General features: G+C 63.7%; 47 protein-coding genes and 1 riboswitch. Of the genes, 30 read left to right on the top strand and 17 right to left on the bottom strand.

The features are described from left to right. From ACY3GB_RS02995 to ACY3GB_RS02955, 9 genes are all read left to right on the top strand, one after another. Positions 1 to 975: methyl-accepting chemotaxis protein (locus tag ACY3GB_RS02995; protein WP_463087426.1), on the top strand; the 975-nt coding region annotated here is incomplete at its 5' end. A 39-nt stretch (positions 976 to 1014) separates the two neighbouring features. Continuing rightward, positions 1015 to 1386 carry a response regulator gene (locus ACY3GB_RS02990; RefSeq protein WP_463087425.1) on the top strand — a complete coding sequence of 124 codons (372 nt, stop codon included), beginning with the start codon at positions 1015 to 1017 and terminating at the stop codon, positions 1384 to 1386. Between the two features lie 13 nt (positions 1387 to 1399). Continuing rightward, positions 1400 to 1720 carry an STAS domain-containing protein gene (locus tag ACY3GB_RS02985; RefSeq protein ID WP_463087424.1) on the top strand — a complete coding sequence of 107 codons (321 nt, stop codon included), beginning with the start codon at positions 1400 to 1402 and terminating at the stop codon, positions 1718 to 1720. Next, complete coding sequence (locus ACY3GB_RS02980; protein WP_463087423.1) at positions 1710 to 3878, top strand: chemotaxis protein CheA; 2169 nt, start codon at positions 1710 to 1712, stop codon at positions 3876 to 3878. Before ACY3GB_RS02985 ends, ACY3GB_RS02980 begins: the two co-directional genes overlap by 11 nt. A gap of 30 nt (positions 3879 to 3908) precedes the next feature. Continuing rightward, complete coding sequence (locus ACY3GB_RS02975) at positions 3909 to 5564, top strand: methyl-accepting chemotaxis protein (protein ID WP_463087422.1); 1656 nt, start codon at positions 3909 to 3911, stop codon at positions 5562 to 5564. Between the two features lie 11 nt (positions 5565 to 5575). Continuing rightward, complete coding sequence (locus ACY3GB_RS02970; RefSeq protein WP_021479093.1) at positions 5576 to 6115, top strand: chemotaxis protein CheW; 540 nt, start codon at positions 5576 to 5578, stop codon at positions 6113 to 6115. Positions 6116 to 6130: 15 nt separating this feature from the next. Next, positions 6131 to 6982 carry a CheR family methyltransferase gene (locus ACY3GB_RS02965; protein ID WP_463087421.1) on the top strand — a complete coding sequence of 284 codons (852 nt, stop codon included), beginning with the start codon at positions 6131 to 6133 and terminating at the stop codon, positions 6980 to 6982. After that, entirely contained in the window at positions 6979 to 8061 is a 1083-nt protein-coding gene (locus tag ACY3GB_RS02960; RefSeq protein WP_463087420.1) for a protein-glutamate methylesterase/protein-glutamine glutaminase, read from the top strand. Before ACY3GB_RS02965 ends, ACY3GB_RS02960 begins: the two co-directional genes overlap by 4 nt. Continuing rightward, positions 8061 to 9272 carry an EAL domain-containing response regulator gene (locus tag ACY3GB_RS02955; RefSeq protein WP_463087419.1) on the top strand — a complete coding sequence of 404 codons (1212 nt, stop codon included), beginning with the start codon at positions 8061 to 8063 and terminating at the stop codon, positions 9270 to 9272. Before ACY3GB_RS02960 ends, ACY3GB_RS02955 begins: the two co-directional genes overlap by 1 nt. A 160-nt stretch (positions 9273 to 9432) precedes the next feature. Here ACY3GB_RS02955 and ACY3GB_RS02950 read toward each other — a convergent pair whose 3' ends face one another. After that, positions 9433 to 10020: a superoxide dismutase gene (locus ACY3GB_RS02950; protein WP_021479089.1), complete on the bottom strand. Its 588-nt coding sequence runs from the start codon at positions 10018 to 10020 to the stop codon at positions 9433 to 9435. 123 nt (positions 10021 to 10143) lie between these two features. On the opposite strand from ACY3GB_RS02950, the gene ACY3GB_RS02945 reads away from it, so the two are divergent. The 7 genes from ACY3GB_RS02945 to ACY3GB_RS02915 all read left to right on the top strand — a co-directional run bounded on the left by ACY3GB_RS02945 (position 10144) and on the right by ACY3GB_RS02915 (position 18729). Continuing rightward, positions 10144 to 11307 (top strand): BaiN/RdsA family NAD(P)/FAD-dependent oxidoreductase, encoded by a 1164-nt coding sequence (locus tag ACY3GB_RS02945; RefSeq protein ID WP_463087418.1) that lies wholly within the window; start codon positions 10144 to 10146, stop codon positions 11305 to 11307. Positions 11308 to 11386: 79 nt separating this feature from the next. Further along, positions 11387 to 12793, top strand: a complete 1407-nt coding sequence (gene dnaB / locus ACY3GB_RS02940) for a replicative DNA helicase (RefSeq protein ID WP_463090909.1) — start codon at positions 11387 to 11389, stop codon at positions 12791 to 12793. 20 nt (positions 12794 to 12813) lie between these two features. Beyond that, complete coding sequence (locus ACY3GB_RS02935) at positions 12814 to 13122, top strand: (2Fe-2S) ferredoxin domain-containing protein (protein ID WP_463087417.1); 309 nt, start codon at positions 12814 to 12816, stop codon at positions 13120 to 13122. After that, on the top strand, positions 13122 to 13730 hold the full coding sequence (locus ACY3GB_RS02930) for an alpha/beta hydrolase (RefSeq protein WP_463087416.1): 609 nt from the start codon (positions 13122 to 13124) through the stop codon (positions 13728 to 13730). The genes ACY3GB_RS02935 and ACY3GB_RS02930 overlap by 1 nt, the downstream gene beginning before the upstream one ends. Before the next feature lie 57 nt (positions 13731 to 13787). Next, positions 13788 to 14363, top strand: a complete 576-nt coding sequence (locus ACY3GB_RS02925; RefSeq protein ID WP_463087415.1) for an HD domain-containing protein — start codon at positions 13788 to 13790, stop codon at positions 14361 to 14363. Between the two features lie 158 nt (positions 14364 to 14521). After that, positions 14522 to 17599 (top strand): hybrid sensor histidine kinase/response regulator, encoded by a 3078-nt coding sequence (locus ACY3GB_RS02920; protein WP_463087414.1) that lies wholly within the window; start codon positions 14522 to 14524, stop codon positions 17597 to 17599. Continuing rightward, positions 17596 to 18729: an HD-GYP domain-containing protein gene (locus ACY3GB_RS02915; RefSeq protein ID WP_463087413.1), complete on the top strand. Its 1134-nt coding sequence runs from the start codon at positions 17596 to 17598 to the stop codon at positions 18727 to 18729. The genes ACY3GB_RS02920 and ACY3GB_RS02915 overlap by 4 nt, the downstream gene beginning before the upstream one ends. A gap of 121 nt (positions 18730 to 18850) precedes the next feature. On the opposite strand, the gene rnk is transcribed toward ACY3GB_RS02915, so the two are convergent. From rnk to ACY3GB_RS02885, 6 genes are all read right to left on the bottom strand, one after another. Further along, positions 18851 to 19255, bottom strand: a complete 405-nt coding sequence (gene rnk / locus ACY3GB_RS02910; protein WP_463087412.1) for a nucleoside diphosphate kinase regulator — start codon at positions 19253 to 19255, stop codon at positions 18851 to 18853. Positions 19256 to 19416: 161 nt separating this feature from the next. After that, positions 19417 to 20274: a flagellin N-terminal helical domain-containing protein gene (locus ACY3GB_RS02905; RefSeq protein ID WP_463087411.1), complete on the bottom strand. Its 858-nt coding sequence runs from the start codon at positions 20272 to 20274 to the stop codon at positions 19417 to 19419. Between the two features lie 172 nt (positions 20275 to 20446). Beyond that, a complete protein-coding gene (locus tag ACY3GB_RS02900; RefSeq protein ID WP_463087410.1) occupies positions 20447 to 20581 on the bottom strand; it encodes a hypothetical protein in 135 nt (44 codons plus the stop codon). A 123-nt stretch (positions 20582 to 20704) separates the two neighbouring features. After that, entirely contained in the window at positions 20705 to 21895 is a 1191-nt protein-coding gene (locus tag ACY3GB_RS02895) for a vWA domain-containing protein (RefSeq protein ID WP_463087409.1), read from the bottom strand. 143 nt (positions 21896 to 22038) lie between these two features. Further along, a complete protein-coding gene (locus ACY3GB_RS02890; RefSeq protein WP_463087408.1) occupies positions 22039 to 23049 on the bottom strand; it encodes an alpha/beta hydrolase in 1011 nt (336 codons plus the stop codon). Between the two features lie 35 nt (positions 23050 to 23084). Continuing rightward, positions 23085 to 23510 carry an organic hydroperoxide resistance protein gene (locus ACY3GB_RS02885; protein WP_463087407.1) on the bottom strand — a complete coding sequence of 142 codons (426 nt, stop codon included), beginning with the start codon at positions 23508 to 23510 and terminating at the stop codon, positions 23085 to 23087. 118 nt (positions 23511 to 23628) lie between these two features. Here ACY3GB_RS02885 and ACY3GB_RS02880 point away from each other — a divergent pair, with 118 nt between their 5' ends. The 4 genes from ACY3GB_RS02880 (at position 23629) to ACY3GB_RS02865 (ending at position 28175) form a co-directional block, all read left to right on the top strand. Beyond that, complete coding sequence (locus ACY3GB_RS02880; RefSeq protein WP_463087406.1) at positions 23629 to 24474, top strand: cupin domain-containing protein; 846 nt, start codon at positions 23629 to 23631, stop codon at positions 24472 to 24474. A gap of 154 nt (positions 24475 to 24628) precedes the next feature. After that, on the top strand, positions 24629 to 26056 hold the full coding sequence (locus tag ACY3GB_RS02875; protein WP_463087405.1) for a coniferyl aldehyde dehydrogenase: 1428 nt from the start codon (positions 24629 to 24631) through the stop codon (positions 26054 to 26056). Continuing rightward, positions 26056 to 26571 (top strand): hypothetical protein, encoded by a 516-nt coding sequence (locus ACY3GB_RS02870; protein WP_463087404.1) that lies wholly within the window; start codon positions 26056 to 26058, stop codon positions 26569 to 26571. The genes ACY3GB_RS02875 and ACY3GB_RS02870 overlap by 1 nt, the downstream gene beginning before the upstream one ends. Beyond that, positions 26568 to 28175 (top strand): GMC family oxidoreductase, encoded by a 1608-nt coding sequence (locus ACY3GB_RS02865; protein ID WP_463087403.1) that lies wholly within the window; start codon positions 26568 to 26570, stop codon positions 28173 to 28175. Before ACY3GB_RS02870 ends, ACY3GB_RS02865 begins: the two co-directional genes overlap by 4 nt. A gap of 37 nt (positions 28176 to 28212) precedes the next feature. Here the strand turns inward: ACY3GB_RS02865 and ACY3GB_RS02860 are convergent, their stop codons facing one another. Further along, positions 28213 to 30252 (bottom strand): site-specific recombinase, encoded by a 2040-nt coding sequence (locus ACY3GB_RS02860; RefSeq protein ID WP_463087402.1) that lies wholly within the window; start codon positions 30250 to 30252, stop codon positions 28213 to 28215. Positions 30253 to 30393: 141 nt separating this feature from the next. Between ACY3GB_RS02860 and ACY3GB_RS02855 the strand changes: the two genes are divergently transcribed. From ACY3GB_RS02855 to ACY3GB_RS02845, 3 genes are all read left to right on the top strand, one after another. Further along, a complete protein-coding gene (locus ACY3GB_RS02855) occupies positions 30394 to 30984 on the top strand; it encodes a TetR/AcrR family transcriptional regulator (RefSeq protein WP_463087401.1) in 591 nt (196 codons plus the stop codon). Positions 30985 to 31058: 74 nt separating this feature from the next. After that, positions 31059 to 31550 carry a DUF4442 domain-containing protein gene (locus ACY3GB_RS02850; RefSeq protein WP_234004395.1) on the top strand — a complete coding sequence of 164 codons (492 nt, stop codon included), beginning with the start codon at positions 31059 to 31061 and terminating at the stop codon, positions 31548 to 31550. Next, positions 31547 to 32362 (top strand): crotonase/enoyl-CoA hydratase family protein, encoded by an 816-nt coding sequence (locus ACY3GB_RS02845; protein ID WP_463087400.1) that lies wholly within the window; start codon positions 31547 to 31549, stop codon positions 32360 to 32362. Before ACY3GB_RS02850 ends, ACY3GB_RS02845 begins: the two co-directional genes overlap by 4 nt. 57 nt (positions 32363 to 32419) lie before the next feature. Here ACY3GB_RS02845 and ACY3GB_RS02840 read toward each other — a convergent pair whose 3' ends face one another. The 7 genes from ACY3GB_RS02840 to ACY3GB_RS02810 all read right to left on the bottom strand — a co-directional run bounded on the left by ACY3GB_RS02840 (position 32420) and on the right by ACY3GB_RS02810 (position 41822). Further along, positions 32420 to 33475, bottom strand: coding sequence for a DUF418 domain-containing protein (locus ACY3GB_RS02840; RefSeq protein ID WP_463087399.1), 1056 nt, complete (start codon positions 33473 to 33475; stop codon positions 32420 to 32422). Then, positions 33472 to 34068, bottom strand: a complete 597-nt coding sequence (locus tag ACY3GB_RS02835; protein WP_463087398.1) for a TetR/AcrR family transcriptional regulator — start codon at positions 34066 to 34068, stop codon at positions 33472 to 33474. Before ACY3GB_RS02835 ends, ACY3GB_RS02840 begins: the two co-directional genes overlap by 4 nt. A 322-nt stretch (positions 34069 to 34390) precedes the next feature. Next, on the bottom strand, positions 34391 to 35593 hold the full coding sequence (locus ACY3GB_RS02830) for a branched-chain amino acid ABC transporter substrate-binding protein (protein ID WP_463087397.1): 1203 nt from the start codon (positions 35591 to 35593) through the stop codon (positions 34391 to 34393). Between the two features lie 289 nt (positions 35594 to 35882). Then, complete coding sequence (gene hemH / locus ACY3GB_RS02825; protein ID WP_463087396.1) at positions 35883 to 36971, bottom strand: ferrochelatase; 1089 nt, start codon at positions 36969 to 36971, stop codon at positions 35883 to 35885. A 54-nt stretch (positions 36972 to 37025) separates the two neighbouring features. Next, positions 37026 to 39326, bottom strand: a complete 2301-nt coding sequence (locus ACY3GB_RS02820; RefSeq protein ID WP_463087395.1) for a DNA translocase FtsK — start codon at positions 39324 to 39326, stop codon at positions 37026 to 37028. A 58-nt stretch (positions 39327 to 39384) separates the two neighbouring features. Beyond that, positions 39385 to 40488: an anhydro-N-acetylmuramic acid kinase gene (locus ACY3GB_RS02815; protein WP_463087394.1), complete on the bottom strand. Its 1104-nt coding sequence runs from the start codon at positions 40486 to 40488 to the stop codon at positions 39385 to 39387. Further along, positions 40488 to 41822, bottom strand: a complete 1335-nt coding sequence (locus ACY3GB_RS02810; protein WP_463087393.1) for a peptidoglycan DD-metalloendopeptidase family protein — start codon at positions 41820 to 41822, stop codon at positions 40488 to 40490. Before ACY3GB_RS02810 ends, ACY3GB_RS02815 begins: the two co-directional genes overlap by 1 nt. A 195-nt stretch (positions 41823 to 42017) precedes the next feature. Between ACY3GB_RS02810 and ACY3GB_RS02805 the strand changes: the two genes are divergently transcribed. The 5 genes from ACY3GB_RS02805 (at position 42018) to ddlA (ending at position 48034) form a co-directional block, all read left to right on the top strand. Continuing rightward, on the top strand, positions 42018 to 43016 hold the full coding sequence (locus ACY3GB_RS02805) for a hypothetical protein (protein WP_463087392.1): 999 nt from the start codon (positions 42018 to 42020) through the stop codon (positions 43014 to 43016). A gap of 8 nt (positions 43017 to 43024) precedes the next feature. Continuing rightward, positions 43025 to 44713, top strand: a complete 1689-nt coding sequence (gene recJ, locus ACY3GB_RS02800; RefSeq protein ID WP_463087391.1) for a single-stranded-DNA-specific exonuclease RecJ — start codon at positions 43025 to 43027, stop codon at positions 44711 to 44713. Continuing rightward, positions 44710 to 45267, top strand: coding sequence for an AAA family ATPase (locus ACY3GB_RS02795; protein WP_463087390.1), 558 nt, complete (start codon positions 44710 to 44712; stop codon positions 45265 to 45267). Before recJ ends, ACY3GB_RS02795 begins: the two co-directional genes overlap by 4 nt. Positions 45268 to 45294: 27 nt before the next feature. Further along, positions 45295 to 46866 carry a DNA recombination protein RmuC gene (locus ACY3GB_RS02790; protein WP_463087389.1) on the top strand — a complete coding sequence of 524 codons (1572 nt, stop codon included), beginning with the start codon at positions 45295 to 45297 and terminating at the stop codon, positions 46864 to 46866. 70 nt (positions 46867 to 46936) lie between these two features. Next, complete coding sequence (ddlA, locus tag ACY3GB_RS02785; RefSeq protein ID WP_463087388.1) at positions 46937 to 48034, top strand: D-alanine--D-alanine ligase; 1098 nt, start codon at positions 46937 to 46939, stop codon at positions 48032 to 48034. Between the two features lie 85 nt (positions 48035 to 48119). On the opposite strand, the gene ACY3GB_RS02780 is transcribed toward ddlA, so the two are convergent. Then, positions 48120 to 49187: a sodium:calcium antiporter gene (locus ACY3GB_RS02780; RefSeq protein ID WP_463090908.1), complete on the bottom strand. Its 1068-nt coding sequence runs from the start codon at positions 49185 to 49187 to the stop codon at positions 48120 to 48122. Beyond that, positions 49164 to 49329, bottom strand: a riboswitch (yybP-ykoY riboswitch). It overlaps the preceding gene by 24 nt. 693 nt (positions 49330 to 50022) lie before the next feature. Between ACY3GB_RS02780 and ACY3GB_RS02775 the strand changes: the two genes are divergently transcribed. After that, positions 50023 to 51477: a helix-turn-helix transcriptional regulator gene (locus ACY3GB_RS02775; RefSeq protein WP_463087387.1), complete on the top strand. Its 1455-nt coding sequence runs from the start codon at positions 50023 to 50025 to the stop codon at positions 51475 to 51477. A 510-nt stretch (positions 51478 to 51987) separates the two neighbouring features. Further along, complete coding sequence (locus ACY3GB_RS02770; protein WP_463087384.1) at positions 51988 to 53670, top strand: HilA/EilA family virulence transcriptional regulator; 1683 nt, start codon at positions 51988 to 51990, stop codon at positions 53668 to 53670. 100 nt (positions 53671 to 53770) lie between these two features. On the opposite strand, the gene ACY3GB_RS02765 is transcribed toward ACY3GB_RS02770, so the two are convergent. Further along, positions 53771 to 55366 (bottom strand): efflux RND transporter permease subunit (locus tag ACY3GB_RS02765; protein ID WP_463087386.1); only part of this gene is annotated, 1596 nt, incomplete at its 5' end.

Genomic DNA, 55366 nt, shown 5'->3' with positions numbered 1-55366 from the left:
GCCGCCGCCGCGCCGGCCGCGGATGCCGACGAGAGCCTGGAGCTGCTGCAGCAGGTGATCGAGCGCTGGGAAGGCAATCTGCAATTGGTGATAGAGCAGTCGGTGAGCGGCGGCAACCAGCTGGCGGGCACGCTGACCGGCATCGCGGACGGACTGCACGCCACCATCGAGGCGGCGGGTTCCGCCTCCAGCGACATCGGCAATGCCAGCCTGGAGCAGATGGTGGCGGACGCCAGCCTGCGCAGCAAGGAGATCTCGTCGGTGCTGGCGGAGATCGTCGGCCACCGCCAGCAGCTGATCGAAGAAGTCTCTCGCCTCGCCACCTACTCGGGCGAATTGCTGTCCATGGCCGACCAGGTGGGCCGCATCTCCAACCAGACCAACCTGCTGGCCCTGAACGCCAGCATCGAAGCCGCGCGCGCCGGGGAATTCGGCCGCGGCTTCGCGGTGGTGGCGGATGAAGTGCGCAAGCTGTCGCAGCAGTCGGAACAGACCGGCAAGCAGATGTCGGAAAAGGTGGTGGAGATCAACGCCGCGCTGGAGCAGACCCGCCAGACCACCACCAGCCTGGGCGCGCAGGACGCGGACCGCGGCAATAACGCGCTGGGGCTGCTGGACGACTCGGTGCGGGACTTCAGCGCCGCCGCCGAAAGGCTGGCCCAGGTCAACCAGAGGATGCAGACCGAGGGCTCCCGCGTGGAAAAGGAACTGCACGCCTCGCTGGTCGCCTTGCAGTTCCAGGACCGGGTCAGCCAGATCGTCCAGCATGTCACGCAGGATCTGAAGCACATGCTGGCCCATCTGGAGGCGGTGCGCGAGGCGCGCCGGCGCGGGGAGCAAGGCCCCCGGATCGAGCCGCGGGAGTGGCTCAAACGCCTGGAGTCCACTTACACCACGCTGGAGCAGGCCGCGCTTCACAAGGGCGGCGATGGCGGAAAGCCCGCGGCGTCCAGCGGCGATGTCGACTTTTTCTGATGTTTGACCCAGTTTTTCGGACCTATTCCGGAGAGATTCATGGCCAGCAAATCCATTCTGATCGTCGATGACGCCGCCAGCATCCGCGCCACCGTCAGCATTGCGCTCAAGGGGGCGGGTTACGAGGTGATCGAGGCCTGCGACGGCAACGACGCGCTGTCCAAGCTGAACGGCGTCCGCGTCAATCTGGTGATTTCCGACGTCAATATGCCCGGCATGGACGGCATCACGCTGCTCAAGCGGCTGAAGGAAGGTCCGGCCACCCGCTTTCTGCCGGTGATCATGCTGACCACCGAAGGCAGCGATGACAAGAAAATGCAGGGCAAGGAAGCCGGGGCCAAGGCCTGGATCGTCAAGCCTTTCGACCCGGCCAAGCTGCTGGACGCCGTGTCTAAGCTGATTCAACCCTGAGCCGGAGTACGCCATGGCCTTGCAGCTGCAACAGGATGGCGGAACGACGCGGGCGGCGTTGGACGGCGAGCTGACCATCTTCACCGCGGAAGAAATACAGGACGAATTGCTCGGCCTGCTCAACCACGACCAGGTGGAACTCGACCTGTCCGGCGTCACGGAGCTGGACGGCTGCGGCGCGCAGTTGCTGAGCATCATGCTGGCGGAGGCCGCGCGGCTGGAGAAATCGGTGGCGATCGCAGCCGGCAACCCCTTGGTGGACGAGGTCGGCGCATGGCTGGGCTTCCTGCCGCCGGGCGGAAATGGGCAAGGAGAGGCGGGCGATGGATCTTAGCAAGGCCAAGGAGGTTTTCTTCGAAGAGTCGCGCGAGCTGTGCGATGGATTGGAGTCGGCGTTGCTGGACCCGGTCGCCTATCCGCCGGGGGTGGAAACCTACAACCTGCTGTTCCGCACCGCGCACACCATCAAGGGCTCAGCCGGCATCTTCGGCCTGGACGCGCTGGTGCGCTTCGCGCACGTGATGGAAAACGTGCTGGAGCGGCTGCGCTCCGGCCAGGTTTCGCTGAGCGACGACCTGATCACGCTGCTGCTGGCCTGCAACGACCATCTGCGCCGGCTGCTGGATGCCAGCGCGGTCAGCGACGAGATGGCGCAGCGCGATCTGCCGGAAGGCGAGCCCTTGCTGGCCGGCTTGAAGCGCTATCAGGAAGGCCAGGCGCATGAAGCGCCGGCGGAGAGCGCGGAAGCCGAGGAGGCGGCGGAGCAGGGACTAGGGGGCGATGTCGAGACCTGCAGCCCGTATTGGCAGCTGTCGCTGCGCTTCCACCCCGACACTTTCCGCCACGGCTTCGACCCGTTGTCTTTCCTGCGCTATCTGGGCAGTTTCTGCGTCTTGCGCGATGTGACGCCGGTTTGGCGGAACTGGCCGCCGCCGCAGCTGCTGGACGTGACCGAATGCTTCATCGGCTTCGATCTGGCGCTGGAGACGGACGAGGGCCGGCAGCGCATCGCCGACACTTTCGAATTCATCGCCGAGGACAGCCACATCGGCATTTTGGCGCCGCGCGCGCCGCTGGCGGACTACCTGGCGGAGGCCGAAGCGCTGGGCGAGCCGCTGGAAGAGCAACTGCAGCGCTGGATCGCGCGCGGCGCGCTGACGGAGGAAGAGGCCGAGCGGCTGCGCAGCGGCGACGTAACTGAGCCGGTTGAGGCCGCCGGGTCTGTGGATGCGCCGGCGGCCGCGCCGCCGGCTCGGGAAGCGTCCCCACCAGGGACGGCCCCGGCCAAGAGCGGGCGCGGAGACAGCTATATCCGCATCGAGGCCAGCAAGCTGGATCGGCTGATCAACCGCGTCGGCGAGCTGGTGATCGCGTCGGCTGGGACCAAGCTGATCGCCCAGAGCCGCGGCGACGGCGAGTTGCTGGAATCGGTGGCGGTGATCAACACCCTGGTGGAAAGCATACGCGACGACGCGCTGACGCTGCGCATGGTGCCGGTGGACGAGATATTCAGCCGCTTCCCGCGGATGGTGCGCGAAGTGTCCAAACAGCTGGGCAAGGCGATACAGCTGGAGATCAAGGGCGGCGACACCGAGATCGACAAGTCGATGGTGGAGAAGCTGAACGATCCCTTGATGCACATCGTCCGCAACGCGGTGGACCACGGGCTGGAGTCCGCGGAGAAACGCCGGGCCGCCGGCAAGCCGGAGCAGGGCACCGTCACGCTGAACGCCTATCACGACGCCGGCTCGGTGGTGGTGGAGGTGAAGGATGACGGCGGCGGCATCAACCGCGAGAAAGTGCTGGCCAAGGCCATCGAGCGGGGGCTGATCGCCGACGGCCGGCTGCTCGGCGATCAGGAAACGCTGCAGCTGATCTTCCTGCCCGGCTTTTCGACCGCCGACGCGGTCAGCGACCTGTCCGGCCGCGGCGTCGGCATGGATGTGGTCAAGCGCAATATCGAGGCTTTGCGCGGCGAGATAGAAATCCAGTCCCAGCCGGGAGTCGGCTCCACCTTCCGCCTGCGCCTGCCGCTGACGCTGGCCATCATCGACGGCTTCCGGGTGGAGGTGAACGAGTCGGCGCTGGTGATGCCGCTGGACATGATGATCGAGTGCGTGGACATGCCGGATGGCGCGATGAGCCACCATGCCCGCCAGATCAATCTGCGCGGCGACTGGCTGCCCTTCGTGTCCTTGCGCGAGCTGTTCGGCCTGCCGCCGTCCGATCATCCCGAGTACATCGTGATCGTCCATTACGGCGAATACCGGGCCGGCATCGTGGTGGACAAGCTGATGGGCGAGGTTCAGGCGGTGATCAAGCCGCTGGGCGAGTTGTTCAAGTCGCTGCGCGGCATCAGCGGCTCCACCATCCTGGGCAACGGCAAACCCGCGTTGGTGCTGGATATTCCGCAGTTGATACACCACGCCTGCCGGCGGGAGCGAAGGCTGATCCGGCAGAGCGCGGAGGCGCTGCTGGGCGACAAGCAATAAGACCGACATTCGCGGTTTGAGGAGACAGATATGAATTCGTTTCACAATATGCAGGTCCACATCAAGCTGGCGATAGGCTATGGACTCATCCTGTTGCTGATGCTGGCCATTCTGCTGGTCGGCATGCGCGGCATGGCCACGATGAGCAGCAACACCAACGAGATCGTCTCCGACCGGTACGCGAAAGTATCGCTGTCCAACGAAATCACGCAGAGCACGCTGAACAACGGCCGCTACGTGCGCAATCTGCTGTTGTTGACGGAGCCGGCCGAAGTGGAGAAGACCAAGCAGGCGATCAACAAGCTGCGCGAGGAGAACAAGCAGTCGCTGCAAAAGCTGGACCGGTTGATCGACACGCCCAAGGGACGCGAGCTCTACGACAAGATCGTGTCCGCCCGCGACAACCTGAACACCAAGTATGGCGAACTGTACGCGCTGCTGGCCAAGGACCACGCGCTGGCGACGACCTACCTGTTGAAGGATTTCGCTCCGGCCAACAATACCTTGATCGCGGCCCTGGACGAGATGGGCGAGTTCCAGTCTCAGCAGATGAAGGACCTGAGCCATGAGGCCGCGGTCAGCGCCGAGAACGCGCGCAACATGATGGTTTCGATAGGCGCGGCGGCGCTGGTGGTCACGGTGCTGCTGGCGCTGGCCATCATCCGCAGCATTTTGCGGCAACTGGGCGGCGATCCGTCCTATGCGATGCAGGTCGTGGCGCGCGTGGCCGACGGAGATCTGGCGGTGCCGATCAAGCTGCGCCCCAATGACGACAGCAGCCTGCTGTACTCGATCAAGGGCATGGCGCACCGCTTGTCCGACACGCTGGCCGAGGTGAGCTCGATGTCGGAGTCCATCGGCGCGGCGTCGGAAGAAGTGGCGTCCACCGCCAGCTCGCTGGCGCAGACGGCGTCGGAGCTGGCCTCCAGCGTCGAGGAAACCAGCGCCTCGGTGGAAGAAATGGCTTCCACCGTCACCCAGAACGCCGACAATGCCCGGGTCACCGAGGGCATCGCGTCCAAATCGGCGGACAGCGCCACCGAGAGCGGCAAGGCGGTGGGCGACATGGTGCACGCGATGAAGGAGATCGCGTCGCGGATCACCGCGATCAACGATATCGCCAACAAGACCGACCTGCTGGCGATCAACGCCGCGATCGAGGCGGCGCGGGCCGGCGAGCACGGCAAGGGCTTCGCCACCGTGGCGGTGGAAGTGCGCAAGCTGGCGGAGCGCTCCCAGGTGGCGGCCAAGGAAATCGGCGACCTGGCGGGGCGTTCGGTCACCGTCGCGGAGCGCTCCGGCGTATTGCTGCAGGAAATGCTGCCCGGCATAGATCAGACCGCCTCGCTGGTGCAGGAGATTTCCGCCGCCTCGCGGGAGCAGCGCACCGGCATCGACCAGATCAACACCGCGGTATCGCAGATCAGCACCGGCATGCAGTCATCGGCCTCGTCGGCGGAAGAGCTGAGCTCCACCTCGGAAGAGCTCAGCTCCGCCGCGATGCAGCTGCAGGACCTGATGCAGCAGTTCAAGCTGCGCAGCAGCCGCAACGCGCGCAAGAGCGTGATGATGCATTCCGGCGGACATGGCGGAAGCGGCCACAAGGCCGCGCCGCCGTCGTCCAATCGCGCTTTCGACGAAGACTTCGATGAAGAAGTGGACGACGGCAAGTTTTCCAAATACTGAGGAGCACGGGCATGAGCGAGCGTTCCGATCCGGCAGGCGCGGCGCAGGGCGGCAAGTTCCATTGCGTCACCTTCATCCTGGGCGAGGACCTGTTCGGCATCCAGATCAATTTCATCCGCGAGATCATCGAGCTTGACGGCATCACCCACGTTCCGATGATGCCCAGTTTCGTGCGCGGCATCATCAATCTGCGCGGCTCCGTGGTGCCGGTGATCGACCTGTCGATACGCTTCGGCAGGGGGCTGACCGAGCTGAAGCCGTCCTCCTGCGTCGCCATCCTTTCCCTGCCGGGGCTGGAGGGTGGCTACAACGACGTGGGCATCCTGCTGGACGCGGTGTGCGAGGTGCTGGAGATACCGGACAGCGACATCGATCCTTCTCCCACTTTCGGAGTCAGCATCCGCGGCGATTTCATCCAGGGCATCGCCACCATCAACGAGCGTTTCGCCATCCTGCTCAATGTCCAGCAAGCCTTGTCGGTATCGGAGTTGAGCGCGATGGCGGAGACCGTCTCCCTGCAGCATTTCAGCGACGACGCCGAGGTGGCCTGATGCCGGAGAGTCCGCATGCGCTCCGCTGATCCCGTGCTGAACGATGCGGAATTCGCCCGTTTCAAGCAATTCATTCTCAGCGAGGCCGGAATAGACCTGCCCGCCAGCAAGCGCTCGCTGGTGCAGTCCCGCTTGTCCAAGCGACTGCGCCATCTGGGCCTGGATAGCTATTCGGCGTACTGGAAAGTGTTGAGCGATCCGCGGGGCGAGGCGGAGCGGCAGCGGGCGGTGAACCTGCTGTCCACCAACGAAACCTATTTTTTCCGCGAGCCCCAGCACTTCCATTGGCTGGAGCAACAGGCGCAGGCGCTGCGGGATCGACGGGCAGGCGCGGTGAGGATCTGGTCCGCGGCCAGCTCCACCGGCGAGGAGCCTTACACCATCGCGATGGTGATGGCGGAAACCCTGGGCTTGGCCGGCAACTGGAAAATCTGCGCCACCGACATCAACACCAAGGTGCTGGCCGCCGCCAAGCGCGGGGTCTATCCGCTGGACAGGGTGCGGAAAACGCCGCCCAGGCTGTGGCAAAAATACTTTCTGCGCGGACACGACGAGTATGAAGGCATGGTGAAGGTATCGCCGGAATTGGCGCGCAGGGTGGAGTTCTCCAAGTTGAATCTGCTGCATTGCGACAAGTTTCAGCAAGCGGATTTCGATATTGTTTTTTTGCGCAATGTGCTGATTTACTTCAATGAAGGCACCAAGCGCGATGTGCTGGCCCGGGTGTGCTCCCGCATGCGAGATGGGGGGCATCTGCTGATCGGCCATTCCGAATCGCTGCACAAGCTGGACCTGCCGCTGGTTCAGGAAGTGCCGTCGCGCTACCGTTTCGAAGCTGCCCGCCTCAAGAGTGGAGGTGCAAGATGAGCGTCTCTGTGCTGATCGTCGACGATTCCGCCGTAGTGCGCGAGGTATTGTCCCAGATGCTGTCATCGGCGCCGGACATCGAGGTGCTGGGGGCCGCGCCCGATCCGCTGTTCGCGATGAACCGGATGAAGCTGCGCTGGCCCGACGTGATCGTGCTGGATATCGAGATGCCGCGGATGGATGGCTTGACCTTCCTGCGCAAGATCATGGACGAGCGTCCGACGCCGGTGATCATCTGCTCGTCGCTGACCGAGAAGGGCGCGCGCATCACGCTGGACGCGATGTCGGCGGGCGCGGTGGCGGTGATCACCAAGCCTGCGCTCAACCAGCGCGCCTTTCTGCTGGAGGCGGCCAAGGAGCTGGTTCAGGAGGTGCGCGACGCGGCGCGGGCGAAGATGGGCGTGGTGAAGCGCATTTCGCAAAGTTCGGGAGAGCCGACGGCCATGCCGGCGCCCAAGCTGACTGCCGACGTGGTGCTGGAGGCGCCGTCCGGGCTGGAGAAGTACCGCACCACCGAGAAAATCATCGCGATAGGCACTTCCACCGGCGGCACCCAGGCATTGGAATACTTGCTGCCGCGGCTGCCGGCCACCTGTCCCGGCGTGGCTGTCGTGCAGCACATGCCTGAGAAATTCACCGCTTCGTTCGCCCAGCGGCTGAATGGCTTGTGCCAGGTGGAGGTGAGGGAGGCGAAGAACGGCGATCGGCTGATTTCCGGCGTGGCGCTGATCGCGCCGGGCGGCAAGCATTTGCTGGTCAAGCGCAACGGCGCGCAATACGTAGCGGAGGTGAAGGATGGTCCGCTGGTGTCGCGGCACCGGCCGTCGGTGGACGTGCTGTTCCGCTCGGTGGCGGTCTGCGCCGGCGGCAACGCGGTCGGCGTGATCATGACGGGGATGGGGGACGACGGCGCGCGCGGCATGCGCGAGATGCATGACGCAGGCGCTCGCACCATAGCCCAGGACGAGGAGTCCTGCGTGGTGTTCGGCATGCCGGCCGAGGCAATCAACCACGGCGGCGTGGATGAGGTGATGTCGTTGGAGCGCATCACCCACATGTTGGCGGGCATCAGGGGCTGATGATGGGATATCTGGACAAATGGAAGAGCCTGTCGGTGATGGTGGTGGAAGACTCCGCCACGCAAAGGCTGCTGGCGGCTGGCATTCTGAAAGACATGGGATTTTGCGTGGTCCACGAGGCCGAGAATGGCCTGGATGCGATGACCAAGCTGGCGGCGCTGGACCGGGTGGACCTGGTGGTGACCGATCTCAACATGCCCTATATGGACGGCGTCAAGCTGCTGGAGAGCATCGCCGGCAAGCTGAAGGGCAAGGTGCGTTTCGTCGCCGTGATGAGCGGCGTGCCGCGGGATGTGTTGGACACTGTGCAGGGCGTGGTGGACGCGTCGGAGCTGAATCTGCTGGCGGTATTTCCCAAGCCGCTGAAGAAGGAAGAGCTGAGCCGGGTGCTGGACGGCTACAATCCCGAATGGTCGGGAGTGAGCGACGCGATGAGCAAGCTCGACATGAGCGAGCAGGATGTCGCCGACGCCCTGAAGCAGCGCCAGCTGGTGCCGTATTACCAGCCCAAGGTGTCCATCAAGGATGGCTCCCTGTTCGGCATGGAAGCGCTGGTGCGCTGGAATCATCCGCTGTACGGGGTATTGCCGCCGGCGGCGTTTGTCCATCACCTGGAGGAGGGCGAGCTGGCCATCCGCTTCTTCTACCAGTTCCTGCGCGATGTCTGCGCGCAGATGAAGCAGTTCCTGGCGTTGCGTCCCGGCTTGCACGCGTCCATCAATCTGCCGGTGCCCTTGCTCAACGACGCCAATCTGGTGGACGAAATGACTTCCATCGTGCGATCCAGCGGCCAACCCAGCGACAGCGTCGTGCTGGAGGTGACCGAAACCTCGCTGATGTCCAATCTGGCCGCTTCGCTCGGCACGCTGGCTAGGTTGCGCCTGAATGGCTTCGGTCTGGCGATGGATGATTACGGCACCGGCTATTCATCGATGAAGCAGCTGTCGCGCAGCCCGTTCACCGAGCTGAAGATAGACCGCGAGTTCGTCCACGACGCGGGCAGCAGCCCGAAGAAGCTCGCCATCCTGACCTCCGCGGTGGCGATGTGCCAGAAGCTGCAGCTGTTGTCGGTGGCCGAAGGCGTGGAGACGGAGGATGATTGGCAGCAATTGGCGGCGTTGGGCTGCGACGTGGCTCAGGGCTACTACCATAGCCGCCCGTTGCCGTTCGACCAGTTCGTGCAGTGGATGCGGGACAATGGCCATGTTTAGCGTCGCCAGGAGCGGTTGACGACGCCCGACGCTGCGTGGCGCCGGCGCGCCTCGCCTCCGCCGTGCCGCGAGGTTTTGTAGGCGGCGCTTGGGCTGCCGATTCCGCGGCGGGCATGAAAAAAGGGGCCGAAAGGCCCCTTTGGATCGACAGCAGCGGAAATCAGGCGAAGTTCTTGGCCACGAAGTCCCAGTTCACCAGCGTCCAGAAGTGTTCCAGATAGTTCGGGCGGCTGTTGCGGTAGTCGATATAATACGCGTGTTCCCACACATCACAGGTCAGCAGCGGCTTCTTGTCGGTGGTCAGCGGGGTGGCGGCGTTGCTGGTGGATACCAGATCCAGGCTGCCGTCGCTGTTCTTCACCAGCCAGGCCCAGCCGGAGCCGAAGGTGCCGATGGCGGTCTGGGTGAAGGCCTTCTTGAACTCGTCGTAGGAGCCCCACTTGGCGTTGATCGCATCTGCCAGCGCGCCGGACGGCTTGCGTTCCGCGCCGGAGGCGTTCGGGGCGAAGCCGAACCAGTAGAAAGTGTGGTTCCATACCTGAGCGGCGTTGTTGAAGATGCCGCCGGAGGATTTCTTGACGATCTCTTCCAGGGAGGCGTTTTCGAACTCGGTGCCCTTGATCAGATTGTTCAGGTTGGTGATGTAGGTCTGATGATGCTTGCCGTAGTGGAATTCCAAGGTTTCCTTGGAGATGTGCGGGGCCAGGGCATCCAGCGCGTACGGCAGTTCAGGCAGTTTGTGTTCCATTATGCTCTCCTTGTTGAGTAGAGTAATCCGCATAAGCGGTGGCTTTGATCGTAGTTTACTGGAATATGTCCTGTGTGGCTAATAGTTGACTAAAATGATAAGGATAAGTTTTTGCAATTTGATGTGATTGTCATCGGGGCCGGCGCCGCCGGCCTGATGTGCGCGGCGACGGCAGGGCAGCGCGGCCGCAGCGTGCTGCTGCTCGACCACGCGGCCAAGCTGGCGGAGAAGATCCGCATCTCCGGCGGCGGGCGCTGCAACTTCACCAACGTCAATGCCCGTTTCGACTGCTATCTGTCGGCCAACCCCAATTTCTGCCGCTCCGCGTTGGCCCAATACACGCCGCAGGACTTCATCGCCATGGTGGAGCGCCATGGCATCGGCTACCACGAGAAGAAGCTGGGCCAGCTGTTCTGCGACGACGGCAGCGAGCGCATCATCGCCATGCTGGACGAGGAGTGTCGCAAGGGCGGCGTGGACCGCCGGATGGAGACCGCGATACAGAGCGTGTCACGAACCGGGGAAGGCGGTTTCGTCGTCGAGACCAGCTGCGGCCGTTTCCAATCGCAGTCGCTGGTTGTCGCTTCGGGCGGCTTGTCGATTCCCCAGATCGGAGCGACGCCACTTGGCTACCAGCTGGCGGAGCAGTTTGGCCTGGCGGTGACGCCGCTGTCGCCGGCGCTGGTGCCGCTTACATTCCATGTCGAGGACGCCGAGATCTTCACCCCGCTGGCCGGCGTGTCGGTGAATGTGGAGGCCAGGGCGGGCAAGGGACGTTTTCGCGAAAACGTATTGTTCACCCATAAGGGGGTGTCAGGCCCGGCCATTCTGCAGGTGTCGTCGTACTGGCAACCCGGCATGGAGCTGCTGCTGGACCTGATGCCGGACGGCGACGCCGAGCGCTGGCTGGAAGAGAAGGGCGACAGCGAACAGTTGATCGCCAACGCCCTGGCTGAACTGGGCTGGTCGCGCCGCTTCGCCGACGCCTGGCTGGATCGGCTAGGCCTGAACAAGCGCGCCAAGGACCTGGGGCCCAAGCAGCGCCGCCAGTTGGCCGAGCAGCTGCACCGCTGGTGCGTGAAGCCCAACGGCACCCAGGGCTACAAGAAGGCCGAGGTGACGCTGGGCGGCGTGTCGACCAAGGCCTTGTCGTCCAAGGCCCTGATGGCGAACGACGTGCCCGGCCTGTTCTTCATCGGCGAAGTGGTGGACGTCACCGGCTGGCTGGGCGGCTATAACTTCCAGTGGGCATGGTCGTCCGGCTACGTGGCCGGGATGAACTGCTGAGCGGGCCCGGTTTGTTTCGGGTTAGAATTGCGTTTTGCCTTACGCGCGCCGCTTGCCGCGCGCCTTCCCCCGGGTCTACATGACAGAACAGTACGATAATTTTGACAGCGAGATGGCGTCCATCCGCACGCCGCCGCATTCGGTGGAGGCCGAACAGTCTGTGCTGGGCGGCTTGTTGCTGGACAACAGCGCCTGGGACAAGATCGCCGACGTGGTGTCCGAGGCCGACTTCTACCGCCACGACCACCGGTTGGTCTACAAGCATATCGCCAAGCTGGTGGAGATGGGTCGTCCGGCCGACGTGGTGACCGTGTCCGAGGCGCTGGACAAGAACGCCGAGCTGGCCGAGATCGGCGGTCTGGCCTATCTGGCGACGCTGGCGCAGAACACGCCGTCGGCCGCCAATATCCGCCGCTACGCCGAGATCGTCCGCGAGCGCTCGGTGATGCGCCAGCTGGCCCAGGTCGGCACCGAAATCGCCGAGGCCGCCTACGCGCCGATGGGCCGTGACGCGGCGCAACTGCTGGACGAGGCCGAGGGCCGCGTGTTCCAGATCGCCGAATCCACCGCCAAGTCCAAGCAGGGCTTCCTGGAGATGCCGGGCCTGCTGAAAGAAGTGGTGGAACGGATCGACATGCTGTACAGCCGGGACAACCCGGACGAAGTGACCGGCGTGCCCACCGGCTTCTTCGACTTGGACGCCAAGACCTCCGGCCTGCAGCCGGGCGACCTGATCATCGTCGCCGGACGTCCATCCATGGGCAAGACCGCCTTCTCGATGAACATCGCCGAACACGTGGCGGTGGAAACCCACCTGCCGGTGGCGGTGTTTTCGATGGAAATGGGCGGCGCGCAGCTGGTGATGCGTATGCTTGGCTCGGTGGGCCGGCTGGACCAGCACGTGCTGCGCACCGGCAAGTTGGGCGACGACGACTGGCAGAAGCTGACCTACGCGATCGGCAAGCTCTCCGACGCGCCGATGTACATCGACGAAACGCCGGCGCTGACGGCGCTGGAAGTGCGCGCCCGCGCGCGCCGGCTGGCACGCCAGCATGGCGGCAAGCTGGGCCTGATCGTGATCGACTACCTGCAGCTGATGAGCGGATCCGGCCGCGGCGACAACCGTACCGCCGAACTGGGCGAAATCTCGCGGGGCCTGAAGGGCCTGGCCAAGGAGCTGCAGGTGCCGGTGATCGCGCTGTCGCAGCTGTCTCGGGCGGTGGAGCAGCGGCCGAACAAGCGGCCGATGATGTCCGACCTGCGGGAATCGGGCGCGATCGAGCAGGACGCCGACTTGATCATCTTCATGTACCGCGACGAGTACTACAATCCGGATTCGCCGGACAAGGGCCTGGCCGAGGCGATCATCGGCAAGCATCGTAACGGCCCGACCGGCGCGGTGCGGCTGGCCTTCATCGGCCACTATGCCAAGTTCGACAACGCCGCCACCGTCGGCGCCGCCGGCTGGGCGGACAACGACGGCTAAGCCGAAAACGGGACACAGTCATGAGCTTTTTCGACAAGCATGTATTCATTTGTTGCAACCAGCGCGCCGCAGGCGAAAGCTGCTGCAACAATTTTGGCTCCAGCGAACTGCTGGGCTATATGAAGGACAAGGTCAAGGCGCTGGGGCTGGCCGGCGAGGGCAAGATCCGCGTCAACAAGGCCGGCTGCCTGGGACGCTGCGACGACGGTCCGGTGATGGTGGTCTATCCGCAGGAGACCTGGTACACCTTCGTCGACAAGGACGATATCGATGAAATCGTCAGCGAGCACATGGTGCATGGCCGAGTGGTGGAAAGGCTGAAGATCTGATGCTGAAGGCACTGAACAAGATCAGCGTCGCCGGACCGGTCGGCGCGCTCGACACCATCATCGTGCCGGCCCAGGGCGAAGCGACCGGCGTCGCCGTGATCTGCCATCCCAATCCGCTGCAGGGCGGCACCCACACCAACAAGGTGGTGCAGACCGCCGCCAAGGCCTTGTCGCAGCTGGGCTATGCCTGTTATTGCCCGAACCTGCGCGGCGTCGGCGACAGCGAAGGCGAGCATGACTACGGCAACGGCGAGGTGGACGACGCGATCGCCGTGGCCGAGTACGCCCGGGTCCAGCACCCGGGCCTGCCGCTGGCTTTGGCCGGCTTCTCCTTTGGCGGCTTCGTCGCCGCGCGGGCGCGCGCCCGCATCGAGGCGGACAAGCTGCTGCTGATGGGCGTGGCGGTCGGCAAGTATCCGATCCCGACGCCGGCGGTGCCGGCCGACACGCTGGTGATCCACGGCGAAGAGGATGAGGTGATCCCGCTGTCCGCGGTGATGGAGTGGGCGCGGCCGCAGAGCCTGCCGGTGCTGGTGTTTCCCGGCGCGGGCCACTTCTTCCACGGCCGGCTGGTGCAACTGGCGCAGATGATTCAACGGTGCTGGTGAGCGCCGGAACAAGCAGACCTTGGTCTGCTTTTTTTGTATCGACGGAAAGAAAGCAATATGCAGAACATCGTAGATTTCGTGCTGGAAATCGACAAGCTCAAGCAAGTGACGCGCAAGACGCGGGTGTTGAACAGCGATCGCTATGAAAACTCGGCCGAGCACAGCTGGCAAATCGCGCTGCTGGCATCCTCGCTGGCGCCGTACGTGGTAGAGCCGGTGGACATGGACCGCGTGGTGGCGATGCTGCTGGTGCATGATATCGGCGAAATCGAGACCGGCGACACCATCGTCTACGCCGAAGGCGGCTGGGAAGAGCGCAAGGCGCAGGAACTGGCTTGCGTCACCCGCATCTTCGGCATGTTGCCGGCCGAGCTGGGACAACGCTTCCTCGCCCTGTGGAACGAGTTCGAAGCCGCCGAAACCGCGGAAGCCCGGTTCGCCCACGCGGCTGACCGCGCGATGCCGGTGTTGCTGAATCTGGCCAACAACGGACAGAGCTGGCGCGAGAACGGGATCCGCCATCAGCAGGTGGTCGACCGCATCGGCCCGCCGGTTCGCCAGGGCTGTCCCGCCTTGTGGGATTATCTGGAGAGCCGCCTGGAGCAGGCGCGCCAGTGCGGCTGGCTGGCCTGACTCCGGAACGGTATCGATGATTTGAGTCCGGCGCGCGGCAGCATGTCGCCGCCATGGCTGTGCTATACATCAGATGCCGGGTGCGGAATCCGGCGCGGCCGCCATCGAGCATGGGCGGACGGGCAGACACCGGAACCGCAGCGCGGAGAACGTTGTTTATGCAGAAATCATATTCGACGGCCGGCCATGGACTCGAATTCCTGTCCTCGCTGCCCCCCACGCGTGGGCAGTCGCGGCTGGCGATCAGCGTCATCGTGGTCTCGACGCTGGTTTTTCTCGCCATCCTGCCGTTCGCCAAAACCCAATTGCCCAAGGTGTGGGCGTTCATTCCGCTGTATCAGTCCGCCCTGGCCGTCAACGACCTGATCACCGCGGTGCTGTTGTTCGGCCAGTTCGCCATCCTGCGCCTGCGCTCCCTGCAGATACTGGCTACGGCCTATCTGTTCACCGCCCTGATGGCGATGCTGCATGCTTTGAGTTTCCCCGGACTGTTTGCGGAGCATGGCTTGTTCGGCTCGGGGCCGCAGACCACGGCCTGGCTGTATATGTTCTGGCACAGCGGCTTTCCGCTGCTGGTGATCCTCTATTGCACCCTGAGCGGCGTCGTCCGGGTCGGAACCGTCCGCGCCATCGCGCAGCCGGCTTCTCTGGCGTTCTTGCTGGTAGTCGTGCTGGGCGCGCTCGCCACCCAAGGCCATGATTTTCTGCCGGTGATCATGCAGGGCAGTCGCTATTCGCCGCTGATGTGGGGCGTGATCACCTGCGTTTGGGGCTTATGCATACTGGCGCTGGTCGCGGTGGCGTTGCGGCGGCCACGCAGCATGCTGGACCTGTGGCTGATCGTGGTGATGGTCAGCTGGATTTTCGACATTGCGCTGTCCGTGGTGTTCAACGCCGGGCGTTTCGATCTTGGCTTCTACGCCGGCCGCATTTATGGATTGATGGCGGCCAGTTTCGTGCTGATGGCGCTGTTGCTGGAGTATGGCCTGCTGTATGCGCGGCTGGTCGACAACTCGGCGCAACTGCGCGAGGCCAAGCTGGCCGCCGAGCAGGCCACCCAGGCCAAATCTTTGTTTCTGGCCAATATGAGCCACGAAATCCGCACGCCGATGAACGCGGTCATCGGCATGTCCTATCTGGCGTTGCGGACCGAGCTGGATGACCAGCAGCGCAATTACATCGGCAAGATCCACAACGCCGGCACGTCGCTGCTGGGCATCATCAACGACATCCTCGATTTTTCCAAGGTGGAAGCCGGCAAGCTGGAGCTGGAGTCGCAGCCGTTTTGGCTCGACGATGTGCTGGACGGCGTGTCGGCGCTGGTGGCGCAGAAGGCGGCGGACAAGGGCCTGGAGCTGTTGTTCGAAACCGCTAGCGACGTGCCGCAGGGTTTGCTGGGCGACGCGCTGCGCCTCGGGCAGGTGTTGACCAATCTGACCGGCAACGCGATCAAGTTCACCGAGGCGGGGCAGGTGTCCATCATCATCGGCCTGAGCGAGAGGATAGGCGACAAGGTACAGCTGAAATTCTGTGTCCACGATACCGGCATAGGCATGAGCGAAGAACAGCAAAGCCGGCTGTTCCAGGCTTTCAGCCAGGCCGACGGCTCGACGACCCGCCGGTACGGCGGCACCGGCCTGGGCCTGACCATCGCGAAGCGGCTGGTGGAGCTGATGGGCGGCGCCATGCTGGTGGAGTCCTCGCCGGGCTGGGGAAGCTCCTTCATTTTCAGTTGCTGGCTGGGCGTTTCGGCAGAGACGGACTCGCGCAGGCAGTCTCTTCCCCAGGAGATCCGCGGATTGCGGGTTTTGGTGGTGGACGACAACCAGTCTGCCGTCGATGTGCTGTGCGCGCAGCTGAAACAGCTTGGTTTCGAAGTTCAGGGATGCCTGAGCGGCAACGAGGGGCTGTCGCGGGTGAGGCAGGATTGCCTGCAGAAGCCGTTCGATGTCGTCTTCGTCGACTGGATGATGCAGGAAATGGACGGCGTGGAGACCGTACGCCGGATGCGGCAGATCAGTCGCAAGATGCGCATCGTGATGGTGACGGCCTTTGGTCGCGACGATATCCGGCTGAAGGCGCGCGCGGCGGGTTGCGACGCTTTCATGGTCAAGCCGGTCAATCTGTCGCAGTTGTTCGATGTACTGCTGGAAGTGTTCGGTTTTGGCCGCAGCGGCGGGTTGTCGCTGATCGACGAGGATGACCAGCTTCCCCGTTTCGACGGCGCCCATCTGCTGCTGGTGGAGGACAACCACATCAACCAGCAGATCGCGATCGAGCTCTTGGAGGGAACGGGCGCCACCATCACGGTGGCGGGAAATGGGCAGGCGGCGCTGGACAAGCTGCTCGCTTACGGTCCCAAGGCTTTCGACGCGGTGCTGATGGACGTGCAGATGCCGGTGATGGACGGGATCGAAGCCACCAGCCGCATTCGGGCAATGCCCGGATTCATCGATCTGCCCATCATCGCCATGACGGCGGATGCGCTGGTGGAGGAGAGGGAACGTTGCCTGATGGCAGGCATGGTCGATCATATCGCCAAGCCGATAGATCCGCATATCCTGTTTTCCACGCTGACGCGCTGGGTGGGGAAAATCGGCGAGCCGCAGGCCCGGGGCGGGGCAGCCGTCGACAAGACGCGGCTGCCGCAGATCGCCGGGCTGGACCAGTCCGCCGGCTTGCGCCGGGTGGCCGGCAACCGCCAGCTTTATCTACATCTGCTCAAACAGTTTGTCGAGGAGGAGGCCGGCGCGGCCACCCGGGCCGGAGTGGCCCTGGAGGAGGGCGACTTTCAGACTGCCGAGCGCATCGTGCATACGCTGAAAGGCGCGGCGGGCGGCATAGGCTTCGTCGATCTGCAAAGCGCGGCGATGCGGCTGGAGGTGGCGATCCGGGCGCGCGAGGAATGGCGAAGCCTGTTGGTGGAACTGGAAATCGAGCTGGGACAGGTGGTGGAGGCCTTGCGCGCCGGCTTGGCGGAGCTCGGACCTCCCGAGGTGAATGCCAAAGCCGACGATTCCCTGCTTGAGCGGCTGGCGGTGTTGCTGAGGGTCGGTGACGGCGACGCGCTGGGATATTTTCTCGAACACGCGCCCCGAATCCGGGCCTGCTTCCCGGATGGGGCTTGCGAGCCATTTGAGCGGGCTTTGAACGGTTTCGACTTTGTGTCCGCGCTGAGCGCTTTGCGCGAACTGGCGCGGGTGTATGGCAAGAAGTTGCCGGAGGACACGAGATGAGCGAAGCGAACCCGCCCGCCCGGCAGACGGTTTTGCTGGTCGACGACAGCCCCGAGAGCCTGACGCAGATGTACGGCCTGCTGAAGCCGCGCTATCGGACGCTGATCGCGAACAGCGGCGAGCGCGCGTTGCAGATCGTCGAGGGCGACGTGCTGCCCGACTTGGTGCTGCTGGACGTGATGATGCCGGGATTGGGAGGGCTGGAGGTTTGCCGCCGGCTCAAAGCGGACTCCCGCACCGAATCGATCCCGGTGATTTTCCTGACCGCGATGGGCGAACACGAGGACGAGCAGGCCGGTTTCGATGCCGGCGCCGCGGACTACATCATCAAACCGGTGTCGCCCCCCATCATGCTGGCCCGGGTGGGCACTCACTTGCGGGCCAAGGCGATGGCTGACTTTCTGGAGGACAGGGCCGCTTTCCTGCAAGAAGAGGTGGAGAGGCGAACGCGGGAAGTGCAGGTGATACAGGACGTTACCATCATGGCGCTGGCCTCGCTGGCGGAGACGCGCGACCACGAAACCGGCAACCATCTGCGCCGCACTCAAAACTATGTTCGCGCGCTGGCGCTAGAGCTGCGGAATCATCCGCGCTATCGGCCGCTGCTGGACGACGAAACGGTGCAGCTGCTGTACAAGTCGGCGCCGTTGCACGATATCGGCAAAGTGGGCATTCCCGACGACATTCTGCTGAAGCCGGGGCCGCTGACGCCTGAAGAGTTCGAGGTGATGAAGACGCACACGGTGTTGGGGCGCGACACCATCGCCACCGCCGAGCGCATGCTGGACGCGCCCAGCAGTTTTCTGCGATTGGCGCGGGAAATCGCGTATTGCCATCAGGAAAAGTGGGACGGCAGCGGCTATCCGCAAGGTTTGGCCGGCGAGGCCATTCCCTTGTCCGCCAGGCTGATGGCGGTGGCCGACGTTTACGACGCCTTGATTTCCAGGCGGGTGTACAAACCGCCGTTTTCGCATGAAAAAGCGGTGGAGATCATACGGGATGGCAGCGGCCGGCACTTCGATCCGGAGATGGTGAAGGCTTTTTTGCAAATCACGGAAAGCTTCCGCGAAATTGCCCTGCTTTATGCCGACTCCGACATGGGGGCCAAGCTGGCTGTCGAGCGCGGCTGAGCGCCGCGGCTGGCCGGGGCCATATATGCCTCGGCTGCATGGTGCTCAAGCAGGCTCAGAGCGCCCAGCGCACCATCTCCGCAGCCGTTTTCGTCTTGGCTGGCGCGACGTTGAACAGCTTCTAGCGATGGTATTCGCCGGCGGCTTCCGGTTGGTACGTGATTTCCAGCACGCTCAACTCGGTATGTCCGGATGGGGTGGGCCATTGCATGCTCTGGCCGACAGAGAGCCCGAGCAGCGCCGCGCCTATCGGCGCCAGCACCGAAATCCGGCCTTGCTCGCTGTCGGCGTCCTTGGGGTAGACCAGGGTCAGCAGTTTTTCCTGGCCATCGCCCAGTCGGATGCGGACGGAGCTGTTCATGGTGACCACATTCGACGGCATGGCCTGCGGATCGACGACGTCGGCCCGCTCCAGTTCGTCTTCCAGGCGGCCGGCAACCGGATGGTCGTGCTCGCAGCTCTCCAGCAGGACGGACAACCTGTCGTAGTCTAGGGAGGAAATGGTGATTGCCGGCGTGGTCGACATATAAGACTCCTTGCAAATGGACAAAGGGCACCGCTTGCGGTGCCCGATGGACAAATCCCGGAGGGATTCAGCTGTTGATGATAATGGAATCAAAGGCTGTTAAACAAGAGAGCGTTGGAATTATTTTTCTCTTTGCTTGGGGAACTTTTGCGTAAAGTTGCTCAGCCTAGCAGCGACAGCGCGGCTTGCGGGGCGATATTGGCCTGCGCCAGCGTGGCGGCGCCGGTGCGGCCGAGAATCTGTTGCGCGGTCAACTGGGAGGTCGCGGCGGCGAAGTCGGTATCGCTGATCCGGCTCTTGGCTGCCGTGGTGTTCAGCGTCGAGTTCTGCAGGTTGTTGACCACGGCATCGAAACTGTTGCTGACCGCTCCCAGCGTTGCGCGTTGCGACGAGATGGCGTTGAGGTCGCTGCCGGTGCTTTGCTGGGCGGCCAGCGCATTGGCCTGCGTGGTGATGTCTATGGTATTGGTCGCGGCCAGATTGGCGTTGTAGCCATTCAGGCCGCCGTTGGCCGGGGGATTGGTCAGGTTGATGCCCGGCACGGTGATTTGATTGTTGGCGGTGCCATTGGGCCCGACTTGAAAGGTCGTGGAGTTGTTGTTGTTCAGCAGTTGGGTGCCGTTGAATTGCGTGCTCTGGATGATTTGCGAATTGCTCTGGGTCAACTGGTCAACCTGCTGTTGCAGCGCTTGACGGTTGCTCGCGCTCAGCGCGCCGTTGCCGGCCTGGATCGCCAGGGTCTGGATCTGCTGGGTGTTGTCCTGGAGCTGGCTCAGCGCCGAGTCGGCGGTTTGCAGCATCGACACGCCGTCATTGGTGTTGTTGATCGCCTGATTGTTGCCATTTATTTGAGCCTGCAACTGCTGGGCGATCGCCAGATTGGCGGCGTTGTCGGCCGCGCTGTTCAGCTTCGATCCAGAACTCAGCTGAGCCAGCACCTGCTTGGTAGTCTGCTGAGTCTTGTTCAGCTGGTACTGTCCAATCAGCGAGGCTGAGTTGGTGTTGACAGTCAGCGCCATGGTGTTTCTCCGTCGCGAATCTATTGAATGCAATGATGCCTATCTAGTTTAGAAACAACGACTTGTTCGAGCAAGCGCCATTTCTTAATGACTGTGTCTGATCGCGGGGCTTTGGCGGAGAGGCAACAAAAAAGCGCGTTCTGGACGCGCTTGGGCTCTGGCGGGCGGCGTATCAGCGGCGGCGACGCGCTTCATCGTCGCGGATGCGGATGGGCACCAGCTTGGCTTGCTGTTGTACCGGGGCAGCCAGCAATTTGGCTACAGCGACCACCGCAACGGCAAGGGCCGCGATAAGAAGGATTTGCATGGTATGACTCCCCGTAACTGAATCTGAGGCCGGTTTCGGACTTGAGCTGTGGCCCCTCGACTTCATTCTGGGCTACAACATGCTGCCGACTCAAGGAAAAAGTTGTGAGTCAACGTTAAATTTTCAAGCGGGCGCGGCAGTTTTTTTCAAATCCCGCATCGCCTGATCCAGGCCGGACAGCGTCATCGGGTGCATTCTCTGGCCCATCAGCTGTCTAATCATGCCCACTGATTGCGTGTAATTCCAGTGTTCCTGAGTCAGCGGATTGATCCATGCCGCATGGCGGAAATGCTCGAGCAGCCGTTTGAGCCAGACTTCGCCGGACTCTTCGTTCATATGTTCGACGCTGCCGCCGGGAAAGGCGATTTCATAGGGGCTCATGCTGGCGTCGCCGACGAAGATCAGCTTGTAGTCGCGGCCGAAGGTGTGGATCAGGTCCCAAGTGGGGAAGCGCTGGCTTTGCCTGCGGTTGTTGTCTTTCCACACCGACTCGTACACGCAGTTGTGGAAATAGAAGTACTCCAGGTGCTTGAACTCCGCCTTGACCGCGGAAAAAAGCTCCTCGCACTCGCGGATGTGGTCGTCCATCGAGCCGCCCACGTCGAACAGCACCAGCACCTTGACGCTGTTGTGCTGCTCGCGCTGCATTTTCAGGTCCAGCATGCCGCCCTTGCGCGCGGTGGCGGCGATGGTGGCGTCCAGGTCCAGGATTTCCTCGGCGCCGTCGCGGGCGAATTCGCGCAGGCGGCGCAGCGCCAGTTTGATGTTGCGGGTGCCCAACTCCGCCTTGTCGTCGAAATTGCGGAACTCCCGCTGGTCCCACACCTTCACCGCGCGGCGGTGGCGGGACTGGTTCTGGCCGATGCGCACGCCTTCGGGGTTATAGCCCCAGGCGCCGAAGGGGCTGGTGCCGCCGGTGCCTATCCATTTGTTGCCGCCCTGATGCCTTTCCTTCTGCTCTTCCAATCGCTGGTGCAGCGTTTCCATCAGCTTGTCCCAGCCCATGGATGCCAGTTTTTTCTTTTCCTCTTCGCTGAGGTATTTCTCCGCCTGCTTGCGCAGCCAGTCTTCAGGGATGGCGCGCTGCAAGTCTTCCAGCTCCAGCGCCAAACCCTTGAAGTGATGGCCGAATACCTGGTCGAAACGGTCGAAATGTTTTTCGTCCTTGACCAGCGCCGCGCGCGACAGGTAGTAGAACTCGTCAAGGCTGCCGAAGGCGACGTTGCGTTGCAGCGCTTCCAGCAATAGCAGGAATTCTTTCAGGGTGACTGGCAGGCTGGCGTTGCGCAGCGCGTAGAAGAAGTCGATCAGCATGTCGGGGGCGGGCGAGAGTTCGAGACAAGGGATATCCTGTCGGGAATCATACTATGTCCCGACAGCCGCGGCATGTCTGGCGTTAGGCAGGCGGTGGGCGGGCCGCGCCGAAACCGAAGGGGATGTCGGCGCGGCGGCAGCGCTCAGCGGAGGCGGGACTTCAGTTCTTCGGCTGCCTGATGCAGGGCGGCGCGCGTGGCCGGCAGGCCCGACAAGGCGTTGAGCAAGCCGAAGTCATGGATCATGCCGTTGTAGCGGATGGCCACCACGTCGACGCCGGCGGCGTCCAGCTTGCGCGCGTAAGCTTCTCCCTCGTCGCGCAGCACGTCCTTCTCCGCGGTCTGCACCAGGGCGGGCGGTAGGCCTTGCAACTGCTGCGAGGTGGCTTGCAGCGGCGAGGCATAGGCTTCCAGGCGTTGCAGAGGGGCGGCATAGGCGTCCCAGAACCATTTCATCATCGGCCTGGTCAGGAAATGGCCGCTGGCGAATTCGCCATAGGACGCGTCCTCGAAGTTGGCGTCGGTCACCGGCCAGAACAGCACCTGGGCGCGCAGCTTGGGCCCGCCGCTGGCCTTGGCCATCAGCGCGACCACCGCCGCCATATTGCCGCCCACGCTGTTGCCCGCCACCGCGAGGCGCTGGCCGTCGATCTGGATCTGATCGCCGTGCTCGGCCACCCACTTGGTCGCGGCATACGCCTGATTGATCGCCACCGGATAGCGCGCTTCCGGCGACGGCGTGTAGTTGACGAACACCGCCGCGGCGCCGGACTCGGCCACCAGGTCGCGCACCAGGCGCTCATGGGTGGGATAGTCGCCCAGAATCCAGCCGCCGCCGTGGAAGAACATGAAGGCGGGCAAGGCGCCCTTGGAGCCGGCAGGCCGCACGATGGTCAGTTTCAACGGTTTGCCGTTGGCGGTGATGGTTTTCTCGCTGACATCCGCCGGCGGCAGCTTGGCGCCCTGTTGCGCGCCGACCAGAACCTGACGCGCGGCGGCGGGAGACAGCGTTTCCAGCGGCTGGCCGCCGCTCTTGGCCAGCGCGTCGAGGAAGGCCTGGGTGTTGCGTTCGACGCCGGGGCTGCCGGCGGCCAGCGCGGAGCCTGCGATCAGCGCGGACGCGGCCGCGGCAGTGATGGTGAGTTTCGGTTTCATGGCTATTCCTTGAGTTTGGGTTGTCGAGAGGCGGTTCACACGAGGCTCAGGCGCACGTCGATGTTGCCGTGGGTGGCGTTGGAATAGGGGCAGACGATGTGAGCCTGCTCGACCAAGGCCTGAGCGTCTTCGATCGCCAGGCCTGGCAGGCTGATCCACAGTTCGGCCTCGATGCCGAAACCGCTGGGAATGAGGCCGATGCCGACGGCGGCGGTCACGCTGGCTTCGGCCGGCAGCGTCATTTTTTTCTGGGCCGCGACAAACTTCATCGATCCCAGGAAGCAGGCCGCATAGCCGGCGGCGAACAGCTGCTCGGGATTGGTGCCGGGGCCGCCGGCGCCGCCGAGTTCGCGCGGCGTGGACAGCTGGATTTTCAGCGCGCCGTCCGGGGACTCGGCAGTTCCTTCGCGGCCGCCGCAGACGGTGGCCTGGGTGCGGTACAGAATCTTTTCAATCGACATGGTGCGCTCCTTATGATCTGGCGGATTTGCGTTGAGCCGTTTGGCAGGAACCACTCTACGCCAATCAAAAATACGATAAGCTGCATAAAGTCCTGAAAATTTGATCAAGAGTTTTGAAATGACTGAGGCATGTATCGACAGGCTGGATGCGTTGCTGAGTCGCTTTCCCGTCCGCGCGCGGATGTTCCATTCCGGCGCCTTGTGCGGCATGACAGATTTTTCCCAGCCGGGAGAGGGCGGCCAGTTGCATCTTATCCGCGCGGGAACGCTGGACATCATTCATGCAGGCCGATCGGCCGGCTTGCATGTGAACGTGCCCAGCCTGCTGTTTTATCCGCGCGCCATGCCGCGCCGCTTCGTCTCGGATGAGCATGGCGGAGCCGATCTGGCCTGCGCGGAGCTGCATTTCGACGGCGGAGCCGAGAATCCCATCGTGGCGGCGTTGCCGGAGGTGGTCTGTTTGCCGCTGAATAGCATCGCTGGCGCGGGGCCAGTGCTGGCGATGCTGTTCAACGAAGCGTTCAGCCAGAATTGCGGCCGGCATGTCGTGGTTGACCGGCTGTTCGAGGTCGTGCTGGTGCAGTTGCTGCGGCATTTGATGGAAAGCGGCGAGCTGCGCGGCGGCATGCTGGCCGGCATGTCCCATCCCAAGCTGAGAAAAGCGCTGGCGGCGATGCACGAGCGGCCGGAGCGGGAGTGGTCTCTGGAGGGGCTGGCGGATATCGCGGGGATGTCGCGCAGCGTTTTCGCCGGCAACTTCCGCGATATCGTAGGCTGCGCGCCTGGCGCCTATCTGCAAGGCTGGCGGATCAGGCTGGCGCAGCAAGCATTGCGGCAGGGAAGGCGCTTGAAGATGATCGCGATCGAAGTCGGCTACGGCAGCGAGGCCGCCTTGTCTCGGGCGTTCAAGGCGCAATGCGGCATGACGCCGCGACAGTGGCGGCAATCCCTGGCTGCTGATTGACATTTGCCGGCGGCGCATGCGCGCCAAGATGGCGCCATTGGGATCGAGCGGCGTGGCATGCGGACATGATGACAGTGAAGTGCGCTGGTGCTAATCTTGGCTAGAGCACAGGCTCTAAACGTTTGTTTGGCTGGTATCAACAAGGATAATTACTATGGATGCCATCAAGATGCCCCCTCAGGAAGAAGCCGAGCTGCTGGACGCGTTTGCCCGGCTCAAGGCGGTCGCGCGCGCGGCCCCATATCCCTCGCAGGAAACCCGCAAGTCCTGGCTGAACGCGCTAGAGCGCCTGATCCAGGAAAATCGCCAGGCCTTGGTGGAGGCGGTGAACCGCGATTTTGGCCAGCGCAGCAGCGTGGAAACGCGCCTGGCCGAACTGTTCCCGTCGCTGGAAGGCGTGCGCCATGCCCGTCGCCATTTGAAAAACTGGATGAAACCGCGCCGCCGCGGTGTTTCATTATGGTTCGCGCCGGCCGGCGCCAGCGTGCACCCGCAGCCGCTGGGCGTGGTGGGCGTGGTGGTGCCGTGGAATTACCCGCTGTTCCTGGCCTTCGGCCCGATCACCGCTGCGCTGGCCGCCGGCAACCGGGTGATGGTGAAGATGTCCGAATACACGCCGGCCACCGGGGAGCTGCTGCAGCGCTTGGCGCGCCAGCATTTCGGCGATGATCTGCTGACGGTGGTCAACGGCGGGCCGGAGCTGGCCCAGGCCTTCGTCCGGCTGCCGTTCGACCATCTGCTGTTCACCGGCTCCACCGCGGTGGGGCGCCACGTGATGCGCGCGGCGGCGGAGAACCTGACCCCGGTGACGTTGGAGCTGGGCGGCAAGTCGCCGGCGCTGGTGGCGCGCGGCGCCAATCTCAAGCGCGCGGCGGAGGCCATCGTCGCCGGCAAGCTGATGAACGCCGGCCAAACCTGCGTGGCGCCGGACTATGTGCTGGTCAACGACAAGGATTGCGCGCTGCTGCTGGATGAGGTGCGCGAGGCCGCCAAGCGCGCGTATCCCACCCTGGCGAACAACCCCGACTACAGCGCCATCGTCAACGACAGGCATTACCAGCGGCTGCGGAGCTGGCTGGAGGAGGCTCGCGAGGCCGGAGCCCGCATCGACGAGGTCAATCCCGCGGGAGAAGAGCTGGCCGCGGTCCGCAAGCTGCCGCTGACCCTGGCGCAGCGCTGCCCTGAAGATTGCGCGCTGATGCGGGAGGAAATCTTCGGCCCCATTCTGCCGGTGGTGGCCTATGACAAGTTCGACGAGGCGCTGGCTTATATCAACGCCCGGCCGAGGCCGTTGGCGCTGTACCTGTTCGACGACGACCCATTGCGCATCGACCGGGTGCTGCAGGAAACGATTTCCGGCGGCGTTAGCGTCAACGACACGCTGCTGCACGTGGTGCAGGATGATCTGCCATTCGGCGGGGTGGGTCCGTCCGGCATGGGCCATTACCACGGCCGCGAGGGCTTCCTGACCTTTTCCAAGCTCAAGCCGGTATTCCACCAGAGCCGCCTGTCCGGCGCCTGGCTGACGCGGCCGCCTTACGGCGCCGCGGTGGAATGGCTGCTCAAGCTGATGCTGCGTTGATGGCCAGCCGGCGTCAGTTTCTGCAGGCGGGCGTGCTGGGAGGCGCGGCGTTGTTGCTGGCGGGATATTGGGCGGCGCCGGCGGTCGATTCCGTCCCTCCGGCAGCCGGACCGCTGGCGTGGCTGCGGCCGCTGGACGCGCAGATCGTCGCCGCGCTCGCGCCGGTGCTGCTGGGCTTGCCCGGCGTTCCCGCCGCCAGCGTGGCGGCGGGGGTGGACCGGGCCGTGGCGGGTTTGCCGCCCGCGACGCAGCGCGAGGTGCGCCAGCTGTTCGATCTCCTGGGCAACCGCTGGGCGCGGCGCTGGCTGGCCGGCGTGCGCGAGCCCTGGCAATCCGCCGGCCCGCTTGAGCTGGCGCGGTTTCTTCAACGATGGCGGGAGAGCCGTTTCGCCCTGCAGTGCAGCGCCTACCAGGGCTTGCATCGCTTGATCCACGCCGGCTGGTACGGCAATCCCGCCAGTTGGCCGGCGCTGGGTTACCGGCAGCCGGCGGCGGTGATGGAGATGCTGCCTTGAGCGGCAAGATACCCGATCCTATCCGGGCGGGACTGGCAAGCGGCTGGAAGGTGTTCGATGGCGCCAGGCAGGACAAGGACCTGGCGCTGGACGCCGATGTGGCGATCATAGGCAGCGGCGCCGGGGGCGGCATCGCGGCGGAAGCGCTCAGCCGGGCCGGGCTGGACGTGCTGCTGTTGGAAGAGGGCGGCTTATACAGTTCCAGCGACTTCCGCCTGCTGGAGGCCAAAGCCTATCCGGAGCTGTACCAGGAGTCGGCCAGCCGGCAGACGCTGGACAAGGGCATCACCATCCTGCAAGGGCGGACGGTGGGCGGCGGCACCACGGTCAACTGGACCAGCAGCTTCCGCACGCCGCCGGACACCCTGCTGTGGTGGCAGGAATACCACGGTTTGGCGACCTTGTCGGTCGAAGGCATGCGCCCATGGTTCGAAAAGGCGGAGCAGCGGCTGGGCATCGGCCCCTGGCAGGCCGAGCCCAACGGCAACAATCTGGTGCTGGAGCGGGGCTGCCGGGCGCTGGGCCTGCGGCACGCCCGCATCGCGCGCAATGTGAAGGGATGCTGGAACCTGGGCTATTGCGGCATGGGCTGCCCCACCAACGCCAAGCAGTCGATGCTGGTCACTTGCATTCCTGAAGCGTTGTCTCATGGCGCCAGGCTGCTGTGCCGGGCGCGCGTGGACAGGCTGCTGGCGGATTCGGGCCGCAAGCGCATCGCATCCATTCAGGGCAGCCTGCTCGGAGCCGACGGCAACACGCCGACCGGCCGCCGCTTCAGCGTGCGGGCGCGGCAGGTGGTGTTGGCCGCCGGCGCCATCGGCACGCCGGCCATCATGCTGCGCAGCGGCCTGACGGACGCCGCCGGCCAGACCGGCAAGCGCACCTTTTTGCATCCGGTGGCGCTGAGCGCGGCGCTGATGCCGGAAATGGTGGAGCCTTACAATGGCGCGCCGCAAACGGTTTACTCCGATCACTACATGCACACCCAGCCGCTGGACGGGCCGCTGGGCTTCAAGCTGGAAGTGCCGCCCATCCATCCCTTGCTCGCCAGCGTCACCTTTCCGGGCTTCGGCATCGAGCAATCGCAGCTTTTGCAACAGCTGCCGCATCTGCACGCGACGCTGGCCCTGCTGCGCGACGGCTTCCATCCGGACAGCCGGGGCGGGGAGGTGAAGCTGCGCGGCGATGGCTCGCCGGCGCTGGATTACCCGCTCAACGACGTGATCTGGGATGGCGTGCGGCGCAGCTGGCTGGCGATGGCCGAGCTGCAGTTCGCCGCCGGCGCCAGGCTGGCGATGCCGCTGCATGAGCGCGCGCGGCCGGTATCGAGCTGGAGGCAGGCCAGGGAGATGATTGAAGGCTTGCCCTTGCAGGCGCTGCAGGCCAGGCTGGTCAGCGCCCACGTGATGGGCGGCATGGCGATGGGCGACGATCCGGCCCGATCGGTGCTGGATAACTGGGGCAATCACTGGGAATGGCGAAATCTCGCGGTGCTGGACGGGTCGATTTTCCCGACCAGCGTCGGCGCCAATCCCCAGTTGTCCATCTACGCCTTCGCTTGGCGCGCCGCCGACCGCTTGGCGAGGGAACTGGCCAAGGGATGAGTCCGGCGGGCGCGCCAGCGTCCGCCGGAGGCGAGCGTCAGCCGCGCGTTTCGTCTAGCGGCGGCGTTTCCGCGGCGGGAGCGGGCAGCAGGGGCGGCGGCACGAAGAAGCTCAGCGGCCGGCGCAGGAAGCGCTTGGCCAGCATCGGGATCAAGGGCAGCAGCAGCGAACCGGACAGCTTGCGCGAACGCAGCGCCACCCACAGCGCCAGGAAGAAGCTGACGCCCAGGTTGACGAGACCGATCAGCGCCACCCCGGCGCAACCCAGCAGCACGGCGGACAGAGGCACCTGGAAGTCCAGCGACACGCTGGCGAAGGCCAGGTTGGCGGACGAGAAGGTGATGTGGCGGATGTCCAGCGGCAGGCCCAGTATCGTGCCCACGGTGCCGGTGAGGCCCAGGAACATGCCGAAGTAGAAATTGCCTGCCAGCGCGCCCAGATTGTGCTCGATGTAGTTGCCCAGCCGCCAGGCGCGGTTCTCGCCCAGCAGTCGCTTGAGCAGGCGGTGATTGGCGATGCGTTCCGGTATGCGGCGGTAGATCGCCTTGTTGTCGTAGTAGCCGGCGATCAGGCCCGACAGGAACAGGAACACGCCGGCGATGGCGGCGTGGGGCAGCGCCAGGCTGTGCACCGGATCGATCTCGTGCAGCAGCTTTTGCGCCTTGGCCGCGTCCACCACCGGCGCGCCGAACAGCGCGTTCCAGGCCAGCGCGATCAGCGCCGCGGTGGGGATGGCCAGCAGCACGTTGCCCATGATGGCGACGAATTGCGTGCGCACAACCTTGACGATCAGCTCCGACAGCTCTTCCAGCTGTTTCTTGCGGCCGTATTGGGCTTGCAGCACGGCCGCCAGCCGGGCCGCCGTCATCGCCGGCTGCTTGGTGGCGATGGTGAAGTGCAGGATCTGCACGATGATGAAGCCGATCGCGTAATTGAGGCCGAAGGCGATGCCTTCCCACAGCAGCGGCAAGTGGCCGCGCGCCAGCATCAGCTTGATCAGCGCCATGAAGCCGACGAGCAGGCCGGCGCCCATCGCCGCCTTGCCCATCTTCGACCATTCCTTGCGGTCTTCGGCGATGTAGTGCTCGCCCTGGCGGCCGGCGTGCTCGGTCACTTGCAGCGCCAGCAGCTCGGTATTGGATTTGAACAGATCGCGCAGGCTGTACTTGCGGTTCTCCGCGCGGGCGAAATCCACCAGCAGCTGGAACAGCTGCGGGCGCTCGGCGGGATTGTGCCCGGGCGACAGCAGCTCCAGCAGCGCGCGCAGCCGGGCGATGCTCTGAGCCAGCCGCAGGCCGTGGTAGGTCAGATTGACCGAGATGCCGTAACGGGCCGCGTTTTTGCGTACTTTGCCCAGAATGGCCTCGCACTGGTCCAGTAGCACCAGCACCTGCTTCTCGTCCTCGGGCGGCTCGACGCCGTCGGTCAGCGCCTGGCGATAGCCATCGACGTAGCGCTGCACTTCGGCGCTCAGATGCATGAAGGGGGACGCGAAACGCTCCACCTCGGGGCAGACGCGCACCAGCTCCGGCTCCAGGCCGATGGCGGTGATGCGGGCGGACAGCACTTGCACCGACTCCAGCAGCTGCAGCCGGGTCTGGCGCTCGCTGTCCTGCCGCGGCGCTTCCTGCCAGGCCATCGCCCGCCACAGCGCGTGCCAGGTGGCGTCGGGCACGGTTTCTAGCCACAGATAGTCCTGCTTGTCGCTGAACAGCAGGCCGAAGCGGTCTCGCAGCGAATCAGGGTTGTAAGGCATGGGCAGCGCGCGCTCTCCCAGGCGGTGCAACAGCGTGGTGCCGAAACCGTCGTTGGCCAGAATGCCGGCGTCGGTGTACAGCGGGATCTGCCGGCTTTCGGCCAGCAAGGTGCACAGGGCCTGGCGCAAGGCTTCGCGGAATTCGGCGTGATGCTCGAGCAGGAAGGACAAGGCCTGCAGATTGACGGTGGCTTGCTGCGCCGGCTGGCGGTCGCCGGGACGCAGCGCGGCGATCAGCGCCGCCAGCGCTTCGGTCTGGCCGGGCGTTTCGCACAGCTGGCGCAAAGAGGATTCCAGATCGGGAACGGTGTGTTCGGTCATGTTCTACCAGAGTGGTCGCGCGCTGGCGCGCGAATGGGAAAGAGTGTCGCCTGTATTTTAGGGCATGCGCGGCCGAAGCGGGCAAGATGCCCCGCCGGCGGGCCGATTGACACCTTACTGACCAGTAAGTAGAGTGGCCTGATGCATAATGGTTCCGACAGCAAGAACGATACCCGCAAGCGCATACTCGACCTGGCCGAGGAGCTGCTGCTGACGCGCGGCTTCAACGGTTTCAGCTACCAGCACATCAGCAGCGCGCTGGGCGTGCGCAACGCGGCCATCCACTACCACTTTCCCAAGAAAAGCGACCTGGGCGTGGCGCTGATCCAGCGTTACCGCCGTCGTTTCCAGCGTTTCATCGAGCAACAGGGGGAGTGGGACGCCGCCCGCCGGCTGGAGGCGTATTTCGGCTTGTCGGACCAATATTACCTGCAGCACAAGCAGATCTGCCCCAGCGGCATCCTCAGCACCGAGTTCCAGACCCTGCCGGAAGACATGCGGCAAGAGGCCTCGGCCTTCATCGATGAGATGCGGCAATGGGCGGTGGCCATCGTCAGGCTGGGGCGGGACTCCGAGCGGATGACATACGCCGGGACGCCCGAGGCCGTCGGCATGATGCTGTTTTCCGCGCTGCAGGGCGGGCTGCAGCTGGCGCGCATCGACGAGGGCGCGCTGCCGCTTTTGAAGAGCCAGGTCAGGACCACGCTGGGCATGCCCGAGGCGCAAGAATAAGCGGCCGGCGGCAAACCGGGCGCAGACAACACGAGAACAACAAAGGGGGTAGCATGGAGTACAGAAAGAACAGCATGAGCCGGATCGCAGACAAGGTGGGCCGCTTGCCGGTGGGCTGGCGCCGGCCAGTGCTGTCGATGATGTTCGGCAAGATCGTTCCCTTCCTGTCCACCGCCGGGCTGCGATTCGAAGAGGTCGGCCATGACAGGCTGACGGTGTCGATCCGCAACCGCAAGAAGGTGCAGAACCACATCCGCGGCGTGCACGCGGCGGCGATGGCGCTGCTGGCCGAGACATCCACCGGCTTCGTGGTGGGCATGAACATGCCGGACGACAAGCTGATGCTGCTCAAGTCGATGAAAGTCAATTACGTCAAGCGTTCCCAGGGCGACATGAAAGCCGTGGCGACGCTGACGCCACAGCAGATCCAGACCATGTACGAGCAGGAAAAGGGCGAGGTGCTGGTGGAGGTGCTGGTGACCGACGAGTCCGGCGAATCCCCCATTGTCTGTGAGATGCTGTGGGCCTGGGTTCCCAAGAAACGTCCGGAGGCGAAAGCGGCATGATCAATCTGCAAACCCTGTCAGCGGAGCTGGACGATAAGGTCGCTCTGTTGCGTTTCAACCGTCCCGACAAGGCCAATGCGCTTAACCTGCCGATGTGGCAGGACTTGCGCGCCGCGCTGGATTGGGCCGATGGCGAGCCCGGCGTCCGCGCCGTGGTGCTGGCCGGCAGCGGCAAGCATTTCTGCTCGGGAATCGACCTGACGATGCTGGTGGGACTGCAATCCAGCATCCAGGACGAGTGCGAAGGGCGCAAGCGCGACAAGCTGCGCCGCTTGATCCTGGATCTGCAGGACTGCGTGACCAGCCTGGAGCGCTGCCGCAAGCCGGTGATCGCCGCGATACACGGCGCCTGCCTGGGCGGCGGCCTGGACATCGCGTTGGCGGCGGATTTCCGCTTCGCGGCGGAAGGCGCGGTGTTCGGCGTGCGCGAGGTGGACTTGGGCATGGTGGCCGACGTCGGCTCCTTGCAGCGCCTGCCGCGCGTGGTGGGCGAGGGCGTGGCCCGCGAATTGGCGCTGACCGGCCGCGACATGGTGGCCGAGGAGGCGCTGGAGGTCGGCCTGGTCAACCGGGTGCTGGCGGATGCCGACACCGTGTTGGCCGCCGCGCTGCAGAGCGCGAAGCTGATCGCGAGCAAGTCGCCGCTGGCGGTTCGCGGCAGCAAGGAAGTGCTGAACTACAGCCGCGACCACAGCGTGGCGGACGGGCTGCAGTTCGTCGCCGGCTGGAACGCGGCGATGCTGATCTCGGAAGACATCCAGAAGGCCGGCATGGCCGCGATGATGAAGCAGCAGGTCAGCTTCCGGGACTGAGAGTTACGAAGACCTTGCCTTCCGGCAGGATGGTTTCCTGCCGGAAGTAGGCGATTTTCAAGGCGCGGGCCGGTCGCAGACGCGCCGCATCAGCCATTCCAGCGGGCCGTGGCGGAAGCGCTTGGACCATAGCCAGGCGAAGGCCACGGCGGCGGCGCAATACAGCGCGGCGGCCGGCGGCACCCGCGCGAGCTCGCCGCTGTCCAGCCATCCCATTTCCTCCAGAACGCCCATGCCGATCAGGATGTGGGCGATGTACAGCGTCAGCGTTTGCCGGCCCGCCGCCAGCAGCGGCGCGAGTCGGGCGGCGAGGCCTGGGCGCGACGCCAGCGCCAGGCAGCCGCCTATCGCCGCGCTGGCGATGCCGCCGGCGTTCAGCATGTACAGCGGCCCGGGCGGCAACGGTTTCGTTCCCAGAAACGGCGAAAGCCGAGCGGGCGACAGATCCCGCAGCCAGGCCGACAGCAGACCGCTGGCAAGCGCCAGCAGCGCGCCGCCGGCGATCAGCCTCCATTGCGTGCCAGAGCGGGCCAAGGGCTGCCGCGACAGCCATAGCCCCCATATCGCAAAACCCAGCCAGGGCAGCATCGGGTGCCAGCCATTGAGCAGCAGGTTGCGCGTGAAGCCGGCCGGGGTCCAGAAGTCCTGATAGCTGAGCGTGGCCCAGTTCCAGCCCCTTTCATAGTCCAGCGTCAGCTGCAAGGCGAAGGCTGTCGACAAGGTCAGGCACAGCGCTGCCAGCAGCCATCGCTCAGGCAGTTTCAGCAACAGGCAGGCGGCGAAGAAATAGAAGGCGTAGTAATGGATGATGTCGGCGGGGAACAAGGTGAAGTTGAGCAGCCCGACCGCCAGCAGGAACACGGCGCGCCGGCAGGTCTGGCTGATGGCCTGGACGCGGGCCAGCCGCGCGGTGGCCAGGCCAAGGCCGATGCCGGCCAGGGTCACGAAGGTGGCGGCGGATCGCCCCTCCAGCAGGGAGAACCAGGGCAGCAGCGGGTCCTGGACGGACGGGAAGGGCGCGATCGCCAGGCGAAAGTTGACCAGCACCATGCCGATCAGGGCCAGGCAGCGAGCCAGGTCCAGGCCGTCCAGGCGGTTGGGGCGGGGGGTCATCGTTTTCCTCCCGCGGGCGACAACAGCTTGTCGATCAAGACCGAGATGTCATTGTTGTCCAGTTGGGCGCCCAGCAAGGCGCGATTGATGGCGCAGCCCTCCAGCGCGTCCAGCAGCCAGTGGGCGCAGGCGGAAAAGGGCAGGCCATGGTCTATGTCTCCCTGTTCGGCGCCGCGGCGCAGGGCATCGGCCAAGGCGCTGGCCAGGCGACGGCGGTTGGCCGCGAACAGCCGGGCCAGCTCGGCGTCGCGCGCGGCTTCCGCCAGCACTTCGGCGGTCAGGCTGACGTCTTCCGGACGCTCGCACAGCCGCAGATAGCGTTCGGCGAAATCCCGGACGGCAGGGCCGGCGGGGTCCGCCGTCAACGCATCGATCAAGTCCTGTTTTTCCAGCGCCTCCATCGCGGCGATCTCCGCGATCAGGGCCTGCTTGTTGGGAAAGTGGTTGTACAGATTGCCCAGGCTGACGCCGGCGGCGTCCGCGATGTCGCGCATGCCGGTCTGGTGGAAGCCTGAGGCGATGAAACAGGCAAGCGCCGCGTCGACGATCTGTCCGCGGCGGTTTTCGGTTTGCTGCTGGCGCTTGGGCGTCATGCGGTTTCCTTTGTATAAAGGTGGCTTTTCCAATCATACAATGAACGAACGTTCATTCAATATTTGATGTCAAAAATAGTAAAAAATGGCGATTGCATGTGGCGGAAAAACAAAACAGGCGCCAGAGCGCCTTCGATGTGTGCTTGCCGTGTCTGCAGCATCTGGCTAGGGCTTGTCATGCTGGCGGCGTTGGGACGGCTGCGCCAAATCCGAAATGAGTGCTGCTTGTTGCAAGCTTGGGCGGCGGCCTCGGCTTGTTTGGCCTGCAAAATGAAAGAGGCGCCGAAGCGCCTCTCTTGTGTTGCGGAGCTGGGGGAGGCGTTTATTTGGCCTCGCCGCCGACGGTGGACACCACTTCCCACTTGCCGTTCTTCACCTGATAGACGGTGACGGCGCCGTTCTTGATGTCGCCCTTGTCGTCGAAGGCGATCTTGCCGGTCACGCCCAGATAGTCGGTTTTGCCGACTTCAGGCAGGTAGGTCTTGGGGTCGTAGGACTTGGCGCGCTTCATCGCGTCCACCAGCACCATCACCGCGTCGTATTCGAAAGGCGCGTAGATCTGCACGTCGGTGTTGAATTCCTTCTTGAACTTCTCGTCGAAGGCCTTGAAGCCGGGCATCTTGTCGCGCGAGATGCCGCAGCTGGACGCGTATTGGCCTTCGGACGCGTCGCCGGCCAGCTTGACGAATTCCGGAGTTTGCCAGCCGTCGCCGCCCATCAGCTTGGCCTTCAGGCCCAGGCGCTGCATCTGCTTGGCCAACGGGCCGGCCTGCGCGTCCATGCCGCCGTAGAACACCAAATCCGGGTTGGTAGCCTTGATCGAGGTGAGGATGGCGTTGAAGTCGGTGGCGGTGTTGTTGGTGAACTCGCGTTTCACCACCTGGGCGCCCTTGGCCTTCACCGCGCCTTCGAACTGGTCGGCCAGGCCCTGGCCGTAGGCGGTGCGGTCGTCGATGATCGCGATTTTTTTGGCGTTCAGCGTGCCGGCGGCGAATTCGCCCAGGGCCTTGCCCTGCTGCACGTCATTGGCGATCACGCGGAAGGTGGTCTTGAAGCCTTGCTTGGTGTAGTCCGGGTTGGTGGCGGACGGGGAAATCTGCGGGAGGCCGGCGTCGGAGTAGATCTTGGAGGCCGGGATGGTGGTGCCGGAGTTCAGGTGTCCGACCACGCCGACCACGCCGGCGTCCACCAGGCGCTGGGCGACTTGGGTGCCGATTTTCGGGTCGCCCTGGTCGTCCTCGGATACCAGTTCGAACTTGACCTTCTTGCCGCCGATTTCCACGCCCTTGGCGTTCAGGTCTTCGATGGCGAGCTTGGCGCCGTATTCGTTGTCCTTGCCAAGGTGGGAGATGGGGCCGGACATCGGCGAGACTTGGCCGATCTTGACCACGGTTTCGCCGCCGGCGGCGGCCTGGCTGGGAGCGGAGGCGGGCTGGCTGCCCGTGGCCGGCTGCTCCTGCTTGCTGCAGGCGCTCATGGCGATGACGGCGGTGGCGATCAGGCTGTAGCGAGCGTATTTGTTCATTGAGAGTTCCCCTGAATCTTATCTGCGTAGACTTTGATGATCTCTTTGGTAAACCAACAACACCATTAAGAGGCTGTTAGTTGCGACTGATTATGGTGACCAGTTTGCGAGAGTGTCAATCTGGCCGGAAGCGCACTCAATGAATATAGGATCAATCTTGGCATTTTGCGGCAAACAAGTTGAAAACGGGCGTATGGCCATTCGGTCATACGCCCGTATTTTCAGCTTATCCAGCTGATTTTAAAAGGGTTGCTTGGGGTGGTGGAAAGCGGCGCGGCTGATGTTGATGTCAGGAGGATGCCCCCATGTCATGCGCGCGAGTCGTTCTTTGGCGGCTATCTTCTGTCGGGATTTCTGTCCATCCGGCCAGATTGTTCCTGACGATCGCAGCAAGAGAGGCTATCCATTGCGGGTCCTCGTTCAGGCAGGAAATGTAGCGGAATTCGCCACCGCCGCTGCTCAAGAAGGTCTCCTTGCCTTCCATGGCGATTTCTTCCAGCGTTTCGAGGCAGTCGCCGACAAAACCAGGGCAGACGACGTCCACCTTTGCGGTTTTCGCCTTGCCTAATTCCATCAGCACTTCGCTGGTATACGGCTTCAGCCATTCGGTGCGGCCGAAACGGCTTTGAAAACTGATGACGTATTGATCCGCCCGCAGATGCAGCGCCTCCGCCAGCAGCCGCCCGGTCTTCTGGCATTCGCAATGGTAGGGGTCGCCCTTGTCGCGGGTGAAGCGCGGCACGCCGTGAAAGCTCATCACCAGCTTGTCCGGCTGTTGGCCGTATTGCCAATGCTGGCGTATTCGGGCGGCCAGCGCGGCGATATAGCCGGGATCGTCGTGGAAGTGCCGCACCGTGCGCACGTCCGGCATATTGCGCAGCCTGGCCAGCGTACGGAACGCTTCGTCCAGGGCGGTGCCGCTGGAGGAGGCTGCGTATTGCGGATACAGCGGCAGCAGCAGCAGCCGCTCCACGCCTTGCTCCCGCATCTTGCCGATCACGCTTTCGACGGACGGATTGCCGTAGCGCATCGCGTAGTCGACCACCAGGTCGCGCAGGCCCATTTCGCCCAGCTGTCCCTTCAGCAGCCTGGCCTGGCTGCGGGTGTGAACCAGCAGCGGCGAGCCTTCCTTGGTCCAGATGCTGGCGTACTTTTGGGCCGATTGCTTGGGACGGGTATTCAGAATGATGCCGTTGAGGATCAGCCACCAGGGCAGGCGCGGAATCTCGATCACGCGCGGATCGGACAGGAATTGCTTGAGGTAGGGGCGCAGCGCCTGCGCGGTGGGGGCATCGGGCGTGCCCAGGTTGATCAGCAGCACGCCGGTCTTGGGCGTGTAATCGTGGCGGAACGCAGGTTCGGGAAGATAGCGGGGCATGGCCATCCTTTATTATGGGAAAGCGGGCGCCGCGGCACGGCGCCCGTGGAGGTCTCAGTCTTCTCTGGCAGGCGCCAGCACGGTGCGGTTGCCGTTGCTTTCCATCGAGGAGACCAGGCCGGCGGCCTCCATTTGCTCGATCAGCCGGGCCGCCCGGTTGTAGCCGATGCGCAGGTGGCGTTGCACCGAGGATATCGACGCCTTGCGGGTCTTCACCACGATGGCGACGGCTTCGTCGTACAGCGGATCGGATTCGCCGTTCGATTCGCCGTCCAGGCCGCCGGAGCTGGAGCCATCGTCGCCGTCGGCCTGCCCGGTGAGGATGCCTTCGACGTAGTTCGGCTCGCCGGTTGTTTTCAGGAATTCCACCACGTGGTGCACTTCTTCGTCGGAGACGAAGGCACCGTGGACGCGGTTGGGGTAGCCGGTGCCCGGCGGCAGATACAGCATGTCGCCCTGGCCCAGCAGCGCCTCGGCGCCCATCTGGTCGAGGATGGTGCGGCTGTCGATCTTGCTGGACACCTGGAAGGCGATTCGCGTCGGGATATTGGCCTTGATCAGGCCGGTGATCACGTCCACCGACGGCCGCTGGGTGGCCAGGATCAGGTGGATGCCGGCGGCGCGGGCCTTCTGCGCCAGGCGGGCGATCAACTCCTCGATCTTCTTGCCGGCCACCATCATCAGGTCGGCCAGCTCGTCTATCACCACCACCACCAGCGGCAGGGTGTCGAGCGGCTCCGGCGTTTCCGGCGTCAGGCTGAACGGGTTGGGGATTTTCTCGCCGGCCTTGTCGGCGTCCTTGATCTTCTGGTTGAAGCCGGCCAGGTTGCGCACGCCGAGCTTGGACATCAGCTTATAGCGGCGCTCCATCTCGCCCACGCACCAGTTGAGCGCGTTGGCGGCCTGCTTCATGTCGGTGACCACCGGGGCCAGCAGGTGCGGGATGCCTTCATACACCGACAGCTCCAGCATTTTCGGGTCCACCATGATCAGCCGCACTTCCTGCGGCGTCGCCTTGTACAGCAGCGACAGGATCATCGCGTTGATCGCCACCGATTTGCCGGAGCCGGTGGTGCCGGCCACCAGCACGTGCGGCATCTTGGCCAGGTCGGCCGACACCGGCTGGCCGGCGATGTCCTTGCCCAGCGCCATGGTCAGGCGCGAGGCCATGTTCTGGTAGCCGTCAGAGCCGATGATCTCGGTCAGCTTCACGATCTGGCGCTTGGGATTCGGCAGCTCCAGGCCCATGTAGGTCTTGCCCGGAATGGTTTCGACCACGCGGATGGACACCAGCGACAGCGCGCGCGCCAGGTCCTTCATCAGGTTGACGATCTGCGCGCCCTTGACGCCGACCGCGGGCTCGATCTCGTAGCGGGTGATCACCGGGCCGGGATAGGCGGCGATCACCTTGACGTCCACGCCGAAGTCGGCCAGCTTGCGCTCGATCAGTCTGGATGTGTATTCCACCGTTTCCTGCGACACCGTTTCCAGCAGCTCCTTGGGCATGTCCAGCAGGCTCAGGCCGGGCAGGGCGGCGTCTTTGGGATCGGCGAACAAAGACTGCTGAACCGGCTTCTGGGCCTTGGCCGACACCGGCACTTCCAGCACCGGCGGCTCGATGCGCACCGGCGCAGTTTCCTCGATCTTCTTCTTGGCGACCGACACCTTTTCCTCGCGCTTCTGCGCGGTTTCCTTGCCGATCTCGCGGTCCTTCTTCGCCTGCCAGCTCTGCCACAGGCCGATCACGCCTTCCTCCAGCCACGTGCCGATGCGCTCCATCAGATTGAGCCAGGACAGGCCGGTGAACAGCGAGAAACCAATGGCGGACAGCACGCCCAGCAGCAGGTAGGAGCCGGACAGGCCCAGGCCGTGGGCGATGCCCTTGCCGATGAAGTGGCCGAACATGCCGCCAGCGTCCAGCGGCAGCTTCAGCGCCTTGCCGTCCAGCACGATGGCTTCGAAGCTGGAGCTGGACAGCAGCAACAGCACGAAGCCGCCGACGGCGGCGGCGGTGATGGGATTGAACTTGAAGCCCAGGCTTTCGATGCGGCGGTAGCCCCAGCCTATCGCCACCAGGCAGAACACCACCAGCCACCAGGTGGAAAAGCCGAACACGTACAGCAGCATGTCCGACAGCCAGGCGCCGAACGCGCCGCCGTAATTGCGGACAGTGGGGTCGGAGGAGCTGTGCGACCAAGAGGAGTCGAGCGGCGAGTAGCTGGCCAGCACCAGCACAAGGTAGACGGCCGCCACCGCCATCAGCAGCCACCATGCTTCTCGAAGCAGGGAGACCAGCTGAGGCGGCAGCGGCGTCTGGTTGTTCTTGACTACGGCTTTGCGCTTGAAAAATCGCATTTTTTTCATATTTGGCTATGACAGCTGATGATTATAGCCTGATGCGAAGCTTTTCACCTTACCGAGGATACAGCGCGCCCAGCACGCGGGGCCCCTGCGCGCCGGTGACGGAGGGCAGGTTGCCGGCTTGGCGATGGTCGAAGCGCCAGCCCAGCCAGGCGAAGGCGATCGCCTCGATCAGCTGCGCGGGCAGTCCCAGCGCTTCGATCGCGCTCACTTGCTGCCCAGGCAGCAGGCGGGAAATCTCCGCCATCAGCGCGCCGTTGCGGGCGCCGCCGCCGCAGGCGTAAACCGCCTGATTGCCGGGGCAGTGCTCGAGAATGGAGTCGGCGATGCTGCGGGCGCTGAAGGCCAGCAAGGTGGCTTGCACATCCTGCGGGGAGGGCGCGGATGATAGCGCGGCCAGCTTTCCGGCCAGCCATTCGTCGTCGAACAGATCGCGCCCGGTGCTTTTGGGCGGCGGTTGCGTCAGATAAGGCTCGGCCAGCATCGCGGCCAGCAAGGGCGCGTGGACCGCGCCGCCGGCGGCCCAGCGGCCGTCGTCGTCGAAGGGCTGGCCGGTGTGGCGCAGGCACCAGGCGTCCATCAGCATATTGCCGGGTCCGCAGTCGAAGCCTATCGCCTCTTGGCCCGCGTGCAGCCGGGCGATGTTGCTGATGCCGCCGATATTGAGGATCACCCGCTTTTCGTCCAGGTTGGAGAAAGCGCTTTGCTGAAAAGCGGGCACCAGCGGCGCGCCGTGGCCGCCGGCGGCGACGTCGCGGCTGCGGAAATCCGCTATCACGTCGATGCCGGCCAGCTCGGCCAGCTTGGCCATATTGCCGATCTGAATCGTGTAGCCGTCGTGCGGCGCGTGGCGAACGGTCTGGCCGTGGCAGGCGATGGCGCGGATATCGTTCGGATGGCGGCCCGATTTTGCCAGCAATTCGACGGCGGCCTGGGCATAGATCTCGGCTAGCCGGTTGGCCAGCGTTTCAGCGCGGTGCAGCTCGTCGTGGCCGCGCGGCTGCAGCGCCAGCACGGCGGACTTCACCTCCGCGGGATAGGGGACGACATGGTCGGCCAGCGGCTGGGGGCGGCCGGCGTCGTCGAAGCGCACCAGCACGGCGTCTACGCCGTCCAGGCTGGTGCCGGACATCATTCCAATGTATAGGTCAGTCATCAATCGATCTGGGCAACGTTGACCGGGATGTTCTGCAGCAGATCAAGCCGCGCGCTCAGCACCTGTTTCTTGGCGTCGAACTGCGCGAGCTGGGTCTTGCTCAGGCCCGGAGTGGGCAGGGCGTTGGTGGCCGGGTCCACTGGCTGGTCGTTGACCCGCACCTCGAAGTGCAGGTGGGCGCCGGTGGAGCGGCCCGTGCTTCCAACATAGCCTATCACATCGCCGGCCTTGACCTTGCCGCCTGCCTGGATGCCCTTGCCGAAGCCGCGCATATGGGCGTACAGCGTGGTCAGCTTGGCGTTGTGGCGTATCATCACCACGTTGCCGTAGCCGTTTTCGCGCGCCACTTTGATCAGCTCGCCATCGGCGGGGGCCACGATGGGCGTGCCGGCGCTGGCGGCGTAGTCGATGCCGGAATGCATGCGCAGCGAGCGCAGTATGGGATGTTTGCGCAGGCCGAAGCCGGAGCTGATGCGGGCGCCGGCCACCGGCTGGCGGCTGAAGCCTTTCTTGACCGGCTTGCCTTCGGCGTCGTAGTAAGCGCCGCTTTCGCTGTCATGAGCGAAATAGAAAGCCTGGTGCAGCTTGCCTGCGCGTTCGATCGACACCGCCAGCAGGTTGCCGCTGGCGATGGAGGTGCCGGCGTAGACCATGGTTTCGTACACCAGATTGATGCGGTCGCCCGGCTTCAGGCTGGAGAGCTCGAACTGGTCGGAGAAAACTTCGGACAGCTGGTTGCGGATGTCGGCCGGCACGCGGGCGGCGGCCAGCTCGGCGGCGGCGCCGCGCTTCAGCGTGATCGAGCGCACGGTTTCCACGCTCTCGGCGGCCACCGGATCGGCGCTGGCCTGCCACTTGCCGTCGCGCTTCTCCAGCGCTACCAGCAGCTGTTCGCCGTTGTCGTCGTCCTGCAGGAAGCGCAGGCCGAACAGTTCGCCGGCGTCGTTGGTCTGCACCGTCAGCGTGGCGCCGACCTTCAGCTTGAGCAGATCCTTGGCCACCGGGCTGGTATACAGGAAGGCGCGGGCTTCGTTGTCGCGCACGCCCAGGCGGTTCAGCACCCGGGCCACGGTGTCGCCGCGCTTGACCGCCTCGTCGCGCCAGTAGCGGGTCTGGCTGTCGGCGAAATGGAATGCCGGCAGCGCCAGCCGTTCGATCACTTGTTGCTGCCTAACCTGTTCGGGCAGGGTTTCCTTGGCGCCGTTGGCGACGCCGAAGGCGGTGGCCGTGCCCAGCAGCGGCAGGCAGGCGGCGATGCCGAGCCAGCTCAGGTGGTGGTTGACCAGCCGGCTGGCGCACTTTTGCGGGATATGTAGCAGTTTGCGATAATCCATCACTTTTCCGGGCAGGCGCCGCCTGCCTATGCAAAATATTGATCCGATTCCAGCGCATGCATGCGCCAAAATCATGTTTGGTAGGCGGCCCGCGCGATAGTTCCGGCAAAAGACGTCAGTGTGCCGCAGAATGATGCGCGAGCCAAATGACCAGCGGCCAAAATGGCCGCCATTCCCAACCCATCTGGCAAGAATATGAAATTAACCCTGTTGTTACCCGGCCTATGCTGGCTGGACGCCCATGACGGCGCGGAGGTAGGCAAGGGGCTGAGTGTGCCGGCGTTGCAACAATTGCTGGGCAAGGGCGCGCTGCAGCGGCGCGAGCAGAGCCACGCCGAATGCCTGGGCCGGCTGTGGGGCGCGGCGCCCGCCGGTTTGGCGCGGATAGCCGCCGCCGAAGCCGGCCTGGACGCCGAAAGTGGCGACTGGCTGTTCGCCGATCCGGTGCATCTGAGGGTGGACCGCGACCGGGCGCTGCTGGCCGATGTGGGCGTGATGCAGGTGAGCCAGGACGAGGCCGCCAAGCTGGCAGATGCCTTGAATCGCCATTTCGGCGAAGACGGCCTGAGTTTCCACCCGGCGACGCCGGGCCGCTGGCTGTTGCGATCCGACAAGCCGCTGCGCGCGCGCTTCACGCCGCTGTGGGACGTGGTGGGCGAGGACATCAACCGCCATCTGCCGCAAGGCGACGACGGCCTGGCCTGGAGCCGGATGCTGAACGAGCTGCAGATGCTGCTGTATACCCAGCCCATCAATGACGAGCGCGAAATGCGCGGCGAGCTGGCTGTCAACAGCGTGTGGCTGTGGGGCGAGGGCGAACCCGGCGCATGGCGCGCTCCGGCGCCCAGGCTGCTGGCCGACGACGAGGCGCTGCGGCTGCTGGCGGAGCGCTCCGGCATGGCCGTCGACGCCGCGCCGTTCGCCTTCGACGGCCTGGAACTGGGCGGAGATTGCCTGCTGGCGCTGGACGCGCTGCAGGCCCCCGCGCAGTACCGCGACGCCTGGGGCTGGCGCGAAACGCTGGAGAGGCTGGAGGGCGACTGGTTCGCGCCGATGCTGTCCGCGCTGCGCCGAGGCCAGCTGGAACAACTGACGCTGATCGCCACCGGCCCGGCCGGCTTCGAGCTGACGCTCAAACCGTCCGACCTGTGGAAGTTCTGGAAACGCGCGCTGCCGCTGGCGGCGCTGTACTAGAAGAATATATGTCGCAAATCGTCACTCGAGAAGTGCCCGCCGAGCTGCAGCACAAGCTGCTTGGCCAAGGGCTGACCCCGCTGCAGGCGCGGCTGTACGCCGCCCGCGGCATCGCCGACAGCGAGGAACTGGATTACGGCCTGAAAGGCCTGCTGCCGTATCAAAACCTGAAGAATGCCGAGGCGATGGCCTCTCGGCTGGCCGACGCCATCGCCGCCAAGCAGCGCCTGCTGGTGGTGGCCGACTATGACGCCGACGGCGCCACCGCCTGCGCGGTGGCGGTGAAGGGCTTGTCGATGCTGGGCGCCACCATAGGCTTCATCGTGCCCAACCGCTTCGAGTACGGTTACGGCCTGACGCCGGAGATCGTCGAACTGGCGGCGCAGAAACGGCCTGACATCATCGTCACCGTCGACAACGGCATCGCCAGCGTGGCCGGGGTGGAGGCCGCCAAGGCGCGCGGCATCGAAGTGCTGGTGACCGACCACCATCTGCCGGGCGACAGCTTGCCCGACGCCTTGATCGTCAATCCCAACCAGCCCGGCTGCGAATTTCCGTCCAAGAATCTGGCTGGCGTCGGCGTGATGTTCTACGTGCTGATGGCCTTGCGGGTGGAAATGCGGCGGCGCGGGGTGTTCGACGAGCAGACCCAGCCCAATCTGGGCGTGCTGCTGGACCTGGTGGCGCTGGGCACGGTGGCCGATGTGGTGCGGCTGGACCGCAACAACCGCACCCTGGTGGAGAACGGCCTGAAACGGATGCGGGCCGGGCGGATGGCACCGGGCATCGCGGCCTTGTTCCGCGTCGCCGGACGCGCCCACTACAAAGCCAATACTTTCGATCTGGGCTTCACGCTGGGGCCGCGGCTGAATGCCGCCGGCCGTCTGGACGACATGAGCCTGGGCATCGCCTGCCTGTTGGCCAGCAATGAAGAGCAGGCGATGCGGCTGGCGCAGGAGCTGGACAAACTCAACCGCGAGCGGCGCGGCATCGAGGCCGGCATGCAGGACGAGGCGCTGGCGGCGCTGTCCGGCATCGATGCCGGCAACCGCTACACGCTGACCCTGTACCGCGACGACTGGCATCAGGGCGTGGTGGGGATTGTGGCTTCCCGGCTGAAGGAGCGCTTCCACCGCCCCGTCATCGTGTTCGCCCCCGGCGACGAGGGCGAAATCAAGGGCTCCGGCCGTTCGATTTCCGGTTTCCATCTGCGCGATGCGCTGGATCTGGTCTACAAGCGCCATCCAGGGCTGATCCTCAAGTTTGGCGGCCATGCGATGGCGGCCGGCCTGAGCCTGGATGAAAGCCGCTTCGCCGAGTTCCAGCAGGCGTTCGAGGCGGTGGCGCGCGAGCTGATGGATGAGAAGCAGCTGACCCGGATGATAGAAACCGACGGCAGCCTGCCGGCGCGGGACGTCAATCTGCAGCTGGCCGAGACGCTGGCCGCCGAAGTGTGGGGGCAGGGCTTCCCGGTGCCGTATTTCCACGACCAGTTCATGGTGGTCAACCAGAAGCTGGTGGGCGACAAGCACCTGAAGCTGCGCCTGGCGCGCGAAGGCTGCGAATTCGACGCGATGCTGTTCAACCACGCCGACTGGCTGCCGGACCGCATCCAGGCGGTGTACCAGCTGATCGCCAATGAGTGGCAGGGGCGCAAGGAGCTGCAAGTGTATCTGCAGCATTGGGCGGCCGCGTGAGCGGCAAGGACGGAATCGCGCCGGCTAAATTACTGGTGTTGACCGGCGGCCCCGGCGCCGGCAAGACATCTTTGCTGGCGACGCTGCAGGCCATGGGCTATCCGGCGCTGGATGAAGCCGGCCGGGCCATCATCCAGGACCAGCAGCGGATAGGCGGGAACGCGCTGCCCTGGATCGACCCGCGGGCGTTCGCAGAGCTGATGCTGTGCTGGGACATGCGCAATTTCCACATGGCAGAGCGCGAGGCGGGGCCGGTGTTTCTGGATCGCGGCATTCCGGATGTCATCGGCTATCTCGAGTTGTCGGGATTGCCGGTTCCCGCCCACCTGGAAAAGGCGGCCGGCGTGTTTCGCTATGACACGATTTGCTTGCTGCGGCCCTGGCCGGAGATTTTCGCGCAAGACAACGAGCGTCGGCAGAGTCAGGAAGAGGCCGAGCGCACCTGCGAGGCGATGGAGCGGGTTTACACCCGCCTGGGATACCGGCTGGCGGAAGTGCCGCGCGGTTCGCTGGAACAGCGGGCGGCTTTTGTAATCAATCAGATAGGCAAGTAGCGCGGCTTGCGCGCATGGGGTGTTTCGATGGAAATGTTGGTGATCGGCCTGTTGCTGGGTCTGCTGGGCGGCGGCGCCGCGGCTTGGGCCGCGCGGGGACGGAGCGTCAGGGATCTTGAAGCGCTGCGGCAGCAGGCTGCGGGATTGCAGGCGCAGCTGGATGCGTTGCGGCCGCAGCTGGAAGAGGCGAGAGGCCGGGAGCAGGAGGCGAACAGGGCCTTGCAGGCGCAAAGCCAGCAATTGGCCGACAGCCAGACCCAGCTGGGCGCTTATGTCGCCCGCGCCCAGCGCGTGCCGGAGCTGGAAAAGCAGCTGCAGGAGCGCGGCCAGCAGGTGGACGGGCTGCAGCTGGAGCTGCGCCGCCTGTCGGCGCAACTGGCGGCCAGCGAGGAGCAGGGACGTCTGCTGGACGCCTTGCAGCAGCGCAGCCAGAAGCAGGGCGAGGACATCGTGCGCTTGAGCGCGCGCGAGCAGGAACTGGCCACGCAACTGGACAACGAGCGCCGCCAGAGCCAGGAAAAACTGGCTCTGCTGATGGAGGCGCGCCAGACGCTGTCGGACCAGTTCAAGGCGCTGGCCGGCGACATCCTGGAGGAAAAATCCAAGCGTTTCACCGAGCAGAACCAGCAGAACCTGGGCACGCTGCTGAATCCGCTGCACGAGCGCATCCAGAATTTCGGCAAGCTGGTGCAGGACACCTACGACAAGGACAGCAAGGAGCGGCTGACGCTGGAGACCGAGCTCAAGCGCTTGCAGGAGCTGAACACCCGCCTGGGCGACGACGCCGTGGCGCTGACCAACGCCCTGACCGGCGCCAGCAGCAAGGCGCAGGGCACCTGGGGCGAAATGGTGCTGGAGAAGGTGCTGGAAACCTCCGGCCTCACCAAAGACCGCGAGTACCGGGTGCAGGTGTCCGACACGCTGGAAACCGACGACGGCGGCAAGCGCTATCAGCCGGACGTGGTGATAGACCTGCCGGAAGGCAAGCAGCTGGTGGTGGATTCCAAGGTGTCGCTGAACGCCTATGTCCGCTACACGGCGGCGGAAGACGACGCCGCGCGCGAGGCCGAGCTGAAGGGCCACATCGCCGCCATCCGCGCCCATATCCGTTCGCTGTCCGAAAAGCGCTATCAGGATTTGTACAAGCTGAACACGCTGGATTTCGTGTTCATGTTCATCCCGGTGGAGCCGGCCTATCTGCTGGCGGTGCAGCACGACATGAGCCTGTTCAACGAGGCTTTCGAGCGCCGCATCATGATCGTCGGCCCGAGCACGCTACTGGCCACGCTGCGCACCGTCGCCAGCATCTGGCGCTATGAGTACCAGAACCAGAACGCGCAGGAGATCGCGCGGCAGGGCGGGGCGATGTACGACAAGTTCGCCGGCTTCGTCGCCAATATGGAGAAGTTGGGCAAGCAGCTGGATACCAGCCGCGACACTTTCTCCGACGCGATGAAACAGTTGTCCAGCGGACGCGGCAATCTGATGACCAGCGCGGAGAAGCTGCGCAAGCTGGGCATACGCAACAACAAGCAGCTATCGGCCCAGTTGCGGCTGGAGAGCGGCGAGGACGCCGACGAAGAGCCGGTCGAGGAGTGATCGCGGGCAGCCAGGCGGCATCGAAAATACATTATCATGCTGCCTTCTTGTTTTCACATTGAAGACGGCCATGGGCAAAATCCGGGTAGGCTTGATTTTCGGCGGGCAGTCCTCCGAGCACGAAGTGTCTTTGCAGTCGGCCAGGAACATCTTGGACGCGATAGATGGCGATCGTTTCGACGTGTCGTTGATCGGCGTGGACAAGCAGGGGCGTTGGCATGTCAACCATTCGTCCAATTACCTGTTGAATGCGGACGACCCCGCACGCATCGCGCTGCGGGAGTCAGGTGAAAGCCTGGCCGTGGTGCCGGGCGAGCAATCAGGTCAATTGCGCGCGGCTGCCGACGCATCGCCGCTGGCGAAGATCGACGTGGCTTTTCCCATCGTCCACGGCTCGTTGGGGGAGGATGGTTGTTTGCAAGGCCTGCTCCGGATGGCCAATATCCCTTTCGTCGGCGCCGGCGTGCTGGGATCGGCCGTCTGCATGGACAAAGATGTGGCCAAGCGGCTGCTGCGGGACGCGGGTCTGCAAGTGGCGCCCTATGTCACATTGACTCGCGCCAAGGCTGCGCAGGCCGACCTTGCGGCCATCATCGAGCAATTGGGCTTGCCGCTGTTCGTCAAGCCTGCCAACCAGGGTTCGTCCGTGGGCGTGAGCAAGGTGAAGCGCGCCGAGGCTTTGCAAGCCGCGCTGGATGAAGCGCTGCGCTACGACCATAAGGTTCTGATAGAGCAGGCGGTAATCGGCAGGGAAATCGAATGCGCGGTGTTGGGCAACGAGCATCCCCGCGCCAGCGGTTGCGGCGAGATCGTGCTCAACGATGAATTCTATGCCTACAACACCAAGTATCTGAATGAAAGCGGCGCTCGCGTGGTGGTGCCGGCCGATATTTCCGACGACGCCTGCCAGCGCATCCGCGCCATCGCCATCCAGGCTTTTCAGGCGCTGGAGTGCGGCGGCATGGCGCGAGTGGACGTATTCCTGACGCCAGAGGGTGAGGTCGTGATCAATGAGCTGAACACGCTGCCGGGCTTCACCAACATCAGCATGTACCCCAAGCTCTGGCAGGCCGCGGGCATGTCGTATCGCGACCTGATCACGGCGCTGATCGAGCTGGCGTTGGAGCGAGGCCGTCTGGACGCCAGCCTGAGCCGCGGCCATACCTGAGTCCAGGCAAGACGTTTCTCAGCTAGCGCCGTGTCCTTGAGGCACGGCGCCGTTGATTGAAAGCGCGGAGCGTCCTAGACCATGGCTAGAAACAGGCGGCAATCGTCCACGCGAAAACTCCATAAAGGCCGCCAACCATCACCAGCGCGCGGCCGTCCACCGCGCCGCGCCGAAAATTCAACCACAGAAAAGCGACAGCCAGCGCCGTGATCGCGCCCGCGACAAGCAAGGGACCATCAAACAGCCAGGGCGTGAACATCAGACCCAGCGCGCTGGGAATGGTGGCTTGGATCATCATCGCGCCGGAAATATTGGCCAGCGCCAGCCGTTCCTTCCCTTGGCGCACCCAGATCAGCGCGTTCATGATTTCCGGCAGCTCAGTCGCGACCGGGCTGAGCAACAAGGCGGTCAGATGCGGGGACCAGCCCATGGCCAGTCCAATGGCTTCAAGCTGGCCGACAAAGGTATGGGAAGCCAGGCCAATGACGCTTAAAGCCAGCAGAGTCTGAAGACAGGGCCAGGCCAGCGAGGTTTCGCCGGCGGAAGGGCGGATTTTCAACGGCTCCAGGTCTTCCTCGTCCGTCGCGGTTTCCGCATCTCGTATTTCACGCCAGACATAGGCAACGTAAGCGGCCAAGAACGCCAAGCCAAGCCAGGGCTTGATGGCAAAAGCAAACAAACCCAATCCAACCTTCAGCGCGAATACGGCAAAGAAAACGGCCTGATCCCGGCTGAGCCCGGCATGGTCGGCCTGCGTTTGTCCGGAAGAGCGACCTAATCGTTTTCGGTTCAAGAGCAGGGCTAGCCCGACAACGGCATAGGCTAGGGTGGCCAGAACCAACGGTCCGCCCATCGCCGCGCCGACGCCAAGGCTTTTTTGCTCAGGCGTGCTGCCGAATGCCACCGCCATCAGCGTCACCGCGCATTCCGGCAGCGCGGTTCCAAACGCCGCAAGCACCGAGCCGATGGCCGTGGCGCCCAGATTCAAGCGGCGGCCCAGCCATTCGACGCCATTGACGAAATACTCGCAGGCGGCATAGATCGCGCCGGCGGACAGGAAAAACAGAGCAAGCGTGGCAGACATGAAAACCATCCAGCCGGGCAAGCGAAAACCGATGGCGCGCGACACGGCTTGCCCGGCTGGCAAACGCATCGCGGCCAAAGGTCTTGCCTGGCTTGCCTTGCTGAAAACAGCATGAAGGCAAACTGCCTGCGCCATGAGACATGCGATCTCAAGCTTGTTGACGCGGACTTTCCGGATCGGCCGGAAATGGCTACTCCCCAATGACTAAGGAGGAGATGCTACCAGCTTTCCTTAAATAGTCCTTGATGTGATTGTTCGTGGTTTGTTACATGATCTTGGCGTTTTTGCCTTTATTGGCGATAGGCATGCGCAGCGGGTAGCGGATCAGCATAGCGCTTACTTTTCATCGCCGCCGTTTTTCATCCGAGGCGGCAGACGCTCTTGCGGCTGGAGGCTGTTGTCACCAAGGCGCCACAGCGGCAAAGCTGAATTCTTATTGTCATATTGCGCGCAGATTGTGCGAGTTGCATTTGCGAAAAATGAGAATTGGCGGGGCCGGCAAGGGGTTTCAGGCCATATTCGCGCTCAGATTTCCATTCAATACAAATCGGCGCATTTACATAGTCAGTTTGTTTACCGTTTTTTTGCAAACAATCATGCAATTATTTCGCAGTTGGATAATTGATCAATTTCTCATCAAGACCCATTGCTGATTTGTTCATATATTCCCGCTAAGCGTGAATGACAGCTTGGCTGGATTGGGTGTTGTTCATCGTTTCCATGAATTGCCGCGCTCATCCTGGGCGTGAATCTGGTTGCGCGCAGCCTGTCCTGCGGGCTGCGTGATGTGGCATTGGGTTGAGTGGTTAGACTAATACGAAATGGAATAGTTAGTACTTTTATTTCGTTTGCAATCTGATTGGCAGTCGATGTGTGCAACGACGCCTCAATATGGAAGACCAGCATGTTCTACGACTTCTATTTCCCCCTTGTTTCCGCGCTGTCCTCCCCATCCTTGCCAGAAGGCATGTGGGCCAAATTACGCAATGCCAGATTTCTTTCGGCCTCTATGGACTTGGTGCGCCACGTCCAGGATGGCGAGGGAGGACAGGATGCCTCGCACTGGCTGCAATTGCACGCGGACCTGCAATTGGCAATGGGCTTGGAGTGCGATGCCGAAGAGTCGTACCGGCAAGCCTGTCGGGGGATGCGAGCCTCAAAAGAGGAGATGCGGGCGCTTTCCTCCCGCAATATGGGATGGCAGCAATTGTTTCGTCGCCGTTTCAGCACGGCTATCGGGTGTTTCACTCGCTTGGTCAACGAACCCGACATCGATCCTCGTCGCAAGGTTGAGGGGATGTTCGGCATCATGAGCATCTTGTTCGAAATGGGGCATCTGAACGATGCCGAGGACATGCTGAACGATATCGCCGCCAAGGCGGAGGAACTGCCGGCCTCCGATGAAGAGCGCTCGAACTGGCGAGGCCTGATCCGGGCGATGTACGCGGATTTGGCGGTGCAGCGTATGCTGCGCCATGCCCCTCAGCTATCCGACCACATCTACTGGCATTCCGGGAGGCTGAATGATTTCATGGCCTTGCGTGATGCGCCGGCGGGCGTTCCGCAGTGCCCGCGCGGAAGCAACGACATCGAGTTGCCGGTGCTGAGGGCGCGGTTGGACTTCAAGGAGTCATTGAATCGCTTGGCCAAAGGCAACAAAGAGGAGCGGGACTGCTTGCTGGCGCATCTGGACTGGGCTGATTCGAATAGTCTTAAGGCGTACCAGAACTCCCTGCGACAGGAAATCGCGCTGGCCAGCCTGGTTGGCGATTACCCGCAGTTGGCGGAAATGGTGTTGCGGCCGTTGAACGCCGACGCGCGCGCCGGAAGCGGCCATCGCCAACTGGAAACCTTGTACTGTCTGTCCAAGGTCAATCAGGCCCAAGGCTATACCGATCGCGCGCGCCAGTTGTACAGCAAGTATGCGATGGCCGCGGCGCATTGCATTCGGGAGGGGGCGGGCGTGGTGGCGCAAAGCAGTCCCAAGAACCATGCCCAGGGGGTCAGCAACGACATTACGGCGAGGCTGCCGGCTAAATATCGGCGCGCTTACCAATACCTTCTGGACAATTTGGAGCGCAGCGATCTTTCCATACGCGAGATCGCCGTGGAAATAGGCGTCACGGTTCGCGCTCTGCAAAATACTTTCCGCAGCAATCTGGGCTCCACGCCATCTGAAATCATTCGGCAGGAACGGATGGTCAGAATACGGCGGGAGCTGCAAAGCGATGATTCAAAGGTAGGGCAGAAGGTAAGGGAAGTGGGCAACAAGTGGGGCGTGCCGAATCGATCCACCCTACTGAATGCGTACAAGCGGCAATTCAATGAAGCGCCATCGCAGACGTTGAATCGGAAGTGAAGCTATTTTGGCGAGAGTTTGCCTATCATGCTGAGTCTTGGTTGACAAGCCGATACTGACCTAAATGACAGGTTGTTTTTTTGAGGTTGTTGTTTCGACGATGGCTATTATTTCGAAAAAATGACATCGATATTTGGCATTTTGGATAATGCATCAAAAAACTCTTGCCATTAGTAATTAAGCGACTTTATATTGTGCGTGCCAGTTCTATATATATATGCCTATTCGGCTGGAATGGCCTTGGCATTTGAGCTGGATCAGATGAAGCGCTCTTTTCATGCCGTCAAATAGCCTGGCTTAGCCGCCAGCCTTTAATTTCAGGGCTGGCGGCGGCATCGCTTTCCCTTTATTCCTCGATTTTCTTTTGAGAGGGGATTGTCGCTTGAATGGCGATGGCTGGATTCGCATTGCGCCAAAAATAGATCAAGCGTTTGAATTAAGTTGCGCAAGACTGCGGCGCCGATGATGTCTCCGCAATAGAATTGCATTCGTAAAGAGGGTTGAAAGAATATGTATCAAAAGCAAGACCACCTTGCGAGTCAGCAATTTATTTTTGGCGACTTTGTATTGCAAGCGGACGGGGTGTTGCTGCATCGTAATCGGCAGGTGGATATCCCGCCGAAGGAGCTGGCGGTTCTGACTGCGTTGCTGCAGGCCTCGGGCGCGCTGATAAGCAAGAACGAGCTGCTGGAGAAAGTCTGGCTGGATGAGGATGTCGGGCAGGAATCCTTATGCCGCTGCATCTACGCTTTGCGGCGTATTCTTTGCGAGAACAAAACCAACCGCTACATCGAAACCGTCTACGGCAAGGGCTACCGATTCTGCCGGCATGTGGCTTTCGTATCCGCGCCGCCTCAGCAGACTAGGCGCTACACCCTCGCGATTTTGCCATTCCATTCAGATGCGCCGCTGGAGGCCCAGGTCCTTCATGCCGAGCTGGTGCAGCATCTTTCGGGCTATGCGCCGTCCCATCTTTCGGTCCTGCCCGCAAGCCTGACCCGCGACTGCCAGGATATGGACAAGATTATGTCCATGGTTGATCGACTGGCCCCCGATTACTATCTCGCCGGCCAGATCCATCGGCATGAGGAAGCCTGTCGTTTGAACCTGGAGCTGGTGCGGACCGAAGGGCACCGGGTGTTGTTGCATGACAATATACAGTTGCCGCAAGGCCTGTTTGCAGCCGATCTCCGCGTCCACTTGGGACGATTGGCGGTGCAATGCGTTCCGGCGCTGCAGGGCACGCCGGGCGAGGTGGCCGAGTTTCGGTCGATGGAGGCCGCGATCGCCTATTTGAACGGCCGGAATGATCTTCAGCAATATACGCCGGCCAGCCTGAAAAGAGCATTGGCCCTGTTTTGCCAACAGGTCAGCGCCAGTCCGCGTGAAATTCAACCATATTGCTGTCTGGCCGAGTGTTACCTGTCCATGGCCCAGCTGGGTCTGTTCGATCAGGAGCAGGCGCTCGAGCAGGCTTGGCAGCTGGTCAGCAAGGCGGTTGAACTCAAGGTCGATCATCCCCAGGCGCTCAGCCTGTTGGCGAGAGTCAGCAGCTTGCGCGGCGAGTCGGTCATCGCGGAGACGCTGTTCCGGCAGGCAAGGTTGTTGGCGCCGGATTCCATCGATATCTATTACCACTATGCTTGGCATCTGTTTCTGTGCGGCAAGCTGGAGCAGGCTCAGCATGAGTTGGACTGTTGCCTGGGACGAGATCCGTCGCGCATCGCCGCCAGCATCCTCAAGGTGTGGATCTCCTACTGCCAGCACGATCTGGAAGAGGCCATCGCATTGGCAACGCGGCAGTTGAACCAGCACGGCCAGGACCATCCGGTGCTGCAAAGCAATCTCGGCCTGCTGCTGGCGGTGAAGGGTGACCTGGCGGCCGCGGACGAACTGGCCCGGCGCGTCCGCGATTCCGGCAACGAGGTGGGCATGCTCGCCGCGCATAATCTGTATATCCGCAGCAGGGTAGAGGGGCCGTCGGCCATTTTCGCCGTTCGTAGCTACCTGCGGGGTATCGACAGCCGCCATGTGCGTACCAGCCTGTTGCCGCTGATTCTGGAAATCGACGGCGTGGAAGCGGCTCAGCTCTATTGGCAGACGCTGGAGAACGAGAATTATGTGTGGCTCCGGGTTTGGCGTTTCGACCCGCGTTTGCAGCCGCTGTTCTCCGGCCGCAACATGGCGGTGTAGCTTACGCGACTCATTCCTGCGGCAGGCGGTGTCCGTCATTGTCGTCAGGTCTCCCTCGATGCTGGGCTGGCTTTGCCGGCCCAGCTGTTTTTCATGCCGTTTACGATGCCAGGGCCGCTTGGGCCGAGTCCTTCTTTGCGCCTTGACGGTCGGCGCCTAGCAGCAGGTAGGTCGCCGGCACCACGAACAATGTGAACAAGGTGCCGATGGACAGGCCGGCGAAGATGACGATGCCCATCGCGTTGCGCCCCGCCGCGCCGGCACCGGAGGCCAGCACCAGAGGCAGCACGCCCAGCGCCATCGCGGCCGTTGTCATCAGGATGGGGCGCAGCCGGATGCCTGCCGCTTCTTCCAATGCTTCCCGTTTGTTCCGCCCCGCGCGCTGCAGCTCGTTCGCGTATTGCACGATCAGAATGCCGTGCTTGCTGATCAACCCCATCAGCGTGACCAGTCCCACCTGGGTGTAGATGTTGAGCGTGGCGAGGCCGATGTTGATGAAGACCATCGCGCCGAACAAGGCCATCGGCACCGACACGAGGATGACCATCGGGTCGCGGAAGCTTTCGAATTGCGCGGCCAGCACCAGGTAGACGATGAATGCGGCCAGAAGCAGCACGATGACAAAGCCGCCGGTTTCCTGCATGTACTGGCGGGATGGTCCGGAGTAGTCCACCGAGTAGCCGCTGGGCGCCACTTCAGCCAGCGTCTTGCGCATGAAGTCCAGCGCCTCGCCCTGGGAAAGGCCGATCAAAGGCACTCCTGACAGAGTGGCCGAGTTCTGTTGCTGGAAGCGGTAAATGGCCGCGGGCGCCACTTCCTGCTGCAGATGGGCGACAGAGGAGGCCGGAACGATGCCGCCGCCCGGTGTGCGCAGCTTGTAATCCAGAATCTGGGATGGATTCAGCCGGTCGCTTTGCTTCATTTGCGGAATCACCTTGTAGGAGCGGCCGTCGATGGAGAAGTAATTGACGTAGGCGCCGCCCAACGCCGCGCCCAGCGCCTGGCCGACATCGCTCTGGGTCATGCCCAGCATGGCGACTTTGTCGCGGTCTATGACCAGCGTGGATTGCGGCCGGTCCACCTTGAGGTCCGAGTCGACGAAGAAAAACCGCCCGCTCGCTTGCGCCTTGGCCAGCACGGCCTGCGCCACGCCGTTCAGCTTGTCCACCGGCTCGGCGGTGCGGATCACGAATTGCATCGGCAACCCCTGGGCACCGGGGAGGGAAGGGAGCTGGAACGCGGCGACCCGAGCGCCCGCCACGGCCGACCACTCCTTCTGCATTTCCTGTTGCAGCTTGGTTGCGCTCAGCTTGCGTTCGCCCCAGGGTTTCAGCAGCATGCCGCCTATGCTCTGGTTGACGGTCGGGGTGCCGGTCATCTGGAACATCTGCGCGTACTCAGGCCGCTTTCTGGCGATTTCATACACCTGGTCGGCATAAGTCTGCATCTGCTGGATGGTGGCGTTGGGCGGGCCCTGGACATGCGCCAGCACGATGCCCTGATCCTCTTGAGGCGCCAGTTCCGACATCGAGGTCATGAACAGATAGATCAGGCCGCACAAGATCAGGCCGCCCATCGCCACCCACACCTGCCAGGTGTCCAGCGCGCTTTTGAGCATGCGCTCGTAGCGGAGCTGGATGCGCTCCATTCTCCTGTCCATGAAGCGGGCCAGCTTGCCGGGCTGGTGGCCGGCGCG

Source organism: Chromobacterium sp. Ag138, assembly GCF_055181315.1.
The sequence above is the reverse complement of the archived record's forward strand: the minus strand, read 5'-3'. Positions and strand labels throughout refer to the sequence as shown.

Excerpts from the sequence above, each read along its gene's own strand:
- ACY3GB_RS02990 (WP_463087425.1), top strand. The coding sequence starts at position 1,015 with ATGGCCAGCAAATCCATTCTGATCGTCGATGACGCCGCCAGCATCCGC.
- ACY3GB_RS02985 (WP_463087424.1), top strand. The coding sequence starts at position 1,400 with ATGGCCTTGCAGCTGCAACAGGATGGCGGAACGACGCGGGCGGCGTTG.
- ACY3GB_RS02980 (WP_463087423.1), top strand. The coding sequence starts at position 1,710 with ATGGATCTTAGCAAGGCCAAGGAGGTTTTCTTCGAAGAGTCGCGCGAG.
- ACY3GB_RS02975 (WP_463087422.1), top strand. The coding sequence starts at position 3,909 with ATGAATTCGTTTCACAATATGCAGGTCCACATCAAGCTGGCGATAGGC.
- ACY3GB_RS02970 (WP_021479093.1), top strand. The coding sequence starts at position 5,576 with ATGAGCGAGCGTTCCGATCCGGCAGGCGCGGCGCAGGGCGGCAAGTTC.
- ACY3GB_RS02965 (WP_463087421.1), top strand. The coding sequence starts at position 6,131 with ATGCGCTCCGCTGATCCCGTGCTGAACGATGCGGAATTCGCCCGTTTC.
- ACY3GB_RS02960 (WP_463087420.1), top strand. The coding sequence starts at position 6,979 with ATGAGCGTCTCTGTGCTGATCGTCGACGATTCCGCCGTAGTGCGCGAG.
- ACY3GB_RS02955 (WP_463087419.1), top strand. The coding sequence starts at position 8,061 with ATGATGGGATATCTGGACAAATGGAAGAGCCTGTCGGTGATGGTGGTG.
- ACY3GB_RS02950 (WP_021479089.1), bottom strand. The coding sequence starts at position 10,020 with ATGGAACACAAACTGCCTGAACTGCCGTACGCGCTGGATGCCCTGGCC.
- dnaB (WP_463090909.1), top strand. The coding sequence starts at position 11,387 with ATGACAGAACAGTACGATAATTTTGACAGCGAGATGGCGTCCATCCGC.
- ACY3GB_RS02935 (WP_463087417.1), top strand. The coding sequence starts at position 12,814 with ATGAGCTTTTTCGACAAGCATGTATTCATTTGTTGCAACCAGCGCGCC.
- ACY3GB_RS02930 (WP_463087416.1), top strand. The coding sequence starts at position 13,122 with ATGCTGAAGGCACTGAACAAGATCAGCGTCGCCGGACCGGTCGGCGCG.
- ACY3GB_RS02925 (WP_463087415.1), top strand. The coding sequence starts at position 13,788 with ATGCAGAACATCGTAGATTTCGTGCTGGAAATCGACAAGCTCAAGCAA.
- ACY3GB_RS02920 (WP_463087414.1), top strand. The coding sequence starts at position 14,522 with ATGCAGAAATCATATTCGACGGCCGGCCATGGACTCGAATTCCTGTCC.
- ACY3GB_RS02915 (WP_463087413.1), top strand. The coding sequence starts at position 17,596 with ATGAGCGAAGCGAACCCGCCCGCCCGGCAGACGGTTTTGCTGGTCGAC.
- rnk (WP_463087412.1), bottom strand. The coding sequence starts at position 19,255 with ATGTCGACCACGCCGGCAATCACCATTTCCTCCCTAGACTACGACAGG.
- ACY3GB_RS02905 (WP_463087411.1), bottom strand. The coding sequence starts at position 20,274 with ATGGCGCTGACTGTCAACACCAACTCAGCCTCGCTGATTGGACAGTAC.
- ACY3GB_RS02900 (WP_463087410.1), bottom strand. The coding sequence starts at position 20,581 with ATGCAAATCCTTCTTATCGCGGCCCTTGCCGTTGCGGTGGTCGCTGTA.
- ACY3GB_RS02895 (WP_463087409.1), bottom strand. The coding sequence starts at position 21,895 with ATGCTGATCGACTTCTTCTACGCGCTGCGCAACGCCAGCCTGCCAGTC.
- ACY3GB_RS02890 (WP_463087408.1), bottom strand. The coding sequence starts at position 23,049 with ATGAAACCGAAACTCACCATCACTGCCGCGGCCGCGTCCGCGCTGATC.
- ACY3GB_RS02885 (WP_463087407.1), bottom strand. The coding sequence starts at position 23,510 with ATGTCGATTGAAAAGATTCTGTACCGCACCCAGGCCACCGTCTGCGGC.
- ACY3GB_RS02880 (WP_463087406.1), top strand. The coding sequence starts at position 23,629 with ATGACTGAGGCATGTATCGACAGGCTGGATGCGTTGCTGAGTCGCTTT.
- ACY3GB_RS02875 (WP_463087405.1), top strand. The coding sequence starts at position 24,629 with ATGGATGCCATCAAGATGCCCCCTCAGGAAGAAGCCGAGCTGCTGGAC.
- ACY3GB_RS02870 (WP_463087404.1), top strand. The coding sequence starts at position 26,056 with ATGGCCAGCCGGCGTCAGTTTCTGCAGGCGGGCGTGCTGGGAGGCGCG.
- ACY3GB_RS02860 (WP_463087402.1), bottom strand. The coding sequence starts at position 30,252 with ATGACCGAACACACCGTTCCCGATCTGGAATCCTCTTTGCGCCAGCTG.
- ACY3GB_RS02855 (WP_463087401.1), top strand. The coding sequence starts at position 30,394 with ATGCATAATGGTTCCGACAGCAAGAACGATACCCGCAAGCGCATACTC.
- ACY3GB_RS02850 (WP_234004395.1), top strand. The coding sequence starts at position 31,059 with ATGAGCCGGATCGCAGACAAGGTGGGCCGCTTGCCGGTGGGCTGGCGC.
- ACY3GB_RS02845 (WP_463087400.1), top strand. The coding sequence starts at position 31,547 with ATGATCAATCTGCAAACCCTGTCAGCGGAGCTGGACGATAAGGTCGCT.
- ACY3GB_RS02840 (WP_463087399.1), bottom strand. The coding sequence starts at position 33,475 with ATGACCCCCCGCCCCAACCGCCTGGACGGCCTGGACCTGGCTCGCTGC.
- ACY3GB_RS02835 (WP_463087398.1), bottom strand. The coding sequence starts at position 34,068 with ATGACGCCCAAGCGCCAGCAGCAAACCGAAAACCGCCGCGGACAGATC.
- ACY3GB_RS02830 (WP_463087397.1), bottom strand. The coding sequence starts at position 35,593 with ATGAACAAATACGCTCGCTACAGCCTGATCGCCACCGCCGTCATCGCC.
- hemH (WP_463087396.1), bottom strand. The coding sequence starts at position 36,971 with ATGCCCCGCTATCTTCCCGAACCTGCGTTCCGCCACGATTACACGCCC.
- ACY3GB_RS02820 (WP_463087395.1), bottom strand. The coding sequence starts at position 39,326 with ATGCGATTTTTCAAGCGCAAAGCCGTAGTCAAGAACAACCAGACGCCG.
- ACY3GB_RS02815 (WP_463087394.1), bottom strand. The coding sequence starts at position 40,488 with ATGACTGACCTATACATTGGAATGATGTCCGGCACCAGCCTGGACGGC.
- ACY3GB_RS02810 (WP_463087393.1), bottom strand. The coding sequence starts at position 41,822 with ATGGATTATCGCAAACTGCTACATATCCCGCAAAAGTGCGCCAGCCGG.
- ACY3GB_RS02805 (WP_463087392.1), top strand. The coding sequence starts at position 42,018 with ATGAAATTAACCCTGTTGTTACCCGGCCTATGCTGGCTGGACGCCCAT.
- recJ (WP_463087391.1), top strand. The coding sequence starts at position 43,025 with ATGTCGCAAATCGTCACTCGAGAAGTGCCCGCCGAGCTGCAGCACAAG.
- ACY3GB_RS02790 (WP_463087389.1), top strand. The coding sequence starts at position 45,295 with ATGGAAATGTTGGTGATCGGCCTGTTGCTGGGTCTGCTGGGCGGCGGC.
- ddlA (WP_463087388.1), top strand. The coding sequence starts at position 46,937 with ATGGGCAAAATCCGGGTAGGCTTGATTTTCGGCGGGCAGTCCTCCGAG.
- ACY3GB_RS02780 (WP_463090908.1), bottom strand. The coding sequence starts at position 49,187 with ATGCGTTTGCCAGCCGGGCAAGCCGTGTCGCGCGCCATCGGTTTTCGC.
- ACY3GB_RS02775 (WP_463087387.1), top strand. The coding sequence starts at position 50,023 with ATGTTCTACGACTTCTATTTCCCCCTTGTTTCCGCGCTGTCCTCCCCA.
- ACY3GB_RS02770 (WP_463087384.1), top strand. The coding sequence starts at position 51,988 with ATGTATCAAAAGCAAGACCACCTTGCGAGTCAGCAATTTATTTTTGGC.